We start from the raw sequence: 57671 nt of genomic DNA, 5'->3' as shown, positions 1-57671 counted from the left end.
CGGACCCCGAGAGGGAGAGTGGTTACACCAAAAGCCTATGCCCATTTTAATCTGGAGGTGCCTCGGACTTGACGGATTTTGGCAAAATCTTTATTGTAATAGGGGTTGTATGTATTATTATCGGGCTGATTTGGAATTTCATTGGAAGACTACCAGGAGATATCAGTTTCCAGAAAGGGAATTTTTCGTTCCATTTTCCGATAATGACATCGATTGTTGTAAGTATTATCTTAACATTGATTTTTTACGTGATAGGACGGTTTAAGTAGATGAGAATAGAAGATTTTGATTTTAACCTGCCAGAAGAATTAATTGCACAGACTCCATTAAAAGACCGTACAAGCTCCCGGCTGATGGTACTGGATAAAGAAAAACATACAATCCGGAATCATCATTTTTATGAAGTGATTGACTTTCTGAATGAAGGTGACTGTTTAGTGTTAAATGACACGAAAGTGCTCCCTGCCCGTCTTTACGGGACGAAAACAGATACTGGCGGCAAGGTGGAAGTTCTGTTATTAACACAAATGGAAAATGATGACTGGGAAGTGCTTGTTAAGCCGGCAAAGCGTATTAAAGCTGGTACGGAGATTAGCTTTGGTGATGGAAAATTAACCGCAACATGTATCGATACAAAGGACCATGGCGGCCGTATACTTCGTTTTCATTATGAAGGAATTTTTTACGAAGTTTTGGATGAGCTTGGTGAAATGCCGTTACCACCATATATTAAAGAGCAGCTGAATGAGAGGGACCGGTATCAGACGGTTTATGCGAAAGAAGAAGGATCTGCAGCTGCCCCTACAGCAGGTTTGCATTTTACAGAGGATCTGTTAGAAAAAATAAAGCAAAAAGGAATTGAAATTGCTTTTATAACCTTGCACGTCGGTTTAGGAACATTTCGCCCGGTAAGTGTAGAGGATGTAGAAACACATGAGATGCATGCAGAGTTTTACCAGATGACGGAAGAAACTGCTGCTCAGTTGAATGCTGTGAAAAAACGCGGTGGAAGGATTATCTCTGTTGGTACGACTTCCACAAGAACATTGGAGACCATTGCCAGGGATACTGGCGGAACTTTTGCTGCTAAAAACGGCTGGACAGATATTTTTATTTATCCACCATATACGTTTAAGGCAATTGACGGATTAATTACCAATTTCCATTTACCGAAATCAACCCTGATCATGCTTGTAAGTGCATTGGCAGACCGGGACTTTATTCTGGAGGCATACAACAAAGCAGTAGAAGAAAAATACAGATTTTTCAGCTTTGGTGATGCTATGCTAATTTTGTAGTGCGATTCATTTTAACTAGTAAGAAGACAAAGGATAATAGTTTTTCTCATAAGGAAGGACAATGACAATGACAGCAATTACTTATGAACATATTAAAACATGTAAACAAACAGGTGCCAGACTTGGGAAAGTACACACCCCTCACGGCTCTTTTGATACACCTGCATTTATGCCTGTAGGTACATTGGCAACAGTAAAAACAATGAGTCCGGAAGAATTAAAACAGATGGGTGCGAATATGATTTTATCAAATACGTATCATTTATGGCTGCGCCCTGGTCATGATATTGTGAAAGAAGCTGGCGGATTACATAAGTTCATGAATTGGGATGGTGCGATACTTACTGATTCCGGCGGTTTCCAGGTATTCAGCTTAAGTGATTTACGAAAAATTGAAGAAGAAGGCGTTCATTTCCGCAATCATTTAAATGGGGAGAAATTATTCCTGTCACCAGAGAAAGCGATGGAAATTCAAAATGCGCTAGGTTCAGATATTATGATGGCATTTGATGAGTGCCCGCCATATCCCGCAGAATATGAATATATGAAGAAGTCGGTGGAACGAACAAGCCGTTGGGCAGAACGGTGTTTGGAAGCGCACGGTCGTAAGGAAGACCAGGGATTATTCGGAATTGTGCAAGGCGGCGAATATGAAGAACTCCGCAAACTTAGTGCTTCTGATTTAACTTCACTGGACTTCCCTGGATATGCGATTGGCGGGCTTTCAGTAGGGGAACCGAAAGATGTGATGAACCGTGTACTGGAATTTACGACACCTTTACTACCAGCAGATAAGCCCAGATATTTAATGGGTGTAGGCTCACCGGACTCATTAATCGATGGTGCGATTCGCGGTGTGGATATGTTTGATTGTGTACTGCCGACAAGAATTGCCCGCAACGGAACATGTATGACATCAGAGGGACGATTAGTAGTACGCAATGCAAAATATGCACGTGATTTTACCCCATTGGATCCTAACTGTGATTGCCATGTTTGTAAAAATTATACTCGTGCATATATTCGTCACTTAGTAAAAGCGAATGAAACGTTCGGTTTCAGGCTTACTACTTATCATAATCTTTATTTTCTGTTAAAATTAATGGAACAAGTTCGTGAAGCGATAATGCAGGACCGACTTGGGGATTTCAGAGAAGAATTCTTTGAACAATATGGTTTTAATAAGCCGAATGCGAAGAATTTCTAAAAAATAAAGGGGGGAAATATACAGAATGGAAATGTTAATTTCACTTTCACCATTGTTGATTATGGTAGTGATCTTCTATTTTCTTTTGATCAGACCACAGCAAAAGAAACAGAAGCAGGTACGCCAGATGCAATCAGAATTGAAAAAAGGCGATAAGATTGTTACAATCGGCGGATTTCATGGTACTGTCCATGCACTGGATGAAGACAAAATTGTTTTAATCACCGATGGCGGCACGAAGCTTACATATGATCGCTCAGCAGTTCGCGATGTAACCGAACAATTGTAATCATTGAATACAAGACAAAAACACGTAGAGGACTATATTTAGTTGCTACGTGTTTTTGTTTGAAAGAAAATTTAACTCATGAGTTCGACTCCGCTGTTTCTCCTCCGGAAACATTTACTCCGATAATGGCACCAATCATGGCAAGCAGCAAATAAGCCGTATGGTGAACAAATTGTACGATCGAAAAACCTGTCTCTAATCCTAAATAACGATAGAAAAAAACAACCATTGTAAAAATCAAACTGGTGATTGCACCGACGATGATTCCTTTATGCTTCGCCTTTAAGCCCGCAATAAACCCGCCAACAAACAATGCAAGGAAACTAACAAGTAATGTGACCAAATTTAATGTCGACTCACCTAGAGCGGTAAAGCGTAACAACAGTGCAAGGATTACACTTGCAATGAACATGACGGCAATAATGCCAATCCAGCCAAACAACACACTAATTGCTGTTCTCATTTTTTCTCTCCCCCTTCCTGAAAAGCTTCTCTATATGTATGTATGCATGTCCTTTAAATTTAGAAGAGGGCTTTTTTTGAATAGTTCCGTACTATTCGAATATAGATGGTACTATAGCTTGTCAACATTACATGGATTGTGGAGAGGTGAGTTATTTGGCAGTAACGATAGCAATCGCCATTTTTATTATTAGTTATATTTTTATTATGACAGAAAAAATAAATCGTGCCCTTGTAGCATTGGCAGGAGGTTTACTTCTCCTGTTAACAGATATTTATGAATGGGAGGCAGCGGTCAATGATTACATTGACTGGAATACGGTAGCACTGCTTTTTGCTATGATGGTATTAGTTTCGATTACAAAGAAGACAGGTGTATTTTCTTACATTGCCATATTATTAGCTAAAATAGTGAAAGGAAGACCGGTTCCGTTATTAGTTGGTATAGCGGTTCTCACTGCAGTCGGTTCTGCTCTGCTCGATAATGTAACTACAGTATTACTATTTGTGCCAGTTATTCTTACATTAACTAATTTACTGAAACTGCCTGCTTTCCCTTACTTAATTACAATCATTATCAGTGCCAATATTGGTGGCACCGCAACACTGATCGGCGACCCGCCTAACATTATGATTGGTCAGGCTGTGCCGCACCTTACCTTTGTCTCCTTTCTGCAGCACACTGCCCCTGTTGCGATCATGATTTTTATTCTTGCTATTTTTATTTTAATTTTATTGTTTAGAAAAAAACTTAATACAATCGACCAGGAAAATATAAAACAACTCATGAAATTGAAAGAAGGAACCTATCTAAATAAAACACCGCTGTTATTTCAGTCATTGTCTGTTTTGTGTTTAACAATTACCGGCTTTATCCTCCATCCGGTCCTTCATATTGATTTAACGATCATTGCATTAACCGGGGCAATTATGCTTCTGCTCATTAGTGAGAAAGAAGTAGATACAGAGAAAGTGTTTGAGCAGGTTGAGTGGGTCACACTGTTTTTCTTTATCGGATTATTTATGCTTGTAGGCGGTCTGGAAGAAGTTGGTGTAATTGACGAACTGGCAAGATCCATTATGTGGATGACAGAGGGGGACATGATGTATACTGGCCTGTTATTACTCTGGACATCTGGTTTATTTTCAGGAATTATTGATAATATTCCGTTTGTTGCAGCGATGATACCGGTCATTCAGGAATTTGAATCATATGGTATGGCAAATCTGGATCCATTATGGTGGTCTCTTGCATTAGGGGCATGTCTTGGTGGTAATGCGACACTGATTGGTGCTTCGGCAAATGTCGTTGTTGCTGGTCTGGCTGAGGCACAGGGAGAACGAATCCCTTTTGTGAAATATATGATTTATGGTTTGCCGATTGTGCTGCTATCATTGATTATTGCAACCATTTATTTGTACTTCCGCTATCTGCTTCCATATCAGCAGACACTGTAACACATAAGAGGTTTTAAATATGGTTATGCTAAGCTTATCGCTAATTGGAGGATGTGAGGCAATGCCAATTGAAGATATATTTATGCTTGCTGCAAGAACATTGTTCTACTATTTCGTTGTCGTACTTATTTTTCGTTTGATGGGAAAAAGAGAGGTAGGGGAACTTAGTTTACTTGATATTGTCGTATTTATTATGATTGCTGAAATTGCTGTAATGACAATTGAAGATTTGAAGATGTTCTTTGGTTATGGTCTTATTCCAATGGTTCTTTTATTAATTATTCAAAGAATTGTTGCATGGATATCATTAAAGAGTCCGAGGTTTCGGGCATTATTTGAAGGGAAACCATCCATTATCATATCTCAGGGGAAAATCGATGAATATGAGATGAAGAAAAACCGCTTTACATTTGATGATCTGATGCAGCAATTGCGCGAAAACGGGACAGAAAGTTTGAATGAAGTGGCCTATGCTATATTGGAGCCATCCGGTAAATTATCTATCATTGAGCAGCAGGAAGACCATCCGCTTGGTAATAAAATGAATGGCCTTGTGCTCCCGTTAATTGTTGATGGTAATGTACAGGTCCATGCACTGGAACAATTAGAGAAAGACCGGACATGGCTGGCAGAACAAATAAAGGATCGGGGATTTCACCATTTTAAAGATGTCTCCTTTTGTTCAGTAAACGCAAAAAACGAATGGTATATTGATCGAAAAAATGAAATAATGGAATAAAAAAACGCTCAGATCGGGATGATCTGACGTTTTTTTGTGAAATTCATATGTCTGCTAGTGTAACCAAATCAAAGGCTGGGCAAAGGTGTTTATTTTTTTCTTAATTGTTTCAATTCCTCTCTGCTGATGAATTGCAGTGCAAACAGGAATACAATGTAACAGAGGAAGAGAACAATTAGAATGATAATGAAAGACACGAAGTTTTCCATCTGGAAGGCAAATAATCGTATCAGGAGCCATCCAAGCCAGAAAGTTAACCCGATCAGTGCAATCATTTTTGCAATCATCATATATGGGATAACGAACTTTATATGTCTGTACAATGTAATAAGATGAAAGATGGTTCCAATCATTACACCAACACACATAGCAACAGCCGCACCATAAATGCCAACTTCCGGATTTGTCGTAAGGCTGATTAATACAACAAATTTGATCACCGTTGCGACAATGTTATTCCACATAGCTTGTCTTGCCAGATCCAATGCCTGCAAAGTAGCATTAAGCGGGAATTGGATGTACATAAACAGAAAACATGGTGCCATGATTTTGAGAAATAAGCTTGCATTGTTTGTCCCATACATGTATGTAAGGATAGGATCAGCAAACAATGTCAGGATAACTGTTGCAATGGCACCTGAGGCAAACGATAAACGGACAGCCTGGTGGATCCGGTAATGAATCAGTTTTTTATGGCTTCTTGCTTCAGCTTCACTTATATTAGGAACAAGCGCAACAGCGAGAGAATGTGTAATAAATGTTGGTAAAAAAAGAAGCGGGATGGCGTATCCTGTTAATGCACCATACATTTTAGTTGCAGCAGCTGTCTGAAAACCGGCAATTGCCAAGCTTTGCGCGACGAGGATTGGTTCAAGAAAATTTGCGACAGAGCTGACAAGCCTGCTTGCAGTGCTTGGCAGAGATATGGATAACAACTGGTTTAAGGTATGTCTTCCTGTTTTGATGTATTCAAAGACATTTTTCCTTAATTTGATCCTTTTTTTCATTTTAAACATGTGCATCATGTAAAATAATGAGACAGCTTCCCCGATGACTACAGCGATCATAGCAGCTGCAGCGGCGTATTCCAATCCATACGGGGAGAAAATCTGGACAAGGATGATGATAAAAGCAATTCTGACAATCTGCTCAATTACCTGGGCGAAACTTTGTGGCTTCATATTTTGCCTGCCTTGAAAATATCCCCTTATTACTGAGGCCACGGCACTGATCGGAATGATTGGAATTATCGCAAGCATCGGATAATAGACACGACTGTCTGTCAGGAGGTTTGTTGAAATATATGGGATAATCAGATACATAAGTACAGATGAGAAAATACTTAAACTTATTGTAATCGTAAGCGAGATAATCAGAATCTGTTTAATCTTACTGGTGTCACCTTTTGCATCTGCTTCCGCAACACGTTTGGAAATAGCGATAGGCAAACCGATTTGTGAGATGGTATACATGAGAAATAGTGTCGGCAGTGCCATATTATACAATCCAATACCTTCTTCACCCATAACTCTCGCTACAACAATCCGGTTAATAAAGCCGAGGAATCTCGTGATCATTCCTGCTATAATAAGGATAATGGTTCCTTTTAGAAAATTTTGTTTGGTCACATTATCAACCCTGCCTTCTCAAATGGAAATTTTTCATATACAATGAAGTATATGCATGGACAGGAGACAAGCATGACCGTTTTTCAAAATTAATCGTGAATATGACCTTGATGGAGTGGAGGAATTCCTATGTGCGAAAAAAAGCCTGTTACTTTATGGAAACCAGAGTTAACAGATGTGATTGAAAGTAAGGTGACGGAGTTTCAATTATTGGACTATTCAAAAGCGACTGCGGACGATGTCTGGAAATGTCTCGTTCAGAAGGTGTGGAAAGGAGACCCTGAAAAAAGATTAGCAGAAGTAGTCCAGGATATTTTACACTTGCATTCCAATATATATATGAGTTATTTAACACAGCAGTCATTTCAGGACACAAGTTTACAGGAATCTATTGAAGCTTTGTTCGGAAAAGAGTAAAATGAATGTTGTTGTTTTGAATTTAGGGAGGCTTTACATATGGTGAAAAGAGGAAGAATCGTTGCTTTTCTCTTAATTGTTTTAGTATTGGGAGCAGCGATAGGTACGACATTTACAAATATAACGAATAAAATCAACTTAGGGTTAGACTTACAGGGTGGGTTTGAAGTTCTCTATACAGTTGAACCGCTTGATCAGGAACAGGAAGTGACAACGCAGGTTCTGGAATCTACTGTGGAAATTTTAACACAAAGGGTTAACACTTTAGGGGTTAGTGAACCAAACTTCAATATCGAAGAACCGAATCGAATCAGGGTCCAGCTTGCCGGTGTGACAGACCAGGATGAAGCAAGAGAACTGCTTGCAACATCTGCTTCTTTATCTTTCCGTGATGTGAATGATAAGGAATACCTGAACGGAAGTCATATTAAAGAAGGCAGTGCAAAACAGAGCTTTGATCCAAACACAAATGAGCCGATCGTGACAGTTGAGTTTAAAGATGCTGATCTGTTCGGTGATGTGACCGAAGAGATTATGAATAATCCTGATCTGGAAAACCGTGTGGTTATCTGGATGGATTATGAAGAAGGCGATTCCTATCAGGAAGAAATTCAAAAGGCTGATCCAAAATTTGTATCTGCTCCAGGGTTTAGTGAAGTGTTACGAACAAAGAGTATTCAAATCACTGGTAATTTCACGGTAGAATCTGCAAAACGATTGGCAGACATTCTGAATGCCGGTTCATTACCAGTTAACTTAGAGGAAGACTATTCTACATCTGTTGGTGCACAGTTTGGTCAGCAGGCGTTAGAAAAAACCGTTTTTGCAGGGATCATCGGTGTTCTGTTAATTTTTGCTTACATGATCGTTTATTACCGCTTCCCTGGTATTATCGCAACAATCACTTTAAGTATTTATATTTATTTAGTGCTGTTAGTATTCCAGTTAATGAATGGTGTACTGACATTGCCGGGTATTGCCGCCCTTGTATTAGGTGTTGGTATGGCAGTTGATGCAAATATTATCACATACGAGCGGATTAAAGAGGAATTGAAGGAAGGAAAGTCGATCAAGGCTGCCTTCAAGGCTGGTAATCAGCATTCCCTTTCAACCATTTTTGATGCGAATATTACAACATTAATCGCAGCCGGAGTATTGTTTATTTTCGGGACAAGTTCTGTCAAAGGTTTCGCAACATTGCTGATTGTCAGTATTGTTCTAAGTTTTGTGACTGCCGTATTTGGTTCAAGACTTTTCCTAAGCTTCTGGGTGAGCAGTAATTTCTTAAACAAGCGTCCAGGCTGGTTAGGTGTAAAGAAGGATCAAATTCAGGATATTAACAGTAACGAAGAAGTGGAACCAACAGTATTTGGCCGCCAGTTCGATTTTGTGAAGCACCGTAAAAAGTTCTTCAGTATATCAATAGTGCTCATTGTGCTGGGAATCATTTCATTAGCTGTGTTCCAGTTAAACCTTGGGATTGATTTTAAATCAGGTTCCCGTGTTGAAGTGATGGCAGAGCAGTCTCTGACAGTAGAAGAAATTGAATCACATTATGAAACACTGGAATTAGAACCAAGCACACCTGTTGTGTTGTCAGGGGAAAATAATGAAATTGCTGTGGCAAGGTTTGATACAGAACTTTCCCAGGATAAAGTAGCAGAAGTGAGAGAACATTTTGAAGCGGCATATGGCAGTGCACCTACTGTTAATACCGTATCAGATATAGTCGGAAAGGAACTGGCTAAAGATGCCATACTTGCTGTGTTGTATGCATCGATTGGGATTATTATTTATGTAACGATCCGGTTTGAGTTTTATTCTGCGTTAACGGCGATATTGGCATTACTGCATGACGCATTTTTCATCATTGCGTTTTTCAGTATTACAAGAATGGAATTTGACATTACGATCATTGCAGCGATCCTGACGATTGTCGGTTATTCGATTAATGATACGATTGTAACGTTTGACCGGATCAGGGAAAACTTGAAGAAGAAGAAAAAAGTCAAATCGTTTGCTGAACTTGCTTCGATTGTGAATCACAGTTTAATGCAGACATTGGCCCGCAGTATTAATACTGTTTTAACAGTAATCTTCGCTGCGTTGATGTTATTAATTTTCGGTGCTACTTCGATCACTAACTTCTCGTTTGCCTTAGTGATTGGACTGTTCGCAGGTACGTATTCTTCTCTATTCATTGCTGCACAGCTGTGGCTTGTATGGAGAGGGAAATCAATCAAAGATAAACCGATTGTTTATACAGAAAAAAAATATAATGACGGTCCACAAGTCTAATGAATATAACAAGTGAGGAAACTTCTCCGTTTCCCCGCTTGTTTTTTTTACTGATGTGGACAGGAGATACAGTAGAGCGGGACATCAGCTCAATAGAGGGATTCCTGATGCATACATAGGAGACCACTGAAAAACTCTGCAAAATGGGGAAAGACAGAATACTTATGAGAATTTTCAAGAATTTAAGGAAAGGAAAATTAGCCCGTGCTCCTTTGTGGAGGGAAATTAGTGGGACAGGACGTGGCTAAAGCGGGCCCCACTAGACGCGAAGTGTTCCTACGGAGCGACATACAGCGCATACATTCATCCATTCGGAAAGAAAGGAATTTACTAGTGCCTCCTAAAATATGGAGAGCATTTTCTGTGATCTCCATACATAATAGGGTGAGAAAAATCCTGTTTGTGATCCATCTTATCAGGGAACGATAACAGTAAAAAGAGGTGATGTGAATGAAAGGCCAGACATATATTATTCTTGCCGTTGTATTTGCTGTTATAATTGCTATTTTCGCAGTAATTAATGTCGATCCGGTTGAGGTTAATTATTTATTCGGTAGCGGAGAAGCCCCATTAATTCTTGTGATTCTCTTTTCTGTATTAATGGGTGCCGTCATTACAGCTGCAGTAGGTGTTTTCCGCCTGATCAGATTACAGAGAGAAATCCGCTTAATAAAAGAAGAGAACCATGCATTGAAAGCACATGATACCCCTGAAGGGGAGGCAGATCCGGTTAACATGGAAGAAAAAGGATCAGTTGAAATGGCGGAAAAAGACGAAACAAATTCATAAATCTGTTTGCTACCCTTGGCACACTTTTGTATAATAAGTTAGTCAGGGGTGAATTTATGTTAGCCAGTCAATCAAATTGGATTTTTACATATAAAGATCAAATCGAAAAGAAAAGTCAGCTGGAAGATCTTTCATTGTCTTCAGTCGTAAAGGAACTGTTAATGCAGAGAGGCTTGAAAACGAAAGAAGATGCGGAAAAGTTTCTTTATCCGGCACTTGACCAGCTTCATGATCCTGCCTTGTTTCATCAGATCGAAATCGCTAAAAAAAGAATTGAACAGGCGATTGAAGATGGGGAAAGCATACTTGTCTACGGTGATTATGATGCAGACGGGGTTACATCCACCACCTTGATGGTTGAAGCATTACGGGAAAAAGGTGCGATGTGTGACTACTATATTCCGAACAGGTTTACCGAAGGATATGGACCAAATGAAGCAGCATTCAGGGAAGCTTATAAACAGGGCTTTCAGTTAATTATTACTGTCGATAACGGAATTGCTGGAGTGGGTGAAGTAAAAGTAGCGAATGAACTAGGAATGGATGTCATCATTACAGATCACCATGAGGTACAGGAAGAGCTGCCTGAAGCGTTGGCCATTATCCATCCTAAATGTGCGGAGGATTATCCTTTTAAGGAACTGGCAGGTGTAGGAGTTGCTTTTAAATTTGCCACATATTTGTTAGGTTATTTCCCGAAACAGTTTCTTGATCTTGTTGTTATTGGCACCATTGCTGATTTAGTTCCTCTGCACGATGAAAACCGTGTCTTGGTCCATTTTGGACTAAAAGCACTATCGAGTACAGACAGGGCCGGCTTGAAGGCACTTAAGAAACAGTGTTCACTTGACGGTCATGTAACAGAGGAAGATATTGGCTTCCGTATCGGACCAAGATTAAATGCAGTTGGCCGCCTGCAGGATGCAAATATGGCGGTTGATTTACTTTTGACAAATGATCCTGATGAAGCTGGTGAGCTGGCAGAATATGTGCAGGAACTGAATACAGAACGGCAAAAAGTTGTAGCAACAATTGCAGAAGAAGCGATTGCTGAAATAGAACAGCAGGATGGCAGTGACCATTATGTCCTCGTTGTAGCAAAAGAAGGCTGGAATCCGGGTGTTCTTGGAATTGTTGCATCAAAACTTGTGCAGACATACTGTCGGCCGGCAATTGTACTGGCAATTGATCCGGAAACTCAAAGTGCAAAAGGATCTGCGAGAAGTATAGACGGGTTTGATCTGTTTACAAGCTGTATGCAGCATAAGTCTTTGTTTACACATTTTGGCGGACATGCCCAGGCGGCTGGAATGACATTGCCTGTTGACAATGTTTCTGTTCTAAGAGATGAACTGGATGCACTTGCAAAGGAGCAGTTAACAGAGGATGATTTTAAGCCACAGCTCAGAATTGATGCAGCCATCGACTTGCAGGATGTGGATCTTTCTGTAATTGGTGAGTTGAATCATCTGGCACCATTCGGGATGGGAAACCCGAAACCAGCCTTCCATATTACAGCAAAGCCCGCAGAAATCAGACAAATCGGTGCAACAAAAAACCATTTGAAAATCAAATTTGCCCAGGATGGGATACAACTTGATGCTATAGGTTTCGGTCTCGGTGATAAATACACGAAATTATCAAAAGATACAGCTATTGAAGCAGTAGTTGAGCTGCAGGAAAATGAATGGAACGGGATCAGGAAGCCGCAGTTATTTTTAAAAGATTTAGCTGTGAAAGAATGGCAGTTATTCGATTACCGTGGGGCAAAACAGTGGCAGCAACAGCTTGATCAGACATTGGCGAATCAATATATATTAGCATTTCATGACAAGGAAAAAGAAACAAACGACGTAATCGGGCCCGAGCAGTTTGATACAATTGAACAGGAAATAGAGGCACTCTACTTAGTCGATCTGCCACAATCACTGGAAGATTTAAGTGATTTGCTGAAAGGAAAGCAAATTAACCGGATTTATGCCTGTTTTCAATTAAATGATGGCTACTTTTTTCAAAAAATTCCATCAAGGGAAGAATTCAAGTGGCTTTATCAGCTAATTCTGAAAAGAAAATACTTTGACTACAAAACAGATGCACCTAAACTTGCCTCACATAAAGGCTGGAAGCTTGAAAAAGTCAAGTTTATGTTCCAGGTATTTCATGAATTAGGGTTTCTAACAAGAGAAGGGGCAACAATTGTACCAACTGAGAGCCCTGAGAAAAAGGATTTAACCGAATCACCAATTTATCAAAAGGCAGTTAAACAAATGGAAGTGGAAGAAACGTTATATTATTCCACCTATCAGCAGTTAAAGCAATGGATAGGAGAACAATTGCATGCTGCTTCCAAACCTGAGGAGGAAATGGTTTATGGATTTTAAAAAGTATATTACAGTTGTGGAAGACTGGCCAAAAGAGGGTGTCCGTTTCAAGGATATTACGACATTAATGGACAATGGCCCTGCGTATAAGGCAGCGGTAGATGAGATAGTAAAATATGCGGAGAATAAAGAAATTGATATTGTTGTAGGACCGGAAGCACGTGGTTTTATCGTAGGCTGTCCTGTTTCTTATGCACTGGAAATCGGTTTTGCTCCAGTACGTAAAGAAGGAAAACTTCCTCGTGAAGTGGTGAAAGTGGATTATGGTCTGGAATATGGTAAAGACATATTAACGATTCATAAAGATGCAATTAAGCCAGGTCAGCGTGTACTAATTACTGACGACTTGCTGGCAACAGGTGGAACAATTGATGCGACAATTAAGCTTGTAGAGCAATTAGGCGGAATTGTGGTAGGCTGTGCTTTTCTAATTGAATTAACTTATTTAAACGGCCGTGATAAATTAGATGGCTATGATGTGTTAACATTAATGGAATATTAAGAAGCATATGAAAAAATCCGGACATTACTCAGAATATGGATAACAAATTCTGAATGAATCATGTCCGGATTTTTGTTATTTTACCGCAGTTTATAAACTTCTGTAAGCAGTAAACAGCATTGGTTACGCTTACATTAATAAAATGTCGAGAAATGAAAAAGAATATAAGGAAATAAGCGCTAATTTTTGTTATGATAGTAAAAACACATTGATGTGGGAAGTCTGAAACTAAAAGGTGATAACATGGCAAAAGATAAAATTTTAGCGCCTGAAGATATTTTTGAGCAAGCAGAGGAATATTTAAATGATGAAGATATAAAGTTTATCAAACATGCCTATCAGTATGCTGAAAAAGCTCACGAAGGGCAGTTTCGCAAATCAGGGGAGCCTTATATTATTCATCCTGTTCAGGTAGCTGGCATATTGGTTAATTTAAAACTGGATCCTGAGACAATAGCAGGAGGTTTTCTTCATGATGTAGTGGAAGATACTTCTGTTACGATAGAGGATCTTCAGTCAGCTTTTAATGAAGAAGTAGCCATGCTTGTCGATGGTGTTACAAAGCTGGGGAAAATTAAATATATGTCTAAGGAAGCACAACAAGCAGAAAATCACCGGAAAATGTTTATCGCAATGGCTAAAGATATTCGAGTGATTCTGATTAAATTAGCGGACCGGCTGCATAATATGCGGACATTAAAGCATTTGCCGATGGAAAAACAGCGCCGGATATCCAATGAGACTTTGGAGATTTTTGCACCACTTGCCCACAGACTCGGTATATCGGCAATCAAGTGGGAACTGGAAGATACGGCATTGCGTTATTTAAACCCGCAGCAGTATTACCGTATTGTTCATTTGATGAAGCAAAAACGGGAAGAGCGGGAGTATTATATTGAAGAAGTTATGCAGGAAGTGAAAAAGCAGCTGGATGAAGTGAATATCCATGCTGATTTTTCAGGAAGGCCGAAACATTTGTACAGTATTTACCGCAAAATGATGCTGCAGAAGAAACAGTTTAATGAAATATATGATCTTCTGGCAGTTCGAATTATTGTATCAAGTATTAAAGATTGTTATGCGGTGCTCGGTATTATTCATACATGTTGGAAACCAATGCCAGGCAGATTCAAAGATTATATTGCAATGCCGAAAGCCAATCTCTATCAATCCTTGCATACAACGGTAATCGGACCAAAAGGTGCACCGCTCGAGGTGCAGATCCGGACAAAAGAGATGCATGAGATTGCAGAGTTCGGGATTGCGGCACACTGGGCATATAAAGAAGGAAAGAAAATTAACCCTGCCAAACAATCAAACGAAGATAAATTGGCATGGTTCCGTGAAATAATAGAATGGCAAAATGATGCCCATGATGCGGAAGAATTTATGGAATCATTAAAAGTCGATTTGTTTTCAGATATGGTGTATGTGTTTACACCTAAGGGTGATGTAATTGAACTGCCGAGGGGTTCCGTGCCGATTGACTTTGCATATAAAATTCATACAGAGGTCGGCAATCATACGATTGGTGCCAAGATAAACGGCAAAATGGAGCCACTTGATTTTCCTTTGAAAAATGGCGATATTATCGAAGTAATGACATCCAAGCATTCTTACGGCCCTTCCCAGGACTGGCTGAAAATGACACAGACTTCGCAGGCTAAAAATAAGATTAAGCAATTTTTCAAAAAACAGCTTCGTGATGAAAATGTTACTAAGGGCCGGGAACTTGTTGAAGAGGAGATAAAGTTAGCTGGCTTTGAACCAAAGGAAATTCTTACAGAAGATAACATTCAGTTAGCAATGGATAAATTCAGTTTTTCTTCAGAAGAAGATATGTTTGCAGCAGTCGGTTATCATGGGATAACAGCGGCACAAATTGTTACACGCTTAACGGAGAAGATTCGTGAGGAGCAGGAAAAGAATAAAAAAATTGAAGATACCATTGAGGAAGTAAATGCGAGCGGACAAAACCTGAAGAAAAAACCGAAGCGGGACTCCGGTGTCCATGTCGAGGGTGTCGATAACATGTTGATCCGGCTGTCCAAATGCTGTAATCCTGTCCCTGGTGATGAAATTGTCGGTTATATTACGAAAGGACGCGGGGTTTCTGTCCACAGGGAAGATTGCCCGAATGTCCAGACAGATGAAGCGAAAGACCGTTTGATGGAAGTCAACTGGGAAAATGAAGAATCGGAATCGAAGCAATACCATGTGGATCTGGAGATTTCAGGCTATGACCGCCGGGGTTTACTGAATGATGTTCTCCAGGTGATTAATGAAACTAAAACCAATATTATCGCAGTGAATGGGCGTTCTGACAGGAATAAAATTGCGATTATACATGTGACCATACTGATTCACAATATCGGCCATTTAAGACGTATTGTTGACAGGCTGAAGCAGATTAAAGATGTGTATACAGTGGAACGTACGATTCAATAAGGGAGTTTTACAGACAAATGAAAGTCATTTTACAAAGAGCAAAAGATGCTTCTGTTACGGTTAATGAGGAAACAATCGGCAGAATTGATGAAGGATTTGTTGCACTTGTCGGAGTTACCCATACCGATACAGAGGAAGATGTGGATTATTTAGTGAATAAAATCATTCATCTTCGCGTATTTGAGGATGAGAATGAAAAAATGAATGTGTCATTAAAAGATGTGGGAGGGGCTGTTTTATCCATTTCCCAATTTACATTGTACGGTGACTGCCGAAAAGGGAGAAGACCAAACTTCATGCAGGCAGCTAAACCGGATATGGCGAAAGCTTTATATGAATCATTAAATAACAAGTTGAAAGACGAAGGAATCCATGTGGAGACAGGGGCATTTGGAGAAATGATGGACGTATCTTTTACGAATACGGGTCCTGTCACCATTACACTGGAATCTGCTGACAGATGATCAGGAACCATCCATCTTTACCATATAGGTTAGATGGATGGTTCTTTATATATTGCTTCTATTGAAAGTATTGTGCCAGCCCTGTGACTATCCCTCTGCTCATAGCTTTCTGGAAAATCTCTGATTGGATATGTTCTTCTTCCTGCTCATTGGAGATAAAACCGAGTTCGAGTAATAAGCCGGGACGGTGGTTTGTGCGTAATACTTGTAAATCTGCCTGCATGACTCCTCTGTCTTCCATCTCCGTCTCTGTAATCATCGCCTGCTGAACGAGTTCTGCTAATTTTTGATCACGATCATTGTAATAAAAAGTCCCTGCACCGGATACGTCCGGATAATCAGGGGTGCTGTTATAATGGAGACTTAAAAAGACATCTGCATGCAGTGTGTTAGAATATGTACTGCGGCTCAGAAGTGATATGTACCTGTCATCTTCCCTTGTCAGTTTCACAATGGCACCATGTTCCTTTAATAAATCTGCTAAAATTTCGGCTGTCTTTAACGTATAGCTGCTTTCATATTTCTCCATTACACTAATTGCACCAACATCCCGTCCGCCATGCCCAGGATCTATTACAACAATTTTCCCTTCAAGGCCTTTTGGTTTTATATTTGCAACGGGAGATGGATCTACCTTAATTTCACGGGAACTTTTTTCATTTACCTCGGTCTTTTCCTTTATTGTTACATAATCTTTTGCTACCCAGCCAGTTTCCTGCTGATACTCAATCTTTACCCATCCTTCTGTTTCTTCCAAAACTGGATATACATCTGGTGGATGTACTTGTCCAATCACAGGGAAATCTGTCCCTGGTCCGTTACGTACATTTAAATTTTCTCCATCAATATATGCATCTTTTGCATAAATTATAAATGAAGAGGAAAAAATAAGCATCAAACCGAACAGAATCGCAATCCATCCTTTTTTACCCAAATAAAACGCTCCTTCCATTGCAAGTTATGCCTGATAAGGTTCACCTTATTATGTATCGTACCAAAATTAGTTAATTGTTGGAAGTGAAAGGGGATTCCAGAATTGAAGCTAAGTCAGAAACAGCAGAAGAATCTATTTTCAAGCGATATGAGTACACAGCCGTTGCATCATTTTCCTGAATTCAAACGAAGGGATTATCAGACAGAAATTGCTTCACAGTTTGGTATCACTTTACATTCCACACAAAAAGTCAGGAAAATGGAGAAACCAACTTGACAAAAGTATTTTAAAACGATTATGATATAAACAATTGTAGAAATTGATCGAATCAAAAGCTTATGAAGGAAAGAGTAATAGAGGAAAAGAAGCGGAGAGAGAGAATTCCCCAGGCTGAAAGAATTCTTGCTGACTGCCTTTATGAAAGACATTCCGGAAGTGTCATACTGAATGGAGTAGGTATGAACGTGCACAGGCGTTAACTGTTTGAGTGGAAGTATGTGTTTTTATGCTTCAACTAGGGTGGCAACACGGGTAAGACTCTCGTCCCTTTGATTAGGGATGGGAGTCTTTTTGTATGCTGTAATACCCTGACAGATATCTTTCTACTGTATGGAATAAAAGTTTTTGTTATAAAAAGGAGGAGATTTTGTGAAAGGACCTAGAGGAACACAGGATTTATTACCTGGCGTTACAGAAAAGTGGCAATATGTTGAAGAAAAATTAAAAGGCTTGAGCAAAAATTATAATTACCAGGAAATACGGACACCAATATTTGAACATACAGAACTCTTCCAGCGGGGTGTAGGAGATACCACAGATATTGTCCAGAAAGAAATGTACACTTTTACAGATAAAGGTGACCGCAGTATAACACTTAGACCGGAAGGGACAGCCTCTGTAGTACGTTCTTTTGTCCAGCATAAATTATTCGGATCCCCGAACCAGCCCGTAAAATTATTTTATATTGGACCAATGTTCCGATATGAAAGACCACAGCAAGGAAGAATGCGACAATTCGTTCAGTATGGTGTGGAAGCATTAGGAAGTGAAGACCCGGCAATTGATGCAGAAGTAATTGCCCTTGCGATGAGTGCATACAGGGAGCTTGGCCTGAAGTCATTGAAATTAGTTTTAAACAGTTTAGGTGATAATGAAAGTCGTAATAATCACCGGAAGGCACTGATTGATCACTTTTCTCCTGTAAAAGATGAGCTGTGCAGTGACTGTCAGACAAGGCTGGAAAAAAATCCGCTTCGCATCCTTGATTGTAAAAAGGACCGGGACCACGAAGCAATGGCGACAGCACCATCCATTTTGGAATTTTTAAATGATTATTCCAGAGATTATTTCGATCAGGTGAAAGCATATTTAGATGCAATGGAGATTCCTTATGTGATTGATAAAAATCTTGTGCGCGGACTGGATTATTACAATCACACAGCATTTGAAATTATGAGTGATGCGGCAGGATTTGGAGCAATTACGACTCTTTCTGGTGGAGGAAGATACAATGGATTAGTCCAGGAGCTTGGAGGCCCGGAAACGCCGGGTATCGGATTTGCCTTAAGTATTGAACGTCTGCTAATGGCACTGGATGCGGAAAATATAGAGCTGCCGATTGATCAAAGTCTTGACTGTTATGTGATTGCTTTTGGTGATGAAACAAAAGTAAAAGCAGCGTCCATTTTGCAGAAATTGCGGGAAGCCGGTGTGCAGGCAGATAAAGATTATCAGGATAAAAAAATGAAAGCACAGTTTAGAGCTGCAGACAGATTAAAAGCCCGTTTCGTTCTCGTTTTAGGGGAAGAGGAGCTTGAAAATAATATCATCGCAGTAAAAAACATGGAAACAGGCGATCAGGAAAATATCGGATTAAATGAATTAATTTCATATATCAAAGGAATTATTTAAGGAGGAACATGTAACAATGTCAAAACGTACATTAGCAGGATCACTAAGAAAAGAACATATTAATGAAGAAGTAGTATTAAAAGGGTGGGTACAAAAACGCCGGGATCTTGGTGAAATTATTTTCATCGATTTTCGTGATCGTTCAGGTATTGTCCAGGTTGTCTTTAATGCAGAAATCTCCAAAGATGCACTCGATATTGCTGACAGTGTAAGAAGTGAGTATGTTCTTGAAGTAACAGGAAAAGTAGTTGAGCGTGATGCGGAAACAGTAAACCCGAAAATCGATACAGGCGACATTGAAGTATTCGCGGACAGCATTCGTGTATTAAATGAATCAAAAAATCCGCCATTCTCTTTAACAGATGATGTGGACGTATCAGAAGATGTTCGATTAAAATACCGTTACCTGGATTTACGCCGTGATGTAATGCAGGAAACATTCAAATTACGTCATCAGGTAACACAATCGATTCGCCAGTTTTTAAATGAAGAAGCATTTCTTGAAATGGAAACACCAATGCTGACGAAAAGTACACCGGAGGGAGCACGTGATTATTTAGTGCCAAGCCGTGTGCATGAAGGGTATTTCTATGCATTGCCACAATCACCGCAGCTGTTTAAACAGTTATTAATGGTAGCAGGTTTTGAAAAATATTATCAGTTTGCCCGCTGTTTCCGTGATGAGGATTTGCGTGCAGATCGCCAGCCGGAATTTACCCAGATTGATATCGAAACATCTTTCCTATCCATGGATGAAATTATCGAAATGACAGAACGAATGATGGTGAAAGTGATGAAAGAAGTAAAAGGGCTGGATATCCCTGCACCATTCAAGCGTATGCCTTATGATGAAGCAATGGAGCGTTTTGGTTCAGATAAACCGGATGTACGCTTTGACATGGAGCTGGTAACATTATCTGAAGTTGTGAAAGATTCCGGCTTTAAAGTGTTCCGTCAGGCTGTAGAAGATGGCGGTAAAGTCAGCGGATTGAATTTAAAAGGAAAAGCAGATCAGTATTCAAGAAAAGATTTGGATAATATGACAGATTTCGCGAAAATCTATGGAGCGAAAGGTCTTGCATGGCTGAAAGTAGAAGAGGATGCGTTAGTTGGTCCAATTGCTAAGTTCTTCTCAGAAGAAGAGCAGGCGCAATTCCGTTCATTGCTTGATGCCAATGCTGGCGACTTATTGTTCTTCGTTGCAGATAAGGGTCAGGTTGTTTATGACACATTAGGTGCACTGAGGTTAAAGCTCGCCAAAGATCATGAGTTAATTGATGACAGTAAATTTGAATTCCTGTGGATTACAGACTGGCCATTACTGGAGTATGATGAGGATGCTGGCCGTTATCATGCAGCACACCATCCATTCACGATGCCGTTTGAATCAGACATCGAGAAACTTGATTCCAACCCTGCTGACGTTCGGGCACAGGCATATGATTTAGTGTTAAATGGTTATGAATTGGGCGGGGGATCACTTCGTATTTACCAGAGAGAAATGCAAAACCAGATGTTTGAAAAACTTGGATTCACAAAAGAAGAAGCAGAAGAGCAGTTTGGCTTCCTGCTGGATGCACTGGAATATGGTGCACCGCCACATGGAGGAATTGCATTAGGGTTTGACCGGATGATTATGCTGCTTGCAGGACGTACGAATTTACGTGATACTATTCTGTTCCCGAAAACCGCTTCTGCTTCAGATCCAATGACAGAAGCACCAAGTGCAGTTGACCCGAAACAATTAAACGAATTACATTTAAAATTGAAATAATTAGATGATAATTTGTAAAGTAATTGTAAACTAGTATGCTTGAATTAACCGAAGTAGTATGCTATGATTATAACAAGTTAACAATCCTGATGTGTACGTCGGACAAATGGCGTTTTGACCGAACACCATTAACTACGGGAGCCTGATGTTCTTATATCTAGTGCATGCCACATTACTTACGTAATAAGAGTGGAAGCATGAACTGTAAGACAGGGCACCCACCTGCCGAGAGCGGGTTCAAAACTTCATCAACTGCGACGGCACGATTGGGATTGCCGATTTTAAACAAACAAAGTACATCTATTTAGTAGATGTACTTTTTCATTATATTATATTGCATGTTGTGAGTAAATATTACTTCTCAACAAAACCAGTTGCGCTAACTTTCACTTTTTTTTACATACTTTCTGCCTTATACATTAATGTCTATTTAGCAACTTGTTCGAGATTCCCGTTTTTATCCATACGGAATTTAGGGACAGGGCGGGGCTGTTCCTCATCAAATACGACCATTTTTCTAGCACGTTCCACTATCTGCATAAAAGCTTGATAGTCTTCATTCATTGTCATCAGTTCTCTTTCTAACTCTTTTACTCTCTTTTCTTTCATTTCTAATTGGTTTTGCAGCTGTTCTTTTTCCTGAATCAGGCGTTCCATATTAGATTGAGAGTATTTTAATTGCTGTTGTTCTTTCTTCAGAGTTTGTAAATAGCGGATAACCTGTCCGAGGTCCATTGGATTATTTTCCACTTCCTGGACGGCTTTTGTCTGGCTAGATTCCCAGTTCCACAAAAGATGACTATCTTTATTTGTAATATCAATATCATCTGTCTCTTCCTCTGGAAGATGCAGATTCATATTCGTATTCGTGCTTCTTTCCTGATTAACTAAAGCTCTTTTTCTATCTTTGCGCTGCTTTTTCGCAATTTGAACGGCTTGTTCATAACTTTGTCTTACTTCCGCATTCCATCTGAAGCCACATGCAGCGGATGTACGGTTTAGTTTATCTCCAACCTCATCAAATGCTTTTAATTGGGTGCTGCCTTCACGGATATGACGCAGCACTGTTTCTGCTAATAATAAATCATCTTCATGTGACCATGCGTCCTGGCGTACTTTGGCCATAAATTCCACTCCTAACTTGTCTCATATATTAAAAGATTTCTCAATAGATTCATAATCGGTCCTCACATGAGCTTATCTATTATTCTGACCAGAAAGGAGTGTTTTAAACATTATTTTTTTAAATTATGGTAAATTTGTTTTAAATTTTTCTCGAACTTTCCTGTGTCTTTCGGGTGGTAATACTGCTTATGTTTAATTTTATCCGGTAAATACTGCTGCTTTACCCATCCGGCATCATAGGCATGTGGATATTTATAGTCAACACCGCGTCCTAAAGCCTGGGCACCTTTGTAATGAGCATCCTTTAGATGGGACGGTATCTCGCCTGTATCTCCTTTGCGGATGTCCGCTAGTGCTGCATCAAGTGCAGTATAGGCACTATTCGACTTAGGTGACAGGCATAATTCAATAATCGCAACAGACAGGGGGATCCTTGCCTCAGGGAAACCGACACGCTCTGCTGATTCTATGGCGGCAAGCGTGTGCGGTCCTGCCTGGGGATTTGCTAGACCAATATCTTCATAGGCGCAGACAAGCATCCGTCTTGCAATACTATCTAAATCACCCGCCTCTATTAAGCGGCCTAAATAATGAAGTGCTGCATCGGTGTCACTTCCGCGGATCGATTTTTGAAATGCCGAAAGTACATCATAATGAGCATCTCCTCCCTTGTCATGGGAAAAACTTTTCTTTTGCATGGAGGCTTCCGCTGTTTCCAGATCGATGACAATTTTCCCGTCCGAATCCCTCGGGGTGGAATATGCCGCAAGCTCGAGACCATTAAGAGCTGCCCGTAAGTCTCCATTAGCAGCATTGGCGAAATGTTCGATTGCTTCTGATTCGAGTTCAATTGATAACTCCCCAAGCCCGTTCACCTTATCGTTAACCGCTCGCTGAACCGCTTTTTTTACATCTTCCTGTTCCAGGCGGTGCAGTTCGAAAATATGTGTTCTGCTGCGAATCGCAGGGTTAATCGAATGATAGGGATTACTTGTGGTACAGCCGATCAGTGTAATTAAATTGGATTCGACATGTGGCAGTAAGAAATCCTGCTTGGCCTTGTCCAGACGGTGAACTTCATCAAGTATGACAACAAGCTGTCCACTCATCTTTGCTTCTTCGACCGCTATTTCCATATCCTTTTTCTTATGTATGGCAGCATTTAACAACTTATAACGAATGTTCATACTGTTCGCAATTCCGATTGCCATTGAAGTTTTTCCTGTCCCAGGAGGGCCGTATAATACCATGGAATGGAGCCTGCCTGCATCAACCATTCTGCGGATCATTTTTCCTTCACCAACTAAATGGGTCTGTCCGATTACTTCATCAATATTTTTTGGCCTCATGCGAAATGCTAAAGGTTGTGTTGACATCCAATCATCCTTTCTTCTTGATTACATAATTCTTTGCTGTGAAAAACAGTAAACTTGACATATTTGTCTCAATTTTTTAGACTAATTATTTTGTAAGGTTTTAAAAAATCCGTTAATAGAATGGAAAAAACAAAATCGTCATTCAGCAACAATTATACCATTCATGCTATAATAGCAACTAATGACACATATGAAAACTAATTGAAATAGATAGGATAAATAAAAAATGAGGTGCAAATATGAAGATATCAACGAAAGGAAGATATGGACTGACTATTATGATCGAATTGGCGAAAAATAATGGAAATGGTCCGATGTCCCTTAAAACAATTGCAAAAGAAAATGGGTTATCTGAGCATTATCTGGAACAGCTTGTTGCACCACTTCGAAATGCTAGCCTTGTGAAAAGCATCAGGGGTGCATATGGCGGCTATGTTTTAGCAAAAGAGCCTCAGGAAATTACGGCAGGGGATATTATCAGAATCCTGGAAGGTCCGATTACTCCTGTAGAGGGAATTGAGGATGAAGAGCCTGCAAAACAGGAGTTGTGGATTCGAATCAGAGATGCAGTAAAAGATGTACTGGACACAACGACATTGGAAGATTTATCGACATATGGTGAAAAAGGAACCCAGGATCCGTATATGTTCTACATTTAAGAAGAAGGACTGACTAAAATGAAAGCAATCTATTTAGATCATGCTGCGACAACGCCAATCCATCCGGAAGTATTGCAAGTGATGGTGGAGACAATGGAAGAGAATTTCGGTAATCCGTCAAGTGTCCATTCATTTGGGAGAAAAGCGAGACAAATTCTGGATCGGGCAAGAATAACAGCAGCGAAGTCAATTAATGCAAGTGAGAAAGACATTATTTTCACAAGTGGCGGAACAGAAGCAGATAACCTCGCAATAATTGGTGTAGCTGAAGCGAATAAAAATATGGGAAAACATATTATAACAACGAAGATCGAACACCATGCGACACTTCATGCGGCCCGTTTTTTAGAGAAACAGGGGTATGAGGTAACCTATCTCGATGTACTGGAAAACGGGACAATTGATATGGAACAGTTAAAAAAGTCATTGAGTGAGGAAACGATACTGGTATCTGTCATGATGGTGAACAATGAGACTGGTGTCATTCAGCCGGTTCAGGAAATCGGGGAGCTCTTGAAAGAACATCAGGCATATTTCCATACAGATGCTGTTCAGGCATACGGTCTTTTGCCAATTGATGTAACGGCACTTGGTGTGGATTTACTGACAGTGTCTTCCCATAAGATTAACGGTCCTAAAGGTTCCGGATTCCTTTATGTACATCCGGATACGAAAATATTTGCACAGCAATACGGTGGGGAACAGGAACGCAAAAGAAGACCAGGTACAGAGAATGTAGCAGGTGTGGCTGGTTTTCAGAAGGCGATAGAAATATCCGTCAAAGAGCGTGAAGAACGAGTGAACAAGTATCAAAAATACCGTACATTATTTTTGGAAAAACTAAAGCAGTCAGCTGTTGATTTTTCTATTAATGGAAATGAAAGTGAACGTGTTCCGAACGTTGTCAATATCAGTTTTCCCGGAGCGAATGTGGAGCAGCTGTTAACGAATTTTGATTTGAGCGGAATTGCGGCCTCAAGCGGAAGTGCGTGTACTGCAGGGTCTGTGGAGCCGTCACATGTCCTTGCAGCAATGTTTTCAGAGAATAGTCCATGTACGACCAATTCGATCCGTTTCAGCTTCGGTCTTGCCAATAATGAAGAAAATGTGATAGAAGCAGCAGAGAAGGTCGGTCAGATTGTCGGGCGATTAACAAAATAAAAGGTGGTGAAGATCATGAAAAAACCGGAAGATACAAGAGTAGTTGTTGGAATGAGCGGAGGAGTGGATTCTTCTGTTACTGCACTTCTGCTGAAAGAACAAGGTTATGATGTTGTAGGTATTTTTATGAAAAACTGGGATGATACAGATGAAACAGGTTTCTGTACAGCGACAGAAGATTTTGATGATGTTGTAAGAGTTTGTAATCAATTAGATATCCCTTATTATGCGGTGAACTTTGAGAAGCAGTACTGGGATAAAGTGTTCACATATTTCCTTGATGAATATAAAGCCGGACGGACGCCGAACCCTGATGTGATGTGCAACAAGGAAATTAAGTTTAAAGCATTTCTGGAGCATGCATTATCACTTGGAGCTGATTATGTAGCAACAGGACATTATGCACAAATCAGACGCGATGGTGACCGTGTCGAGATGCTGAGAGGTGTTGACGAGAATAAAGACCAGACATATTTTCTGAATCAGCTATCTGAAGACGTCCTGCGCAAAGTGATGTTCCCGTTAGGTCATCTGCCGAAATCAGAGGTCCGCAGAATTGCGAAAGAGCATGACCTCGCGACAGCGACTAAAAAGGACAGTACAGGAATTTGCTTTATTGGTGAAAGAAACTTTAAAGAATTTTTAAGTGAATACCTTCCTGCACAGCCAGGTAAAATGATGACATTGAATGGTGAAGTAAAAGGCGAGCATGACGGATTGATGTATTATACGATCGGCCAGAGACAAGGGCTTGGAATCGGCGGCTCAGGCGGACCGTGGTTCGTTGTTGGAAAAGATCTGGAACGTAATATTCTGTATGTTGGTGAAGAATATGAAAATGAAGCATTATATTCTGACGGCTTGACAGCTGTTGATATTAACTGGATCAATGAAACCCCTGCAGAACCGTTTCATTGTACAGCAAAATTCCGTTACCGCCAGACTGATACAGGTGTAACGGTCTATCCGAATCCGGATGGTACAGCGAAAGTAGTATTTGATGACAGCGAACGTGCTATCACTCCAGGACAGGCAGTCGTTTTTTATCAGGAAGAAGTTTGTCTCGGTGGCGGGACAATCGATGAAGTGATTAAAAACGATCAGGCGCTGGACTATGTTGGGTAAGATGAGAAATCTTGCTTTCCCGAAAGACGAATTATACTGTTTACTCAGTGGGCTTTGACAGACTGTGATAAACGAACCGAATCCGGACTATTTCAAAAGTGAATGGTTCGGATTTTCTTTGACTTTACCTTATGAAGTATATGAATTTTTTCTTAATTTTTTCGTGAAGTTCAAGTAGAATAGAATTATGGAGGTTTTACGATAATGACAGAAATGGATAAAGGCATTCAATTAATGCAAGAAGGAAAATTAGAAGAAGCAGCGAAATATTTTACAGAGGCAATTGATCAACATCCGGGTGAACCGGTACATTATATTAATTTCGGTAACCTGCTTTTACATATGAAGGACTATGAGCGGGCGGAACGGTTTTATCGGAAAGCAACAGAGCTTGATGAAAAAGCAGCTACCGCTTTTTACGGTTTAGGAAATGTATTTTTTGAACAGGATGATTTCATACAGGCGAGGGATCAATACCAGAAAGCACTCTCATTGGGCCTGGAAGAAGCCGATGTTTACTTTATGTTAGGGATGGCTTGTTTGTATGATGAAAAATTTAAGTTCGCTCTGCCTTATTTACAGCGGGCGGCAGAAATGGAGCCGGACGATGCGGATGTGGTATTCCAGTATGGACTTGCATTGGCACAGACGGAACAGCTGGCAGAGGCGAAAGACATTTTTCAGCAAGTATTGGAATTAGAAGAGGAACATAGTGATGCACACTATAATTTAGGTGTGATCAGTCTGTATCAGGATAATGTCGATCAGGCTCTTGCACATTTCAATCAGGCATTGGCGATTCAGCCTGATCATTTACTGGCAGGAAACGGCAAGACACAAATTGAAAAAATGTTAGAGGAAAATGAGTAAGTAAAGGGGATCTTTAGCAATGGAGACAGAACAAATCGTTGAACAGAAAAATTTCATAAAAGGGGAAATGATTCATACGATTTTTGAAAATAAGAACGAACATTTCTCCATTGCTAAAATTAAAGTAATTGAGACGAATCAGAACGTGGACGAACAGGAGATCGTCGTAAAAGGGTATTTCCGCAGGCTTGATCCCGGAGAAACTTATGAGTTTTACGGGAGAATGGTGGAGCACAAACGATTTGGAAGACAATTTCAGGTAGACAGTTACCAGCGCTTTCTGCCAGAGTCCAAAGAAGGAATCATTGCCTATCTGTCGAGCGATCTCTTCCCGGGTATTGGTAAGAAAACAGCGGAGCGGATTGTGACAACCCTTGGTGAAACGGCTTTGTCCCAAATATTAAATGACAAAAAAGTGCTTGCACAGGTGAAGGGACTGCCTGATGAAAAGCAGGAGAAAATCTATCAGATATTACAGGAAAATCAAGGTTTCGAGCATATTGTGATTGAACTTTCAAAATATGGATTCGGGCTGAAGATGGCTCAGAAAATGTACAGTGCGTACAGGGAAGAGACATTGGATCACTTAATGAACAACCCTTATTTGTTTGTTTTTAAAGTGGACGGTTTCGGCTTTCTGCGGGCAGATCAGATTGCCAGACAAAACGGCATAACTGTGGACCATCCACAAAGACTGCAGGCAGCCTGTGTTTTTGTGCTGCAAAACAGTCTCCAGGACGGCCATGTTTATCTGCCGCTTGATTATATGCTTCAAAAGATGGATGAGCTTTTAGAAGGTGTCGCAAACGAGATTTCTCCAGATAAAATGACAGAACAGATAGTAGAATTGAACAAAGAGAAAGAAATCATTGTCACAGACGGAAAAGCCTATTTACCATCCCTTTATTACTCAGAAACAGGCTTTTGTGCTCAGATAAAGCGAATTGCGGATAAAAAGCTGGAAAAAACTTTTACTGATGCAGAATTGCTTAAGATTGTAGGCAAAATTGAAGAAGATGAAGTGATCAGTTATGGCAAAGAGCAATATGAGGCAATTGAAACAGCCTTATCAGAAAAACTGATGATTTTAACAGGAGGACCGGGAACGGGGAAGACGACTGTTATTAAAGGGATTATTAATGCCTATGCACAGATTCATGATGTGTCACTGGACAAGACAGATTATGAGGATGAATCGGAATATCCGTTTGTCTTAACAGCACCAACCGGAAGAGCGGCAAAGCGGATGAAAGAATCTACCGGAATTGAAAGTATGACAATCCACCGGTTATTAGGATGGGATGGCCATGAAACTTTTGATAAAGATGAAGATAATCAGCTTTCAGGTAAAATTCTCGTCATTGATGAATTTTCGATGGTCGATACATGGCTCGCATATCAGCTTTTCCGTGCCATTCCGAGCGACATGCAGGTACTAATTGTCGGAGATGAGGATCAGCTTCCATCTGTCGGTCCAGGACAGGTATTATCAGATTTGCTTGCAAGTAAAGTGATACCATCCATTCAACTGAAAGAAGTGTACAGGCAAAAAGAGGGCTCAAAAATCATTCAGCTTGCACATGAGATTAAAAATGGGCAAGTAGAGGAGAAAAATCTCGTAAAAGCCAATGATTTTAATTTTTTCCCATGCTCTGATTACCAGGTAGTTGATATTGTGAAACAAATTGTGAAGAAGGCATATGAGAAAGGTGTCGATCCGAAGCAGGTTCAGGTGCTGGCACCAATGTACCGCTCGAAAGCTGGTATCCATAAGTTAAATGAAGAACTTCAGGCCATTTTGAACCCGAAAACAAGCGGTGCCCGTGAAATGCGTTTCGGTGATACGGTTTACCGCAAAGGGGACAAAGTCATTCAGCTTGTAAACCAGGCAGAGGATGGCGTGTTTAATGGTGATATCGGGGAAGTTGTCGCCATTTTTGAAAAGGATGAAGGGGAAGAACAGGAAGAACAGCTGGTAGTCGCTTATGATGAGCGGGAAGTGGCATATGGCAAAGCAGATCTGATCAATCTCATGCATGCTTATTGTACATCGATTCATAAATCTCAGGGAAGTGAATTTCAAATTGTGATTATGCCGGTTATTCACGGATATAACCGGATGCTGAGAAAAAATCTGATCTATACAGGGATCACCCGTGCGAAACAATCCTTAATTATCTGTGGAGATAAAGATGCGTTTATGCGTGGCGTGAAAACGGAAGATACGAATAAACGGTTCACCTCTTTAGTAACATATCTGGAAGAACTGTTTGGCATGGAAAAAGAAGCGCAGCATGAATTGACAGCAGATGAAAAACTGTTAGCAGTAAAAATCGAACAGGAAACTTTTTCACCCTATGATTTTATGGAATAGCGGGCAATACTGACGGGGAGGAAAAGGCATTCTCTAGAAATGAACGAGTTTGGATTTGGGTATATGTGAAAGGAAAAATCTTAATATGCGGGAAAATTAATTATACACTTACGTATAATTACTGCGCTGTTGGAAATAATTACGGATAAAACGCTAAAGTGAGGGAACATCTTGTGATTTGTCCAAATTGCCGCAGTAAGGATATTGGGATAATCGGCTCCAATCAGTATTATTGCTGGAATTGTTATATAGAACTGTCCATCCAGAATAATGTCCTTCATTTGCATGAAGTAGAACTGGATGGGTCATTAAGCTCATTAAATGATTTATTTCCAGAAGAAGAAAGAAAGCTGGAAAGGTATTAATAATGGCAGACCAAACCAAAAAGATTCGGATCACGCTACAGTTGATTATTCTCTGTTTGACTGTCTTATTTCTCTATTTAATGATTATATTGTTTCCATTTTATCAACATATATTAATCATTATTTTTCAAATCGCACTGCCGTTTTTAATCGCGGGGCTAATAGCTTATTTACTGCATCCTGTTGTTGAGTGGCTGCATCAGCAGAAAATACCTCGTCCTGTCGCCATATTAGCGATATTTTTGCTTTTTTTCGTTCTGGCTGGTTTAGCTGTATATTATTCGCTGCCAATGATGATCAAGCAGATTCAGGAGTTTCAGACAAACATACCGAACCTTGTGAACGCCTACCGTTTATTTATTTATGACCTATATGACCAGACGTCATTTCTGCCGGAAGGGTTTCATGACCGTTTGGACGCTTTTTTGACGGAAATGGAAGCAAACCTTGCCGACAGGATCACATTGCTGATGAAAAACATCAATGTGCTTTTTGATATGTTTATTATGATCGCAGTTATTCCGATATTAACATTTTACTTTTTAAAAGATTACCAGAAATTACAGCAAAGTGTGCTCTGTATCATTCCGTCAAAATATCAGGCTTTTACTATTCATTTGGCTGATAAGATGGAGGACAGCTTAGGTCAGTATATTCGCGGACAAATTCTGGTCTGTTTTCTTGTCGGCCTGTTAAGTTTCTTCCTGCTGAAATGGATCGGGATGAAATATGCTTTGTTACTCGCATCCATTATCGGGATTACCAATTTCATTCCATACTTTGGACCGATTATTGGAGCAATTCCTGCACTGCTGATTGCATTTACCGTATCCCCGAATATGGTCTGGTATGTGCTAATCGTTGTAATGGCAGTTCAATTAGCGGAAGGGAACTTACTGTCACCATTTATTGTCGGAAAAAGTATGCACATACACCCTGTTTACTTAATCTTGACATTGTTCATTGCAGCGAAAATTGCCGGAGTGATTGGAATGATTCTGGCGATTCCTCTGCTTGCAGTTGGCAGGGTCGCCGTTCCGCTAGTGTTCAGACAAATAAAAGAAATTGACAGATAGGCAAAAATTCTCTATAATATGCTAGCGAAGTCATATATTAAAAACGTAGAAGAACACGAGTAGATGGCTACCGTTTCAAGAGAAGGATTTCCTTAGGCTGGAAGAAATCCTAAATGCAATGGCCATTGAAGCTAGTTTGAAGTGCAGTTAATACCTGCCGTTTCCTGTCCACGTTACGGACATTAAGTTGATAGCATGTTAATGCTATAATTAGGGTGGTACCGCGGAATTCAAACTCTCGTCCCTGCATATGCAGAGATGGGAGTTTTTTTAATAAATTTTACTGGAGGGTATGTTATGAAAAATCTTACATCAGCGCAAGTGCGTCAAATGTTTCTTGATTTCTTCAAAGAAAAAGGTCATGCAGTGGAGCCAAGTGCTTCTTTAGTACCAAATGAGGATCCGACTCTTTTATGGATCAACAGTGGTGTTGCTACATTGAAAAAGTATTTTGATGGAAGGGTAATACCGGAAAATCCGCGTATAACCAATGCACAAAAATCAATCCGGACGAATGACATTACGAACGTTGGATATACAGCACGACACCATACTTTTTTTGAGATGCTTGGTAATTTCTCCATTGGTGATTATTTCAAAGAAGAAGCAATTGATTTTGCATGGGAGTTCTTAACTGGAGACAAGTGGATCGGCTTTGACCAGGAGAAATTATCTGTAACGGTTCACCCCGAAGATGAAGAAGCATATAAATTGTGGAGTGAAAAAATCGGATTGCCGGAAGAGCGGATTATCCGGATTGAAGAAAACTTCTGGGATATCGGTGAGGGACCGAGCGGGCCGAATACAGAAATTTTTTATGATCGCGGGGAAAGCTATGGAAATGATCCGGAAGACCCGGAATTGTATCCTGGCGGTGAAAATGAACGTTACTTAGAAATCTGGAACTTAGTATTCTCCCAATTTAACCATAATCCTGATGATACGTACACACCGCTTCCGAAGAAAAACATTGATACAGGAATGGGCCTTGAACGTCTTGTAAGTGTGATTCAGGGAACGAGAACCAATTTTGAAACAGACTTATTTCTACCGATTATTGAAGAAACAGAAAAAATCGCCAATGCAAAATACAGCAATGCAGAAGAAACAGATGTTTCTTTCAAAGTGATTGCAGACCATATCCGGACAGTAACCTTTGCTGTAAGTGACGGTGCTTTACCTTCAAATGAGGGACGAGGTTATGTTTTACGCCGCTTGTTACGCCGTGCGGTAAGATATGCAAAACAGATCGGAATCGAGAAACCGTTCATGTTCAACCTTGTACCAACCGTTGCATCTATCATGGAGGCTTTTTATCCGGAAGTGAAGCAAAAGCAGGATTTCATCCAGAATGTCATCAAAACAGAAGAAGAAAGATTCCATGAAACATTGCAGGAAGGTTTACAGATCCTGAACGCGGTTATAGAAAAAGAAAAAGCAAATGGCAGTACTGTTTTTCCTGGGGAAGAAGTATTCCGTTTGTATGATACGTACGGGTTCCCTAAAGAGTTAACCGAAGAGTACGTGGCAGAAGCAGGGTTTACGATCGATGAAGCTGGATTTGAAACAGAAATGGAGAAACAGCGCGACCGTGCCCGAAATGCACGCCAGAAAGTGGATTCCATGCAGATTCAGGATGGAGTACTTGGGAGTATTACAACGGAAAGCCAATTTGTTGGATATGACCAATTATCAGCATCAACGAATATTGCTGCAATGGTTGTCGAGAAAGCAGAAGCAGATAAGGTGACAGCTGGCCAGGAGGCATATGTAATCCTGAAGGAAACACCTTTTTATGCAGAAAGTGGCGGTCAAATTGCTGATAAAGGTTTGATTCAATCTGAAAATGGACAAGCTGAAGTAATAGATGTTCAAAAAGCTCCAAATGGGCAAAACCTGCATAAAGTTACAGTGAAACAAGGAACATTGACAAAAGGTGATAGAGTAACAGCAGAAGTTGACCAGACATCACGTCAGTTTATTGTGAAAAACCATACAGCAACACATTTACTGCATCAGGCATTGAAAGATGTGCTTGGAACACATGTAAACCAGGCAGGTTCGATGGTTGCGGCGGAAAGACTCCGTTTTGACTTCTCGCATTTCGGTTCAATAACCGAAGAAGAAATCGAAAAAATCGAACAGATTGTTAATGAAAAAATCTGGGCATCCATTCCTGTTGATATTAGTAATAAGAAGCTGGCAGAGGCAAAAGAAATGGGGGCAATGGCACTTTTCGGTGAAAAATACGGCGATGTTGTCCGGGTTGTTCAAATTGGTGATTACAGTCTGGAGCTTTGCGGCGGGTGCCATGTCCGTAATTCTGCAGAAATTGGATTATTTAAAATCGTCTCAGAGTCGGGAATTGGGGCAGGGACAAGAAGGATTGAAGCAGTAACAGCCAAAGGTGCCTACCAGTATGTGAATGGCAAGCATAACCAGCTGAAAACTGCCGCGCATTCATTAAAAACAAAAGAAGACCAGGTCAATGACCGTATTGCCTCACTATTTAAAGAAATGAAAGAGCAACAGCGAGAAATGGATTCATTAAGAAGTAAAATCTCTCAGCTGGAAGCATCTTCTATCATGGATGACGTGAAAGAAATTAATGGCATTCACGTTCTGGCAAAACAGGTGGATGTTTCGGATATGAACCAGTTACGCCAGATGGTTGATGATATGAAACAAAAACTGGGTACTGCCATCATCTTATTAGCTGCTGTTCAGAATGGAAAAGTTCAGTTAGCTTCAGGTGTAACGAAGGATTTAGTGAATGAATATCATGCTGGGAATTTAATTAAGGAAACTGCCAAAATTTGCGGTGGTGGCGGTGGCGGCCGTCCTGACATGGCGCAAGCTGGCGGAAAAGATCCAAGTAAGTTACAAGAAGCATTAGACTTTGTAGAAAAATATGCTCAAAAACAAGGTTAACTTTGGTAATTTGCCAGGATAAGCTGTATAATGGTTAGACAAAGTAATCTTGGCAATTTAAGACAGCAGATTTCTGCAATGTCATGCTATAGCAATTTAATGGGGGTGCTTCCATGGATGGAATGGATAAAACAATGAAGTTTAATTTTGCTGATGAACCCGCTGAAAAGGATGTAAGTGAAGTTCTTTTAATTGTACACGAAGCACTGGAAGAAAAAGGCTATCATCCGATCAATCAGATTGTCGGCTATTTGTTATCAGGTGATCCAGCATATATTCCCCGTCATAAGGATGCACGTAATTTAATAAGGAGAATAGAGCGTGATGAAATTATTGAAGAATTAGTTCGATATTACATCCGTATGAATAAAGATAATGAATAAAGTATTGGGACTTGATGTCGGCTCGAAAACGATTGGTGTAGCAGTAAGTGACGGTCTTGGCTGGACAGCACAGGGTGTCACGACACTGCACTGGGTCGAGCCGGACTATGAATCAGTTAGGGAAGAGCTCCAGCAATTGATTGATGAATACGATGTAAATAAGATCGTCATCGGCTTGCCTAAAAATATGAATGGTACCATTGGTCCGCGCGGAGAGGCCTCACAGCAATTTGCCGCATTTATCGAGGAATCATTCCAAATAGAGGTGGTACTGTGGGATGAACGCTTAACGACAATGGCAGCAGAAAAAGTTTTGCTGGAAGCAGATATGAGCCGGAAAAAACGGAAAAAAGTTATTGATAAAATGGCTGCTGTAATGATATTACAAGGATATTTGGATAGTATATAACTTAAGGAGGTTTTTACCGTGGCATTAGAAGAAAAAGAGCGTATCATTATCCCTGATGAAAATGGGGAAGAACATTTATTTGAAGTATTATTCACATTTGATGTGGACGAAACAGAACAATCTTATGTAGCGGTTGTACCTGCTGAGCAGAAAGATGATGAGGAAGTGGAAGTATTTGCTTTCCGCTATGAAGAAAAGGATAATGACGACGACCTTGCGCTATATCAGATTGAATCTGAAGAAGAATGGGAAATGGTCGAAGAAGTGTTAAACACAATCGCCGACAATGACGACCTTGCAGAATAAGGGTTGGGACATATCCAGCTAAAATAGTAAAAGAATGGTTCCGGGAATTTGCCTGGAGCCATTTTTGTTGTGTACTGCCATCGTGCACCCACTTTTCAAAATCGTAAAAAATCTATGAAATATTACAATTAAAAGACAATAATGGCGAATCTTCCTTCCTATGTTTCCCTCTATCGAAATTTATAGTATAATAAATCGGGTGAAAGGGGGATACCTGATGAGTAAGGGTACCGACGATTCAAACAAAAAAGAGAAAAAGAGACCGACATATAAAGAGATCGCACAGGAACGCGGTAGAGAGGCGAGTATTGCGAGAAAGATATTTTTCTTTATTTTTATCGTATTAATTGCATTGATCATCATTGGTGGATATTCTGGGTATAAATATGTATCGAATGGCCTGTCACCAGTAGACCCGGACAGTGAGGAAACTGTCGAGGTTAATGTACCGCTAGGATCCAGCACTTCAGACATTGCAGCAATTTTAGAAGAGGAAGGTCTCATTAATAATAGTTTAATTTACAGATTTTATGTGAAATTTAATAATGCGGCTGATTTTCAGGCAGGTGATTACACACTGTCACCATCCATGTCTTTAGCTGAAATAACGGCAGAACTGGAAACAGGAGCTGTTTATGAAGAAGCTGTTTTACGGGTTACTGTACCGGAAGGTCGAAATATAGAAGAAATTGCAGATATTTATGAAGAAAATGCGGGTGTGGACCGTGAAGAATTTTTGGCAAAAATGAATGACGATGCATACATTGAAGAATTAATGGAAAGATATCCAAACATATTAACTGAGGAAATTTTAGCCGAAGATATCAGATATCCACTAGAAGGCTATCTTTTCCCTGCAACGTATGAATTCTATGAAGAAAATCCTAGTGTTGATACGATCGTGACAAATATGTTGAACAAATCAAGGGATATTCTGTTCATCTATCTTGATCAGATAGAGGCACAGGATCAGTTTACTATACATGATATCGTAACATTTGCATCCCTCGTAGAAGAGGAAGCACCGTCTATCGAGGACCGGAAACGTATTTCTGGTGTATTCTATAACCGGATGGACCAAGGAATGATGCTTCAGACAGATCCGACTGTTATTTATGCCCATGGGGAGCATATATCTCGTTTAACTTATGCTGACTATGAAATAGAGTCACCATATAACACATATCATGTGATGGGGCTTCCTGTAGGACCTATTGCCAACTTTGGGGAAAGTTCACTACAGGCAGTACTGGAACCGGAACAATCAAATTATTTATATTTCCTTGCAGATGCAGAGGGAAATGTTCACTATTCCAGCACGTATGAAGAACATCAGGCTTACGAGCAGCAGTATATTCACTCACAGGAATAATCATAAGGAGCAGGTGCATTACAGATGCCCTGCTTTTCCCATGTAACAAATCATATAAGCGAAAAGAGGGGCATTCATTGATAGATCCGAGTATTTTATCATATTTAGAGAAACTTCACCAGGCTGATGAAAAATGGATAAAAGAACTAGAAGAAGAAGCAAGGCAACATCATGTTCCAATCATGGACAAGGTAGGGATATCCTTCCTTCTGCAGCTGATCAGGATGAAACAGCCGGGCAAAATTCTTGAAATAGGGGCGGCTATCGGTTATTCTTCCTTAAGAATGGCCAATGCATATAATCAAACAAAGATTGTCACAATAGAACGTGATCAGGAAATGTATGAACGGGCAAGTTATCATGTAGCGAAACACGACAAAGCTAACCAAATCGAGATTTTATTCGGTGATGCTCTGGAACTGGAAGACCAGGTACAGCAAAGAGCCCCATATGATTTGATCTTTATTGATGCAGCAAAAGGACAGTACCAGAAATTCTTTACAATGTATGAGAAAATGCTCAGTCCCGGTGGTGTCATCATTACAGATAATGTGCTATTCCGCGGTCTTGTAGCAGGCCATTTGGAAACAACGAAACGAATAGAAAAATTAGCAGAAAAAATTGACCGGTACAACCAATGGTTAATGGATCACAGCAATTATCATACAACGATTATTCCTGTTGGTGATGGGGTAGCTGTAAGTGTACCGAAAGAACATGAAGAGGTGTCATCATAGCATGAATAAGCAGAAACCAGTCATCATAGGAGTTGCAGGCGGATCAGGTTCAGGGAAAACTTCAGTAACGAGACAGATACAGAATCGGTTTGAAGATCAGTCGGTTCTCGTCATTGAACAGGATTTTTACTATAAAGACCAGTCAGATATCCCAATGGAAGAAAGACTGAAAACGAATTATGATCACCCGTTGGCTTTTGATAATGACCTGTTAGTCAAACATATTGAAACACTGTCAGCACACGAGCCTGTCGACAAACCTGTCTATGACTATACTTTACATACAAGATCTGATGAAGTGATACCAATAGAGCCGAAAGATGTCATTATCATTGAAGGAATATTAATCCTCGATGATCCGAGGCTGACTGAGCTAATGGATATAAAAGTCTTCGTAGATACCGATGCCGATCTCCGCATTATCCGGAGATTATTACGAGATATCAAAGAAAGAGGCAGGTCCATTGACTCTGTTATTAATCAGTATATTCAAACAGTGAGACCTGCCCATTTACAATTTATCGAACCTTCCAAGCGATATGCCGATATTATTATTCCGGAAGGCGGACAGAATACGGTTGCAATCGATCTGCTGGCAACCAAAATTGAAAAAATTCTTCATGAAGGCAATGGTACGGACTAAACTGTAAAATAGGATGGAAACGGATAGAAAACTATTGAAAAAAACGAAAAAATCTGCCATAGTAATGGTTAGTAAAATATTTTCAGCAATAATATTGGGATATTTATTAGATTGATTCATAAAATGAAACAAAACATGGCAATCAATCGGTATAATGTATATTGGAGGAGTGTAGGATAATGCCAGAAGAAAAAAGTTACTATATGACACTTGAAGGTAAAGAAAAATTGGAACAGGAATTACAATATTTAAAAACGGAAAGAAGACAGGAAGTCGTAGAACGTATTAAAATCGCGAGAGGCTTTGGTGATTTATCAGAGAACTCGGAATATGATGCGGCGAAAGATGAACAGGCATTTGTGGAATCAAGAATTGCCCAGATTGAAAACATGATTCGTAATGCGGTAATTATTGAAAACGATACAGAAAATCCTGATATGGTTGCATTAGGGAAAACGATCACATTCCAGGAATTGCCTGATGGAGAAGAAGAGAGTTATACAATCGTAGGTAGTGCGGAAGCGGATCCTTTTGAAGGGAAAATATCAAATGATTCACCGATCGCGAAAAGCCTGCTTGGACACTCTGTTGGTGAGGAATTAACCGTTCCGACTCCTGCTGGCGATATGGAAGTAAAAATATTAAAAGTAGAATAATGGAAAAAAGGATGTCTATCAGCATAGGCATCCTTTTTCAGTAACCTTATGTATCAATGGCTCCTATGCATTGATTTTTTCACATAGATGATTTGGTTTCAATCTTTCGTCTATAAATTTTTCTTTTTGTTTTTCTAAAATGAGAGCAAAGAGAATGTCCTCAGTAATGGAGTGAAATTGTAATGTAATCCCATCGAAACAATGAATATAAAGTAATAAGTTCTCTTTGTCATAGCTAATGGATTCAAAGGAGTTTAATTGCCACAAATTACGATTAAAAGTAGTGGTTCTCAACAATATTCACTCTCCTAACTAAATAATAGAAAAATCTACTGGTTATATTCCATATATATGTTCAAAATCCTGCCAATATGACAAAAAAAGAAAAAAATCGTAATAGAAATTTAATATTTTTTTCTCAGCACATTTTTGCTAAGCTGTCAGTTTATTTAGTATAATTATATTTCAGGAGGGTGAGGACAATGGCAGATGACTATGGAAAAAAAAGCAGATCGAACCGTTTTAGTAAAAAGAGAAAAAATACAAAAGCATTAACCATACTATATATCGCAGGAATAGTGCTCTTAGTTGTTCTAATTGCGATCATATTTTTTGGTGGTAATGATGAAGAAACACCAGAAACGAATGGCGATATGGACATGAACGAGGAAACTGATACAAATGATCAAAATGAGCAGGAAAGCCAGGTAATCTTTGAAGATGAACCTGATGAGGAAGAAAGTGCAGAAGATGAAGCATCCGTCGAAAGAGAGGGTTCTGAGACAGATGAAACGATTGAAAACGATGGACCGCAAATAGAAGAAGCTGAGGAAGAAGAGGCAGAAGCTGAGGAAGAAGAATCAGAAAATAATTCAAATGTCGAGACTTATGAGGTGGAACCGGCCGACGATAATGTCCGTAAAGCGTATGAAGGTAACTGGGAGCCTGTCGGTACAGAACAGGAAGGACCGCACACACCTGAATATGATAATGGTTCTGTGGATAGACAGGAGATGGCAAAAGCGGTAGAGGTGGCAACAGGCATACCTGCTGAGAACCAGATTACGTGGTGGGCCGGAAGAGGTGGAGACCAGAAAGTTGAGCTTACTGTCTCTCCGGAAACAAATGAACAGGAAACATACCGGGTACATCTCGTTTGGGTGGATGGTCAAGGTTGGCAGCCGACCTTAGTAGAAGAACTGATTGAGAATGACAAAAAATAAGGAGGATGTTACATTGATCGGAATAATTGGAGCAATGGATGAAGAAGTAGAATTACTAAAAAGTAAGATGAATATTAAGGAACATACGGTCATTGCGAAAAGTGACTTTTTCAGAGGGGAACTGGAAGGGCAAGAGGTTGTTCTTCTCAAATCAGGTATTGGTAAAGTAAATGCCGCACTCTCCACAACGGTTCTTTTTGAAAAATTCCAGCCTGAATATGTGATTAATACCGGTTCAGCTGGCGGGTTTCACAAGGATTTGGAAGTTGGCGATATTGTCGTCTCATCAGAGGTTGTTCACCATGATGTAGATGTGACAGCATTTGATTATGATTATGGCCAGGTACCTGGACTGCCGGCAACTTTCCAGGCAGATCCTGTGCTGATCGAAAAAGCGATGAGTGCAGCCAAGCATTTAACAGATGTACAGGCAATGAAGGGACTCATTTCAACAGGAGATACCTTTATGCAGGATGAATCTAAAATTGCCTTTGTACGTGAAAAATTCCCCAACTTAATTGCAGCGGAAATGGAAGCAGCCGCAATTGCCCAGGTATGTTACCAGTATGAAACTCCGTTTGTTGTGATACGTGCACTATCCGACATCGCAGGAAAAGAATCTTCCGTATCATTTGATGCATTTTTAACAAAAGCAGCAGAGAATGCCGCCAATTTGATTATGAATGTTGTAAAGCATTCCAACTAAGTGAAAAGCAGCCAGGTCAGAGGGACCGGCTGCTTTTTTTGATGAACCGCAGCATGCTGATTAATTCTTCAGTTCATTGCGGTAATATTCATGAAAAACTTTCATTAAGGCACGTTTTTCGATTCGTGAAACGTAACTTCGGGAAATGTTCAGCTTTTTGGCAATTTCCCGTTGTGTTAACTCATCTTTGTTCCCAAGGCCAAACCTGGCAATAATCACTTCTTTTTCCCGATTATCTAATACACGTAAGTATTTTTGGATTTTCTCCAGTTCCATATGAAGCTGAATGGCTTCTGTAATGTCATCATTTTCTGCTTCCAATATGTCGATTAAACTAATCTCATTTCCTTCCTTATCCTGCCCGATTGGGTCCTGTAGTGATACATCCTTTTTTGTTTTCTTTGTTGCGCGTAAATGCATCAGAATTTCGTTTTCAATACATCTGGCAGCATATGTTGCCAGCTTTGTCCCTTTATCACTGGAATAGCTCTCAATCCCTTTAATTAAGCCGATTGTTCCAATAGATATTAGATCTTCTACATCTTCCCCTGTATTTTCGAATTTCTTCACAATATGTGCGACAAGGCGAAGGTTGTGCTCTATTAGTTTGTTTCTGGCAAATTCATCTCCGTTATTCATTTGTTTAATCATTTTTGCTTCTTCATCTGGTGGAAGGGGCTGGGGGAAGGTATTATTTTTTACATAGGCAACAAAAAATAAAGCTTCTTTCATCATTGCGATGAGACTAAGCAGGATTGACAATCTCACACCTCCTAACTCGAGTAGGTATTCGCCCATATTTCATCATATGACGATAATTTGTCCATTGTGTCAGAAATATTGAAAAAGAGATTGTCCGATGTAAAAGTAAGAGAGTGGTGGTCTGGGATGTTCAGGACGAAATCTAAGGAGTGGGTGGTTGAGATTTGGTTGTGATTCTGTGATCAGGACGAAATCTATGGAGTAGGTGGTTGAGATTTGGTTGTGATTCTACGATCAGGACGAAATCTAGGGAGTGAGTGTTCGAGATTTGGTTGTGATTCTGTGATCAGGACGAAATCTTAAGAGTGAGTGGCTGAGATTTGGTTGTGATCCGTCGATCAGGACGAAATCTTAGGAGTCGGTGCATGAGTTTTGGTTGTGATACAGCACGCAGGATTGATATCTACCTCCTTACAAGATAAAAACCTCCACCAATCATGGCGAAGGTTTTTCATTTAAGAGCTTTTATTTTTTGCTTTAGCATATTCATCACGGAGCTCACCAGTTTTAGACCATGGTTCTACGCCAGATGTATGGGCAGCACGGCCAATCATATGGGCAGAAACAGGTGCTGTCAATAATACGAAGATAATTCCAAGTATCAGCTTACCGCTGATGATCCCATGTTCCACATATAAAAAGATAAAGGCACCGATTAGGATCCCCGAGATCCCCAAGGTTGCTGCTTTTGTGGAAGCATGTAACCTCGTATAAATATCAGGAAACCGGATTACACCTATCGTTGCAGATATGATGAAAAATGTCCCAATGATAAGCAGCAAAATAACGATAATGTCAAATATCATTTCTATTGCGGTTCCTGTCAATGATAACACCCTTTTCTATATATTTTGCTAATGCAATGGTCCCGATAAATAATAAAATTCCGATAAGTAGGATCACATCATTTAAGCGGGTAGTTGTTATGATTACAGCACCGAGACCTGCCATCCCCATCAGGTTAATACCAATGGCATCAAGTGCAACGGCACGGTCCGGATTGCTCGGACCTTTTACGACACGGTAAAGCAGCATAGTGATAGATATCGTAATTACAGCCATGCAAATGCTTGCGACGATCGTAATGAGATTCATCTCGTCACCTCCATAATTGCCTTTTCGAATGAATCCTTAATCGCATGAATGGCTTCTTCTTTATCATCAATATCCATTGCATGTATATAAATTACTTCATTATCATCCGAAATGGCGACAGAAAGTGTCCCAGGTGTTAACGAGATAAGGGATGTTAGCATCGTAATTTCCCAATTGCTTCTTAGTTCTGTTGGCATCGCAAAGATTCCCGGATTGTAATCACGTCCCCGTCTGTATACCCATTTTACGATCTCAATATTGGAAAGAAGCAGTTCCTTCATAAAAAGGAAAACAAGCTTCAGTACTTTCCAGACCCTGTATAAATAAAAAGCGTCCGGGATAAAACGTCGCAGAAGAAACAGTAACAATGCACCAATGATAAATCCTGTTAAAAAAGAAGGGAAGTGGTAGCTTTCACTTAAAAACATCCACATCAATGCAATAATTAAGTTTAATATAATCTGAAGCGGCATAATGGTTTACTCCTTTAAAACAGATTGAATATAGATTTCGGGATCAAGTAAATAGTTCCCGATGGATTCAATACTTGGATAGAACCATTCAGCTCCAACTCCAAGCAGCACGTTGAAGAAAAGCAGGAAAATAACAGGAACAGCAAATGCTCTTGCTTTTTTCCGGTCAGGGACAATTGATTCATCTTTCTCTCCCCAGAACCCTCTGATAAAGATTCGCATCACAGAATAAAGGATGAGCAAACTTGCTCCCAAACCGATTATAGCGATCGCAATTTCTCCTTCTTCAAACGCACCTTCAATTAACAGCAATTTACCGATAAACCCGCTAAACGGCGGTATTCCTGCCAATACGAATGCAGAAATGAAGAACAGCCAGCCTAACAGCGGATAGTGATGGATCAGTCCCCTGATTTTTCTTAAATCACTCGTACCTGCCAGATAGGCGATAGCACCAACAAGCAGGAACAGGGCGGACTTAATGATCATATCCTGAATTAAATAGTAAATTGAGCCACTAAAACCATTCCCGTTAAATACCGCAATACCCATCAGCATAAATCCGATAGCTGGAATGATATTATAGGCAATGACCATCTTAATATTGTTGGTTGATAACGCACCAATTGCTCCAAAAATAAGCGTGAAACCAGCAATCCAAATAAAGAAATCGAAAACCATCTGCTCATGGAAGAAGATTAACGAAAAGACACGCAAAATGGAATAGATGCCGACTTTTGTCAGTAATGCTCCGAATAATGCCGATACGACAGGATTAGGAACAATATAAGGTTTTGGCAGCCAGTAGTACAGTGGAAAGAGAGCGGCCTTCGTACCAAATACGAAAAACAGCAAAATTCCAATCCCTGTTAATATACCAGTTTGCTCTGACTCTGCCACTCTTTGGGAAATCTGTGCCATGTTTACTGTACCAACAACAGAATAGAGAAAAGCGACTGTTGTTACAAAAAGCATGGAAGAGAATAAATTAATTAACACATACTTAATCGATTCCCGAAGCTGAACTCTTTCCCCTCCAAGTACAATCAGGCCATAGGACGCCATAAGAAGCACTTCGAAAAACACGAAAAGGTTAAATAAATCACCTGTGGTAAATGCGCCGGATACGCCTGTTATTAATAGCAGGAAGAATGTATAAAAGTAAAATTCCTCCTGTTTTTCACTTAGAGACTTTGGTGCATATAGCGCACAGGCGAATGCTACAATATTTGTTGTTAAAACAAGTGAAACGGATAACATATCCGCAACAAGGACAATCCCGAAAGGTGCTGCCCAGTCACCCGCTTCAAGAACAACGGTACCATTCTGGTTCACATACCAAAGTATAAACACTGTCATGACAAGATTAATTGCAATAACCACTTGTGTAAAAATTCTTACCACAGGCAATTTTTTATGAAAAAATATTGCCAGAACCCCTGCAAGAAGTGGTATAACAATTGGTAATACTGCTAGGTTACTAATCATTTTCGTTTCCCCTCAATTTATCCATATTATCTGTCCCATTTTCTTTAGATGCCCGGTAAGCTAATACTAATAAAAGACTAGTTACACCGAAACTGATAACGATTGATGTAAGAATCAGTGCCTGTGGCAGCGGGTCTGTATATTGATCAATCGAATAATCTAAAATAGGCGGTGCCCCGCGTTTTAATTCTCCCATTGTTAAAATAAACAGGTGAGCACCATGGGAAATCAGAGCTGTTCCGATGATGATCCGCAAAAGCTGCTTTTGTAATAAATTATAGACACCTGTTGTAAAAAGGACACCTGCAAGAATAGACATAATAATTTCCATTTATTTAGCCCCCTTCTTGTTGCGCAGTTTGATCATACCGTAAATAGCGAGAGCTGCGATTCCCAATACGACTATCTCGAACATCGTATCAAGGCCCCGCATATCGACAAGAATTACGTTGACGACATTGTCACCACCACCGATATCGTGGGAGGTTTCAATGAAATAGCCGGAAATGGTTTCAAATAATTTCGTACTGTGTGCAGAAATCGCTACAACGGTCATCAGTAAGCCGAAACCAACAGAAATAATAATGTTGGTCGATTTCTCCACAATCGAATCTGTCCGTTCTCTTAAATTCGGCAGGTGATAGAAACAGAGCAGGAATAAAGCGACAGTGATCGTCTCAACTACAAGCTGTGTTAATGCTAAATCCGGTGCACGGTAGATAACAAAAAGCAGGGCTAATCCGTATCCGACAACACCGAGAATTAATATCGAGCCGATTTTGTTATTTGTAAAGATCGTCGCAATCGCTGCTGTCGCCATTGCTAAAGCAATTAACACCTCATGTATAGTGATCTCAGATAAGTTGCTAGCATCCCAATTGAAACCACCTGTAAGACCGATAAAGGTAAACGTACAAATAAGAATGGCTGTGAGAATATAGATCATATATCTTCTTAGCGATCCATTCATATAGCTGTTTGTAATTTTCGCAGATGTTTTTTCAAGCTGATCAACGATAAAGTCATATGCTTTATTAAAACTAAGTTTACCTGGAAGGAAACTGTATATCCCGCTCCATGACTTACGCGCAAATGCGAGTAATGCTCCAATTACCACAACTGCAAGTGACATGAAAAGCGGTGCTTTCAAACCATGCCAGTATTGAATATGTTTTTCAATAGGCTGACCATAAATCGATTCAGCAGCATGGGCGATTAACGAACTATTAAATGCTTCTGGTAAAATACCGATAATGATTACACCTACCACTAAAATGATTGGCGGTATGAGCATACCAATCGGTGCTTCATGCGGCTTTTTCGGTAACTGATCGAGTTTTTTCTGTCCCATAAATGTTCCAAACACTAAGTACATAGAGTAAACAAATGTGAAAATACTTCCAAATACCGCTAAATAAGGAATAGCTGTACGTAACAATTCAGCAATCATTAAGGATGATGATTCCAGTTTAATGCTTGCATCAAAGAACATTTCCTTACTGTAAAACCCGTTAAGAAATGGTAGCGGCACACCAGCCATTGAAAATGTTCCGAAAAATGCAAGTGTTGCTGAGATCGGCATTAATGTGGCAAGCCCGCCTAATTTTCGTATATCTCTTGTTCCTGATTCATGGTCAACAATCCCTGCAACCATAAAGAGACTTCCTTTAAAAGTTGCATGGTTCAAAATGTGGAAAACGGCAGCAAAAATTGCTGTACTTGTACCGAATCCGAGCATTGCCATGATCATCCCTAATTGACTGATAGTAGAGAAGGCGAGAATCCCTTTTAAATCCGTCTGACGAACAGCCATGTAGGAACCCCAGATAAGTGTTAAAATTCCAATTCCGCTGACAAAAACAAAGAACCATTCACTCTCTGAAAAAATAGGTGTAAATCTTGCTACAAGGAAAATCCCTGCTTTAACCATTGTCGCAGAGTGTAAATAGGCACTAACTGGTGTCGGTGCTTCCATTGCATCAGGCAGCCAGATATGGAATGGAAACTGGGCAGATTTCGTAAAGGCACCTAATAAAATGAATCCGAGAATTAATCCGAAATAGTCATGACCTAATATGATATCAACTTGACCGATCATTTCCTGAATACTAGTTGTCTCAGTAATAATGGACAACAAAATAAACCCGCCAAGCATGCTGAGGCCGCCGAATACAGTAATAAGCATTGACTTTAATGCACCATATCGAGACCGTTCCTTATAATTCCAGTATCCAATCAACAGGAATGATGAAATAGAGGTTAACTCCCAGAAGGAATAGAGTACAAATACGTTGTCTGATAGAACTACCCCGAACATAGCAGTCATGAAAAGGAGTAAATATACGTAAAATTGGTCCAATCGTTCTGATGTATGGAGATAAAAAATGGAATAGAAAGCAACTAGTGAGCCAATTCCACTGATTAAAAGAACAAACAATAAACTTAAACCATCAAGATAAAAATCAAATCCGATATTCAATGATGGAATCCACTCATAATTCTGTGAAACAGGTTCAAAATCATTTCCAACAAACGAAACAAAATAAATAAAAATAGCTAACGGTGCTAATAAAACGAAATAGCCTGTATGTATTTTTTCTTTCCATTTGCTGAAGTATGGAATAAAAATCGCCAGAAGTGCTGGCAAAAACACGGCAAATAACATCTAATGATGATCCCCCTTATGTATCTATTTTAATAGTAAACGTGCTTTCTTATATTTTAATCTATAAATATGCAGAAATACAAGAGCCGAGCACCCTTCAACTCGCTTGTCCGACATTTTGTGACGAGAAATATCCTATTTAAAATAAACAGGAAAAAAATTTTTTCATTCGGACTCAAAGGAAGCGTATATAGGATTTATGAAAAAGATGCTCCTGTTGCATGGCGTGGTAGTAACAGTATTGCCCTTTCAGAAGAATACAAACAAATAAAGTGAGACTTTTGGTCAGCGAAGTTAGTAGGGTGCAGAGGGTGACAAAATAAAAAAGCAGACAGAAAGGAATGCTTTCTACCTGCTTATGTCATTAATTTGTGTGATACAGCTCGTCCAGTAAGGATCTTCTTTTCATTTCTTCTTCCATTAATCGAATAAATTCATAACTTAACTGCAGCTCATTTGCTTTCCGGTACGACTCGATCAGTAACTCATCCGATAAATTTTCCAAGGCTTGTCCCTCCGATTAATAGGGTTTTTACATTCAAAATAGTTTCTCTCTATATTTTTTCTACAATCCAAATCATTTACCAAGTTTCATCCAGTAGTTTCTTTAACGTTACTTTAGCATGAATTACTTGAACGAACAAGTGTTAAGTTATCTACACGCACTTGTTCATAACTTGTGGACAATGTGGTGATAAATCGCCTGTTACCGTATAAGTTAGTGTGGAAAATGTGCATAAAGTTATCCACAAGAAAAACCATGTTAAAAATTGTCGAACGATTTTACGAAAAGCCATGTTATATTTATGTTTTTCGTTGCATATTTTGGTATGTTTTCATACTTTTTGGTGGACAGAACAGCTGTAAAATCAAATTATCCCTTTTTTAGTGGAAGAATTACTGAAAATTGTTTATCATAGGAAAGGTCAAGTATACTAACGGAAAATAACTGATAGAGGTGGACAACCATTGCTTAAAAATTTTTTACCGAATGAACATGTGAAGTCTGTGTTAGACATTACGCCAGCGAAACTAAAGGATATGGGGATCAAAGGTGTGATTACAGATCTTGACAATACATTAGTTGCATGGGACGTCATGGATGCAACACCTGAAGTGACCGAATGGTTTAAAGAGATGAAGGATTATAATATAAAAGTGACCATTATATCAAACAATGACAGAGAGCGTGTCAGCGTTTTTTCAGAACCTTTGGAGGCACCATATGTGTATAGTGCGCGAAAACCGTTAAATCATGCGTTTAAGCGTGCGGCAAAGCAGATGGGCTTAAAAAAGGAAGAAATTGTTGTCATTGGTGACCAGTTAATGACAGATGTACTCGGCGGGAATGTCGGAGGATTCCATACAATACTTGTTGTACCAATTAAGAAAACGGACGGAAAAATAACGAGAATCAACCGGATGATAGAGCGGCGGATTCTGAACTGGATGCGCAGAAAAGGCATGATAACATGGGAGGATTAAATATGGAAATCGTTCATTGCGAGGGCTGTGGAGTACCATTACAGTCAGAGGACAAAAGAAAGGCAGGTTTTCTGCCGAAAAGTGCGTGGGATAATGAGCAGGTAATCTGCCAACGCTGTTTTCGGTTAAAACACTATAATGAAGTACAGGATGTTGAATACACGGATGATGACTATCTGCGGATGATTCACCAGATCAGTGATACGAACAGTCTTGTTGTAAAGATCGTCGATATCTTTGATTTTAATGGAAGTTTTATTAGCGGGCTGCAAAGATTAACAGGCAATAACCCGATCATATTAATAGGGAACAAAGTCGATTTGCTGCCAAAATCAACGAACCGAAATAAATTAATTCACTGGATGAAAAAAACAGCAAGTGATTACGGTCTGAAAGTACAGGATGTTTTTCTTATTTCAGCTGCAAAAGGAAATGGCTTTGAAGAGGTGGAGCAGGCAATAGAAGAGATGAGACAGGAGAAAGATGTATATGTTGTCGGCTGTACAAATGTTGGAAAATCGACATTTATTAACCAGCTGATTAACCGTTCGAGCGGTGTAACTGATGCAATAACTACGTCCTATTTCCCTGGGACGACATTGGGCTTTATCCAAATACCGCTTGATGACAAGTCTTCACTGTTTGATACACCAGGTGTTGTCAACCGCTCACAGATGGTCCACTATGTGACAGATAAAGATTTAAAATTAATTACACCGAAAAAGGAAATCAAGCCAAAGGTTTACCAGCTGCAGGATAAGCAGACATTATTTTTCGGCGGTTTTGCGCGATTTGATTTTGAAAAAGGAATGAAACAGTCTTTTGTCTGCTATTTTTCCAACCAGTTAATGATTCATCGGACAAAACTGGAACAGGCAGATGCTTTTTATGAAAAACATGTTGGTGAATTGTTACAGCCGCCGAGCAAGGAAACATTGGAAAAATTGCCTGCTTTAACAAAACAGACAGTAAAAATCGGCCATGAAAAAACAGATATTGTGATACCTGGATTAGGATGGATCACTGTGCCTGAGGGCGGAGTAACGATAACAATCCATGTACCGAAAGGGATACAAATTTCAATTAGAAGTGCTTTAATATAAAGAAGAGATCAGGGGGAGAAGAGAAATGTCATTAAAACTTGGCTTAATCGGTCATCCAATCGGCCATTCATTATCTCCGTGGATACACACAAATTTTATTGATTTAGCTGGCCTAAATGGGGAATATAAATTATATGAAGGGGACCATACAAAACTGCCTGAAGTGATTCAGCATTTGAAACAGATGCCGATCGACGGTTTTAATATCACGGTTCCGTATAAACAAGTGATAGTTGATTATTTGGATGAAATAGATAAAGATGCGGAAATTCTTGGTGCTGTTAATACAATTGTCCATCAAAACGGCAAGTGGAAAGGCTACAGTACTGACGGAGAAGGGTATGTCCGTTCACTTGTTGAGCCATATCCAAATCTTTTGAATAAAGATACATCTGTGTTACTATTAGGTGCTGGAGGTGCGGCCAGAGGGATCTACCGTGCGATTGTGCAAAAAGGTGTAAAAAAGGTTGATATTGCCAATCGCTCACTCGATAAAGCGGAAGCACTCCTGTCGTTAAAGACCGGTACGACAACGACCAGAATCATGTCCTTTCAGGAAGCGGAACAGCATTTGGGAGAATATGATCTCATTGTCCAGACAACATCTGTCGGTATGAAGCCAAATGTGGAGGACCAGATTATCCAATTACATCATCTCCGCAAAGAAACAGTTGTCAGTGACATTGTCTACCAGCCGATCACAACAAAATTACTACAGGATGCTAAAAACCGCGGTGCAATCATTCATCATGGTCATGCGATGCTCTTGTACCAGGCACAGCTTGCATTTGAAATATGGACAGGAAAGAATCTGGATGTTGCCCACATGGTCAACGAACTGGAACAGAAACTAAGAGGTGAATAAATTGCAATTAACTGGAAAACAAAAACGTTTTTTACGCTCAAAAGCACATCATTTGAATCCGATTTTTCAAGTTGGAAAAGACGGTGTGAATGAAAATATGATAAAACAAGTTGCGGAAGCGCTGGAGCGCCGTGAATTATTGAAAATATCCATTCTGCAAAATTGTCTCGAGGAAAAAGAGGACGTAGCGGAAGCACTGGCAGAAGGTACTGACGCAAGTATTGTTCAGATTATCGGTAATACGATTGTATTATATAAAGAATCAGAGGAACATAAAGAGATTATACTGCCGTAAAAAAAGTAGGTGGAAACATTGCGGAAAATCGGTTTATTTGGCGGTACATTCGATCCACCACATTACGGCCATTTAATAATGGCAGAACAGGTTTATCAGTCGTTACAACTGGATGAAGTCTGGTTTATCCCGAACAATCAGCCGCCACATAAAGCGGAAGCGAAGTCAGGTGGTTCGATCCGTCTGCAAATGACAGAAGCGGCGATTCAGGACCATCCCGCATTTCGGGTAAACGGGATGGAATTACACCGGGAAGGGAAGTCGTATACGATCGATACGATCCGCCAGTTGCAGTCAGAATATCCTGACTTTCAGTTTTATTTTATCATTGGCGGGGATATGGTCGAATATTTACCAAAATGGCATCAGATTGACGAGTTAATGAAAATGGTGCCATTCGTTGGTGTGAACAGGCCAGGCCATTCGATGGACACTGCATACAATGTAACAGAAGTAGAAATGCCGTTAATTGATATATCATCAACAATGATCAGGAAACGAGCTGCTGAGGGTCAGTCGATACGATACTTCACTACCCCTGAAGTTAGAGCAATCATTGAAAAATCAAAGTTATATCAACGGTAAAGGTGATCATAGATATAGAATAAATCTGTCTGTCCCGTAAAGTGAGGAGAAACGAATTGAAACGAGAAAAGGCATTAGCCATTGTGGAGAAACAATTGAAGAAAAAACGATACGAACATACGGTAAGGGTGATGGAAACAGCAATAAAACTTGCGGAGCATTACTCTGGCAATATTCAGAAGGCAGAACAGGCGGCCATTTTTCATGATTATGCCAAATACCGCAGTCCGGAAGAAATGCGGCGCTGGGTGATCGAAGAGGGACTGCCGCATGATTTACTCGAATATGGTGATGAATTATTACACGGGCCTGTTGGTTCCGTTATGATCGAACGGGAAGTCGGAATAAAAGATCCTGAAGTCCAAAGTGCGATTTATTATCATACGACAGGAAAACAGCAGATGTCTTTGCTTGAAAAAATTATTTTTATTGCTGATTATGTGGAGCCTGGCCGGATTTTTCCAGGAGTGGAGGAAGTGCGTGTAATGGCATTTCAGGATATTGACAATGCCTGCTGGATGGCGGCACGCAATACGATCCGGTTCCTGATGGAGCATGAACAGCCAGTTTATCCGGATACCTTTCATTTATATAATGAAAAACTGATGAATAAAAAATAGGGAGGAAACTTAATGGATAGTAAGCAATTAGTGGATTTGGTAGCAAAAGCTTGTGATGACAAACGTGCAGAGGGGATTGTTGTTTTGGATATGAAGGAAGTATCCTTAATGGCAGATTACTTTATCATCTGTGATGCATCCAATGAAAGACAGGTACAGGCTATTGCAAGAGAAGTAAAAGATGTTGCGGAAGAACAGAACATTGATGTGAAGCGGATGGAAGGCTTCGACCAGGCAAGATGGGTGTTAGTTGATCTTGGCTATGTTGTATGTCATGTTTTCCACCGCGACGAACGCGTTTATTATAATCTGGAAAAATTATGGGGAGATGCCCCACAGCGTGAAGTGAAACTGTAAGATGGCATATTCCAAACTGGCTTATGTTTATGACATATTAATGGATGATGCCCCATATGATCAGTGGCAGAAATTTGTCACTGAAAAGATGACACAGTACCAACCTGAGGCAAGGCGGATGCTTGATCTCGGCTGCGGAACAGGTGAGATGAGCATTCGCTTTGCCAAAAGCGGAATGGAAGTGACAGGTGTCGATTATTCTGAAGATATGCTGGCATATGCACAGGCAGAAACGACCAGACAAAAGCAGAAAGTCACATATCTTCAACAGGACATTCGTTCATTGGAGGGACTTCATGATTTTGATGTCATCATCAGTTTATGTGATGTGATCAACTATGTGACAGAAGAAGGCGAACTGCAGGAAGTGTTCCAGCATGCTGCAGATGCACTAGCGAGCGGCGGCATCTTTATTTTCGATGTCCATAGTTTAAAACATTTCAGGGAAAATATGGCAGGACAGACATTTGCCGAAATTTACGAAGATGTATCATATGTCTGGTTTTGCGAAAATGGTGAGCGTGAAGGTGAGTTGTACCATGATTTAACTTTTTTTATACTGCACGATGAGAGGAATTTATACGAACGGTTTGATGAAACCCATCATCAGCGTACATTCCCTGTTGAATTTTACAAAAAAATGATTGGAAATGCAGGCATGGATCTGCTCGAAATATGTGGTGATTTTTCCATTAATCCGGGCAGTGAGCCGGAGCAGGCTGACCGTATCTTTTTCGTTTGTCAAAAATAAAGTAGTAGAGCGTCCTTTATGAGAAGGGCGTTTTTTTATTAGTCATTCATAAATGAAACGGATGATTTCAACAAACATTTTATCTAATATAATAAATATTTATTGTAAAACGATAAATATTATGATAAATTCAAAGAGAAATAAAATTAGTGAGGTGTAAAAAATGAAACCTGAAACATTGTTTCTTAAAATAGCTGTATTTATTATGGCAGTTCCGGTTCTTGCATTGTGTATTTTCGTTATACCGGTATTGACAAGAGGAATCAGTGAGTTTATTCCTGCGTTTTCTTTCTGGGTAAAAGTTGCTTCTGCTGGTATCTATCTGTCAGCCGTTCTCTATTTCCTTGTATTGTATCAGGCTTTGAGACTGCTCGGATATATTGATAAAAACAAAGCATTCTCCCATTTGTCCGTAAAAGCGTTAAAAAATATTAAATATTACGCAACAACGATCAGTATATTGTTTCTCCTGACAATGCCGCTCGTATATGCTGTTGCAGAAAAAGATGATGCACCAGGTCTGATTATCGTCGGAATGGTTATTGCGTTAGCTCCGATGGTTGTTGCTGTATTTGCTGCAGTACTTCAGAAATTGTTAAAAAATGCGATAAATATAAAAAAAGAAAATGACTTAACGGTGTAATCTGATTATGGCAATTATCATTCATATTGATGTCATGCTGGCCAAACGGAAAATGAGTGTAACAGAATTATCGGAAAAAGTAGGAATAACGATGGCTAATCTTTCCATATTGAAAAATGGCAAGGCGAAAGCAATCAGACTATCTACTCTTGAAGGAATATGTGAGGCTTTGGAATGCCAGCCTGGAGATATTCTGGAGTACAGGGAAGGTAAATAATATATCTGGAGAAATCAGATCTTTTTCGGGGTCTGGTTTCTTTTTTCCGTTAGGGAGAAATGTAAGGTTTCTTCCTTTATTTTTTACTCCGGAAAAGCTACACTTACTGATAGAAAGCAGGTGACAGAGATGAAATTAAGTGTACTGGATCAGGCCCCAATCTCAAGAGGCTCCCATCCGGCTGATACTTTACAAAACACGTTACAGCTAGCACAAATCACCGAAAAGCTTGGTTATCACAGGTACTGGGTTGCTGAACACCATAATGCTTCGGGGTTGGCGAGTACTTCACCAGAGATTGTCATGACGAGAATTGCATCCGTAACAGAGAATATCCGCGTTGGATCCGGCGGTGTTCTGCTGCCACAATACAGCCCATTTAAAATAGCGGAAAACTTTAAAACAATGGAAGCATTTTTTCCTGGAAGAATGGATTTAGGTGTAGGAAGATCACCAGGTGGATCTGAGCTGACACGGCAGGCACTACTTGACGGACATAACCGGTCACTCCAAGAGTTTCCACGTCAGGTAAGGGAATTGCAAGGATTTTTACATAATACATTGGAAAGAGAGCATCCTTTCCGTTTAGTAAAAGCTGGACCAAGGACCGAGACAGCACCACCAATCTGGATCTTGGGATTGTCGGAAAGAGGGGCGAAAAATGCGGCAGAAATGGGAGCAGGCTTTGTTTTTGGTCATTTTATCAACCCTGTGAATGGAAAGAAGGCGATGGATGCATATCGTGAGGCATTTCAATCTTCGCCCTCAATGGAAAATCCTCAAACAATTGTCTGTATATTCGCTGTCTGTGCCGAAACAGAGCAAGAAGCAGAAGAACTTGCGTTAAGTCAGGATAAATGGTTATTAAATGTTGGCAAAGGCCGAGATACCAAAATTCCTTCCATCGAAGAAGTAAAGGAAAAAGGGTTCACGGAAGATGAGCAAAAAGAAATCAGGAAAAACCGCCGTCGGTGTATTATCGGTACACCAGCCAAAATAAAGCAGGAATTAGAGCAATTACAAGCATATTACGGTACCGATGAATTCATGTTAATTACCAACATTTATGATTTTGATGCAAAAGTGAAGTCATATCGGTTAATAAAAGAAGCTTTTACAAAATAGCTGCTTGACTAATTAGACGGGCCAATGAGGTTGCTGACCGTTTTCAGCATGACTTTTTTTGGAAGAATACGGGTCATCTGTGAGACAAGATAATTCATGCGCCCTGCCACAACATAAGAACGACTGGTTCCAAGTGATTGGAGTGCCGCATCTACGACATGCTTGGGGCTGGCTTTCTTTCCAACGACACCATCATCTGTTCCGAGCGTATCAAAGAAGGCTGTCTCTGTGGAGCCTGGACATAGTGTAAGAAACTGAACACCTCGTTTACGATTTTCTTCCCATAAAGCCTGTGTAAAGGAAAGCACAAATGCTTTGGTTGCTCCATATACAGCCATATAAGGATCCGGCTGAAATGCGGCTGTTGAGGCAACATTAATCACAGCACCTTTTTTATTTCTCAGCATTTCCGGTAAACATAAATGAGTTAGTTCCACAAGTGCCATTACGTTAAGCATGATCTGGTCATGATTTTTTTCTAAAGACTGTTCCTCAAATAATCCATGTGTAGCAAACCCGGCATTGTTGACGAGAATATCGATACTAAGGCCACGCTCTTTACATTCCTGATATAGCATTGCAGCTGCATTTTTTCGGGAAAGGTCAGAAACGATCACTTCTGCTTTGATTCCATATTTATGCATCAGTTTTTGTGCGAATGTATTTAGTTTCGACTCCGATCTGGCTGCTAAGATCAGATGACTCCCTTTTGCTGCTAATTCCTGTGCAAATACTTCCCCAATCCCTGAGGATGCCCCTGTAATCAGTGTCCATTTTTGATTAAATTGTTTCATTTTATCCATCCTTTCGTTTTTAAAAAGTATCGGAAACAGTGTTTCTGATTAAAAACATTGTATCTGAATGTGCTAGAAATGTCTACCATTAATTTGACGGGTTAGGAATATTTACAGTATAGTACAATTGTGCGAACAATGAATTAGAGGGTGACGTCAATGAATATTAAAACATATCAGGAATCAAAGCTGCAGCATGCCGAAAATTTAAGACAGACCATTGTCGAGGCAGCAGCAACCATCTTACATGAGCAAGGTCCCGAGTCAGTAACAATCCGTAAAGTCGCGGACAAAATGGAATGTTCCACTAAAATTATCTATAATTTATTCAACAATAAAGATGGTTTGATAAAACTTCTATATCTGGAGGGCTGTAAAGTATTATCTGAATCCTTTGAATCAGTCAGCAAACAGGAAAATACAGAAAATTATCTGAAGAGTCTCTGTGAAGCATATTGGGAGTTTAGCAAAATTCACCCTAATTATTATCAATTGATGTTCGGGGGAGCTTTTAGTGAGTTTAAACCAGAGGAAGATAGTATTCAGGCTACTGCAACTGCTCTCGAACAATTTACAACAGCAGTAACAAAAGCAATGGAAAAAGGGCTGATCAGAGAGGAAGATCCGGTGCAAGTCGTTCAGGTGATCTGGGCATCGCTACATGGGGTCATTCAGCTCCATCTTGGCGGGCATATTGAAAGCAGCGAAACAGCCAAAGGCATTTACGATAATTTAGTAACAAGACTGATTCAAAGTTATATGGAAGAAAGGGCAGGCCATTAGCATATTTTTGGAAGTTTAAGAACAGTGATAATTGATTCATGAAGGGAGGGACAATTTTTGTTTGTACTATTTTCCGTTTTACTATTTATCTCCCTTGCTTTTATTTATGATGCATTACGACGCTTGAATAAAAATACAGAAAAACAATTAGAGCTGCTAGAACAACTGAAATTACAAAATGAGCAGATTTTGAGCAGGGATGATAAAAATAGATAAATCATTATCATAATAAAGAGTATATTGCGGCTGTCCAAATAAAGACGGATGTCAGGAAAAGCAGGATTGCCATTGCTTTTCGCTTTTGTTGTAATTCGTCTATCCCCATAAACAAATATAGAAACCCCAAAAGCATATTGGCAAATGGCATTATGTCATAATTGCCTGTTACTAAACAGTATATGATTAATAATAATGCCGCACCACTTAAAACTATCTTGCTAATAAACACTATGTATCGCCCCTTCCACCCGATTTATAACCAGAAATCGATTTTACGAAATCGAAATTCAATAATTAGGAATTTTTACGAGCACATAATCTCCTGTCAACATTTGAGTGGTGGCAATTAGTTTCTGTCCATCTTTTTCAAAGAATAAACCACTGCCATCTTTTTGGGTAAATTCCCACCCGTCTGATTCGACCATTTTTTTAACCGCTTCATCAGCAGACAACATACCGCTAGGGTCTGTACTGGTAATATACCAGGAATATTTTTCTTTTTTCGCAATTTCGGCAATAGGACTATCGGTTTCTTCCAGTTTGTTCAATGCTTCTTTTGCAGATAACCCTTCGATCGGTAGGGATGGATAAAGCGAATTGTTTAGAAACAGAAGTACTGCTGTTATTGCGATTAGGAAACCAATGATGATTCCGGCTTTTTTCAACTTAATCCTCCTCGTATAATATGTTTAAGAGCTCATTTTAGAGGAATTTCCAGTTGGATCCGGATCCCCTTGAAGGCCCTCTTCGCATTTCGCGAAATGTTATTAATTAGTAAGTTTTTAAGTAATGAGAAAGTCATTGCTTCCTCATTCACATCTTTTTCGTTTTGCTTCACCAGTGGGTGGGG

The 57671-nt window shown here is 39.8% G+C and carries 64 protein-coding genes, 1 other RNA gene and 1 other annotated feature (1 of these 66 running past the window's edge); of the genes, 48 read left to right on the top strand and 17 right to left on the bottom strand.

From position 1 onward, the window contains the following. From ruvB to yajC, 5 genes are all read left to right on the top strand, one after another. Positions 1–72, top strand: partial view of a Holliday junction branch migration DNA helicase RuvB gene (ruvB, locus tag BMW36_RS10015; RefSeq protein ID WP_089740744.1) — the 3' portion only. It extends 930 nt beyond the left edge of the window; 72 of the gene's 1002 nt are visible here — the last part of the coding sequence; its start codon lies beyond the left edge, outside the window; its stop codon occupies positions 70–72. After that, positions 69–269: a DUF2905 domain-containing protein gene (locus BMW36_RS10010; RefSeq protein ID WP_089740743.1), complete on the top strand. Its 201-nt coding sequence runs from the start codon at positions 69–71 to the stop codon at positions 267–269. The genes ruvB and BMW36_RS10010 overlap by 4 nt, the downstream gene beginning before the upstream one ends. Next, positions 270–1298: a tRNA preQ1(34) S-adenosylmethionine ribosyltransferase-isomerase QueA gene (queA, locus tag BMW36_RS10005; protein WP_089740742.1), complete on the top strand. Its 1029-nt coding sequence runs from the start codon at positions 270–272 to the stop codon at positions 1296–1298. A gap of 67 nt (positions 1299–1365) precedes the next feature. Continuing rightward, the gene (tgt, locus tag BMW36_RS10000) at positions 1366–2505 is read left to right on the top strand and encodes a tRNA guanosine(34) transglycosylase Tgt (RefSeq protein WP_089740741.1); all 1140 of its coding nucleotides are present in this window, start codon (positions 1366–1368) and stop codon (positions 2503–2505) included. Between the two features lie 25 nt (positions 2506–2530). After that, the gene (yajC, locus tag BMW36_RS09995) at positions 2531–2794 is read left to right on the top strand and encodes a preprotein translocase subunit YajC (RefSeq protein ID WP_089740740.1); all 264 of its coding nucleotides are present in this window, start codon (positions 2531–2533) and stop codon (positions 2792–2794) included. Positions 2795–2870: 76 nt separating this feature from the next. On the opposite strand, the gene BMW36_RS09990 is transcribed toward yajC, so the two are convergent. Continuing rightward, entirely contained in the window at positions 2871–3257 is a 387-nt protein-coding gene (locus BMW36_RS09990) for a TIGR04086 family membrane protein (RefSeq protein ID WP_089740739.1), read from the bottom strand. A 155-nt stretch (positions 3258–3412) separates the two neighbouring features. Here BMW36_RS09990 and BMW36_RS09985 point away from each other — a divergent pair, with 155 nt between their 5' ends. Together BMW36_RS09985 and BMW36_RS09980 are read left to right on the top strand one after the other, a co-directional pair. Further along, positions 3413–4714, top strand: coding sequence for an ArsB/NhaD family transporter (locus tag BMW36_RS09985; protein ID WP_089740738.1), 1302 nt, complete (start codon positions 3413–3415; stop codon positions 4712–4714). A 19-nt stretch (positions 4715–4733) separates the two neighbouring features. Continuing rightward, the gene (locus tag BMW36_RS09980) at positions 4734–5453 is read left to right on the top strand and encodes a DUF421 domain-containing protein (protein WP_245711649.1); all 720 of its coding nucleotides are present in this window, start codon (positions 4734–4736) and stop codon (positions 5451–5453) included. Between the two features lie 89 nt (positions 5454–5542). On the opposite strand, the gene spoVB is transcribed toward BMW36_RS09980, so the two are convergent. Beyond that, positions 5543–7081, bottom strand: coding sequence for a stage V sporulation protein B (spoVB, locus tag BMW36_RS09975; RefSeq protein ID WP_089740737.1), 1539 nt, complete (start codon positions 7079–7081; stop codon positions 5543–5545). Positions 7082–7210: 129 nt separating this feature from the next. Here spoVB and BMW36_RS09970 point away from each other — a divergent pair, with 129 nt between their 5' ends. The 7 genes from BMW36_RS09970 to dtd all read left to right on the top strand — a co-directional run bounded on the left by BMW36_RS09970 (position 7211) and on the right by dtd (position 16380). Further along, positions 7211–7498, top strand: coding sequence for a post-transcriptional regulator (locus BMW36_RS09970; protein WP_089740736.1), 288 nt, complete (start codon positions 7211–7213; stop codon positions 7496–7498). 39 nt (positions 7499–7537) lie between these two features. After that, positions 7538–9796: a protein translocase subunit SecDF gene (secDF, locus tag BMW36_RS09965; protein ID WP_089740735.1), complete on the top strand. Its 2259-nt coding sequence runs from the start codon at positions 7538–7540 to the stop codon at positions 9794–9796. A 450-nt stretch (positions 9797–10246) separates the two neighbouring features. Continuing rightward, on the top strand, positions 10247–10585 hold the full coding sequence (locus tag BMW36_RS09960) for a LapA family protein (protein WP_089740734.1): 339 nt from the start codon (positions 10247–10249) through the stop codon (positions 10583–10585). Between the two features lie 56 nt (positions 10586–10641). Next, the gene (gene recJ / locus BMW36_RS09955; RefSeq protein WP_089740733.1) at positions 10642–12966 is read left to right on the top strand and encodes a single-stranded-DNA-specific exonuclease RecJ; all 2325 of its coding nucleotides are present in this window, start codon (positions 10642–10644) and stop codon (positions 12964–12966) included. Beyond that, entirely contained in the window at positions 12956–13468 is a 513-nt protein-coding gene (locus BMW36_RS09950) for an adenine phosphoribosyltransferase (protein WP_089740732.1), read from the top strand. The genes recJ and BMW36_RS09950 overlap by 11 nt, the downstream gene beginning before the upstream one ends. A gap of 243 nt (positions 13469–13711) precedes the next feature. After that, positions 13712–15916: a RelA/SpoT family protein gene (locus BMW36_RS09945; RefSeq protein WP_089740731.1), complete on the top strand. Its 2205-nt coding sequence runs from the start codon at positions 13712–13714 to the stop codon at positions 15914–15916. 17 nt (positions 15917–15933) lie between these two features. Next, entirely contained in the window at positions 15934–16380 is a 447-nt protein-coding gene (dtd, locus tag BMW36_RS09940) for a D-aminoacyl-tRNA deacylase (RefSeq protein ID WP_089740730.1), read from the top strand. Between the two features lie 58 nt (positions 16381–16438). Here dtd and BMW36_RS09935 read toward each other — a convergent pair whose 3' ends face one another. Continuing rightward, the gene (locus BMW36_RS09935) at positions 16439–17314 is read right to left on the bottom strand and encodes an N-acetylmuramoyl-L-alanine amidase family protein (protein ID WP_089740729.1); all 876 of its coding nucleotides are present in this window, start codon (positions 17312–17314) and stop codon (positions 16439–16441) included. A gap of 102 nt (positions 17315–17416) precedes the next feature. On the opposite strand from BMW36_RS09935, the gene BMW36_RS20350 reads away from it, so the two are divergent. The 4 genes from BMW36_RS20350 to ssrS all read left to right on the top strand — a co-directional run bounded on the left by BMW36_RS20350 (position 17417) and on the right by ssrS (position 21276). Next, on the top strand, positions 17417–17590 hold the full coding sequence (locus BMW36_RS20350; protein ID WP_175480408.1) for a hypothetical protein: 174 nt from the start codon (positions 17417–17419) through the stop codon (positions 17588–17590). Positions 17591–17643: 53 nt separating this feature from the next. After that, positions 17644–17865: a binding site (T-box leader), on the top strand. 97 nt (positions 17866–17962) lie between these two features. Beyond that, entirely contained in the window at positions 17963–19225 is a 1263-nt protein-coding gene (hisS, locus tag BMW36_RS09930; protein WP_089740728.1) for a histidine--tRNA ligase, read from the top strand. 16 nt (positions 19226–19241) lie between these two features. Next, positions 19242–20999 carry an aspartate--tRNA ligase gene (aspS, locus tag BMW36_RS09925; protein WP_089740727.1) on the top strand — a complete coding sequence of 586 codons (1758 nt, stop codon included), beginning with the start codon at positions 19242–19244 and terminating at the stop codon, positions 20997–20999. Positions 21000–21079: 80 nt separating this feature from the next. Further along, a non-coding RNA gene (gene ssrS, locus BMW36_RS09920) (6S RNA) lies at positions 21080–21276 on the top strand. Between the two features lie 149 nt (positions 21277–21425). Here ssrS and BMW36_RS09915 read toward each other — a convergent pair. Then, positions 21426–22124, bottom strand: a complete 699-nt coding sequence (locus tag BMW36_RS09915; RefSeq protein ID WP_089740726.1) for an RsfA family transcriptional regulator — start codon at positions 22122–22124, stop codon at positions 21426–21428. Positions 22125–22234: 110 nt separating this feature from the next. Further along, complete coding sequence (locus tag BMW36_RS09910; RefSeq protein WP_089740725.1) at positions 22235–23500, bottom strand: replication-associated recombination protein A; 1266 nt, start codon at positions 23498–23500, stop codon at positions 22235–22237. A 239-nt stretch (positions 23501–23739) separates the two neighbouring features. Between BMW36_RS09910 and cymR the strand changes: the two genes are divergently transcribed. The 15 genes from cymR to greA all read left to right on the top strand — a co-directional run bounded on the left by cymR (position 23740) and on the right by greA (position 38567). Further along, positions 23740–24159 (top strand): cysteine metabolism transcriptional regulator CymR, encoded by a 420-nt coding sequence (cymR, locus tag BMW36_RS09905; protein ID WP_089740724.1) that lies wholly within the window; start codon positions 23740–23742, stop codon positions 24157–24159. A gap of 18 nt (positions 24160–24177) precedes the next feature. After that, complete coding sequence (locus BMW36_RS09900; RefSeq protein WP_089740723.1) at positions 24178–25320, top strand: cysteine desulfurase family protein; 1143 nt, start codon at positions 24178–24180, stop codon at positions 25318–25320. Positions 25321–25335: 15 nt separating this feature from the next. After that, positions 25336–26445, top strand: a complete 1110-nt coding sequence (gene mnmA / locus BMW36_RS09895; protein WP_089740722.1) for a tRNA 2-thiouridine(34) synthase MnmA — start codon at positions 25336–25338, stop codon at positions 26443–26445. A gap of 204 nt (positions 26446–26649) precedes the next feature. Continuing rightward, a complete protein-coding gene (locus tag BMW36_RS09890; protein WP_089740721.1) occupies positions 26650–27315 on the top strand; it encodes a tetratricopeptide repeat protein in 666 nt (221 codons plus the stop codon). 19 nt (positions 27316–27334) lie between these two features. Then, positions 27335–29689: an SF1B family DNA helicase RecD2 gene (gene recD2, locus BMW36_RS09885; protein WP_089740720.1), complete on the top strand. Its 2355-nt coding sequence runs from the start codon at positions 27335–27337 to the stop codon at positions 29687–29689. A gap of 173 nt (positions 29690–29862) precedes the next feature. Next, positions 29863–30054 carry a hypothetical protein gene (locus BMW36_RS09880; RefSeq protein WP_175480407.1) on the top strand — a complete coding sequence of 64 codons (192 nt, stop codon included), beginning with the start codon at positions 29863–29865 and terminating at the stop codon, positions 30052–30054. A gap of 2 nt (positions 30055–30056) precedes the next feature. Then, positions 30057–31130, top strand: a complete 1074-nt coding sequence (locus tag BMW36_RS09875) for an AI-2E family transporter (protein WP_089740718.1) — start codon at positions 30057–30059, stop codon at positions 31128–31130. 297 nt (positions 31131–31427) lie between these two features. Further along, a complete protein-coding gene (gene alaS, locus BMW36_RS09870) occupies positions 31428–34061 on the top strand; it encodes an alanine--tRNA ligase (RefSeq protein ID WP_089740717.1) in 2634 nt (877 codons plus the stop codon). A 113-nt stretch (positions 34062–34174) separates the two neighbouring features. Further along, positions 34175–34444 (top strand): IreB family regulatory phosphoprotein, encoded by a 270-nt coding sequence (locus tag BMW36_RS09865; protein WP_089740716.1) that lies wholly within the window; start codon positions 34175–34177, stop codon positions 34442–34444. Continuing rightward, positions 34437–34853, top strand: coding sequence for a Holliday junction resolvase RuvX (ruvX, locus tag BMW36_RS09860; RefSeq protein ID WP_089740715.1), 417 nt, complete (start codon positions 34437–34439; stop codon positions 34851–34853). The genes BMW36_RS09865 and ruvX overlap by 8 nt, the downstream gene beginning before the upstream one ends. An 18-nt stretch (positions 34854–34871) precedes the next feature. After that, positions 34872–35159, top strand: a complete 288-nt coding sequence (locus tag BMW36_RS09855; protein ID WP_089740714.1) for a DUF1292 domain-containing protein — start codon at positions 34872–34874, stop codon at positions 35157–35159. 217 nt (positions 35160–35376) lie between these two features. Further along, positions 35377–36531: an endolytic transglycosylase MltG gene (gene mltG, locus BMW36_RS09850; RefSeq protein ID WP_089740713.1), complete on the top strand. Its 1155-nt coding sequence runs from the start codon at positions 35377–35379 to the stop codon at positions 36529–36531. 77 nt (positions 36532–36608) lie between these two features. Further along, positions 36609–37268, top strand: a complete 660-nt coding sequence (locus tag BMW36_RS09845) for an O-methyltransferase (RefSeq protein ID WP_089740712.1) — start codon at positions 36609–36611, stop codon at positions 37266–37268. Position 37269: 1 nt separating this feature from the next. Next, positions 37270–37911, top strand: a complete 642-nt coding sequence (udk, locus tag BMW36_RS09840; RefSeq protein WP_089740711.1) for a uridine kinase — start codon at positions 37270–37272, stop codon at positions 37909–37911. Between the two features lie 179 nt (positions 37912–38090). Next, complete coding sequence (gene greA / locus BMW36_RS09835; protein WP_089740710.1) at positions 38091–38567, top strand: transcription elongation factor GreA; 477 nt, start codon at positions 38091–38093, stop codon at positions 38565–38567. A gap of 63 nt (positions 38568–38630) precedes the next feature. On the opposite strand, the gene BMW36_RS09830 is transcribed toward greA, so the two are convergent. Then, positions 38631–38864: a KTSC domain-containing protein gene (locus BMW36_RS09830; protein WP_089740709.1), complete on the bottom strand. Its 234-nt coding sequence runs from the start codon at positions 38862–38864 to the stop codon at positions 38631–38633. Positions 38865–39049: 185 nt separating this feature from the next. On the opposite strand from BMW36_RS09830, the gene BMW36_RS09825 reads away from it, so the two are divergent. Next, positions 39050–39790: a YrrS family protein gene (locus tag BMW36_RS09825; RefSeq protein WP_089740708.1), complete on the top strand. Its 741-nt coding sequence runs from the start codon at positions 39050–39052 to the stop codon at positions 39788–39790. Continuing rightward, positions 39777–40496 (top strand): 5'-methylthioadenosine/S-adenosylhomocysteine nucleosidase, encoded by a 720-nt coding sequence (gene mtnN / locus BMW36_RS09820; RefSeq protein ID WP_089740707.1) that lies wholly within the window; start codon positions 39777–39779, stop codon positions 40494–40496. Before BMW36_RS09825 ends, mtnN begins: the two co-directional genes overlap by 14 nt. 60 nt (positions 40497–40556) lie before the next feature. Here mtnN and sigK read toward each other — a convergent pair whose 3' ends face one another. The 8 genes from sigK to sda all read right to left on the bottom strand — a co-directional run bounded on the left by sigK (position 40557) and on the right by sda (position 47484). Further along, positions 40557–41258 (bottom strand): RNA polymerase sporulation sigma factor SigK, encoded by a 702-nt coding sequence (gene sigK / locus BMW36_RS09815; protein WP_089740706.1) that lies wholly within the window; start codon positions 41256–41258, stop codon positions 40557–40559. A gap of 455 nt (positions 41259–41713) precedes the next feature. Beyond that, positions 41714–42085 carry a monovalent cation/H(+) antiporter subunit G gene (gene mnhG / locus BMW36_RS09810; protein WP_089740705.1) on the bottom strand — a complete coding sequence of 124 codons (372 nt, stop codon included), beginning with the start codon at positions 42083–42085 and terminating at the stop codon, positions 41714–41716. Further along, positions 42054–42353 (bottom strand): Na(+)/H(+) antiporter subunit F1, encoded by a 300-nt coding sequence (locus BMW36_RS09805; RefSeq protein WP_089740704.1) that lies wholly within the window; start codon positions 42351–42353, stop codon positions 42054–42056. The genes mnhG and BMW36_RS09805 overlap by 32 nt, the downstream gene beginning before the upstream one ends. Further along, positions 42350–42826, bottom strand: a complete 477-nt coding sequence (locus tag BMW36_RS09800) for a Na+/H+ antiporter subunit E (protein ID WP_089740703.1) — start codon at positions 42824–42826, stop codon at positions 42350–42352. Before BMW36_RS09800 ends, BMW36_RS09805 begins: the two co-directional genes overlap by 4 nt. A 6-nt stretch (positions 42827–42832) precedes the next feature. Next, positions 42833–44311: a Na+/H+ antiporter subunit D gene (locus tag BMW36_RS09795; protein WP_089740841.1), complete on the bottom strand. Its 1479-nt coding sequence runs from the start codon at positions 44309–44311 to the stop codon at positions 42833–42835. Next, complete coding sequence (locus BMW36_RS09790) at positions 44307–44645, bottom strand: Na(+)/H(+) antiporter subunit C (protein ID WP_089740702.1); 339 nt, start codon at positions 44643–44645, stop codon at positions 44307–44309. The genes BMW36_RS09795 and BMW36_RS09790 overlap by 5 nt, the downstream gene beginning before the upstream one ends. Continuing rightward, entirely contained in the window at positions 44646–46979 is a 2334-nt protein-coding gene (locus tag BMW36_RS09785) for a Na+/H+ antiporter subunit A (protein WP_089740701.1), read from the bottom strand. It lies immediately after the preceding gene. 364 nt (positions 46980–47343) lie between these two features. Further along, the gene (sda, locus tag BMW36_RS09780) at positions 47344–47484 is read right to left on the bottom strand and encodes a sporulation histidine kinase inhibitor Sda (RefSeq protein WP_089740700.1); all 141 of its coding nucleotides are present in this window, start codon (positions 47482–47484) and stop codon (positions 47344–47346) included. A gap of 464 nt (positions 47485–47948) precedes the next feature. Here sda and BMW36_RS09775 point away from each other — a divergent pair, with 464 nt between their 5' ends. From BMW36_RS09775 to BMW36_RS09725, 11 genes are all read left to right on the top strand, one after another. Beyond that, positions 47949–48464 (top strand): YqeG family HAD IIIA-type phosphatase, encoded by a 516-nt coding sequence (locus tag BMW36_RS09775; protein ID WP_089740699.1) that lies wholly within the window; start codon positions 47949–47951, stop codon positions 48462–48464. A gap of 2 nt (positions 48465–48466) precedes the next feature. Continuing rightward, positions 48467–49567, top strand: a complete 1101-nt coding sequence (gene yqeH / locus BMW36_RS09770) for a ribosome biogenesis GTPase YqeH (RefSeq protein WP_089740698.1) — start codon at positions 48467–48469, stop codon at positions 49565–49567. Positions 49568–49592: 25 nt separating this feature from the next. Beyond that, positions 49593–50432: a shikimate dehydrogenase gene (gene aroE, locus BMW36_RS09765; RefSeq protein WP_089740697.1), complete on the top strand. Its 840-nt coding sequence runs from the start codon at positions 49593–49595 to the stop codon at positions 50430–50432. A gap of 1 nt (position 50433) precedes the next feature. Beyond that, on the top strand, positions 50434–50727 hold the full coding sequence (gene yhbY, locus BMW36_RS09760; RefSeq protein WP_089740696.1) for a ribosome assembly RNA-binding protein YhbY: 294 nt from the start codon (positions 50434–50436) through the stop codon (positions 50725–50727). Positions 50728–50745: 18 nt separating this feature from the next. Then, entirely contained in the window at positions 50746–51312 is a 567-nt protein-coding gene (locus tag BMW36_RS09755) for a nicotinate-nucleotide adenylyltransferase (RefSeq protein ID WP_089740695.1), read from the top strand. 56 nt (positions 51313–51368) lie between these two features. Further along, positions 51369–51932, top strand: a complete 564-nt coding sequence (gene yqeK / locus BMW36_RS09750; protein WP_089740694.1) for a bis(5'-nucleosyl)-tetraphosphatase (symmetrical) YqeK — start codon at positions 51369–51371, stop codon at positions 51930–51932. A gap of 12 nt (positions 51933–51944) precedes the next feature. Further along, positions 51945–52289 (top strand): ribosome silencing factor, encoded by a 345-nt coding sequence (gene rsfS / locus BMW36_RS09745; protein WP_089740693.1) that lies wholly within the window; start codon positions 51945–51947, stop codon positions 52287–52289. A gap of 1 nt (position 52290) precedes the next feature. After that, on the top strand, positions 52291–53040 hold the full coding sequence (locus tag BMW36_RS09740; RefSeq protein ID WP_089740692.1) for a class I SAM-dependent DNA methyltransferase: 750 nt from the start codon (positions 52291–52293) through the stop codon (positions 53038–53040). Between the two features lie 163 nt (positions 53041–53203). Next, complete coding sequence (locus BMW36_RS09735; RefSeq protein WP_089740691.1) at positions 53204–53683, top strand: DUF2975 domain-containing protein; 480 nt, start codon at positions 53204–53206, stop codon at positions 53681–53683. Positions 53684–53690: 7 nt separating this feature from the next. After that, positions 53691–53900, top strand: coding sequence for a helix-turn-helix domain-containing protein (locus tag BMW36_RS09730; RefSeq protein WP_089740690.1), 210 nt, complete (start codon positions 53691–53693; stop codon positions 53898–53900). 129 nt (positions 53901–54029) lie between these two features. Beyond that, on the top strand, positions 54030–55025 hold the full coding sequence (locus BMW36_RS09725) for an LLM class flavin-dependent oxidoreductase (RefSeq protein ID WP_089740689.1): 996 nt from the start codon (positions 54030–54032) through the stop codon (positions 55023–55025). A gap of 8 nt (positions 55026–55033) precedes the next feature. Here BMW36_RS09725 and BMW36_RS09720 read toward each other — a convergent pair whose 3' ends face one another. Further along, the gene (locus BMW36_RS09720) at positions 55034–55819 is read right to left on the bottom strand and encodes an SDR family NAD(P)-dependent oxidoreductase (protein WP_089740688.1); all 786 of its coding nucleotides are present in this window, start codon (positions 55817–55819) and stop codon (positions 55034–55036) included. Between the two features lie 159 nt (positions 55820–55978). Here BMW36_RS09720 and BMW36_RS09715 point away from each other — a divergent pair, with 159 nt between their 5' ends. Both BMW36_RS09715 and BMW36_RS20345 read left to right on the top strand, forming a co-directional pair. Then, positions 55979–56602, top strand: coding sequence for a TetR/AcrR family transcriptional regulator (locus tag BMW36_RS09715; RefSeq protein WP_089740687.1), 624 nt, complete (start codon positions 55979–55981; stop codon positions 56600–56602). A 57-nt stretch (positions 56603–56659) separates the two neighbouring features. Further along, entirely contained in the window at positions 56660–56818 is a 159-nt protein-coding gene (locus BMW36_RS20345) for a hypothetical protein (protein WP_175480406.1), read from the top strand. 7 nt (positions 56819–56825) lie between these two features. Here the strand turns inward: BMW36_RS20345 and BMW36_RS09710 are convergent, their stop codons facing one another. Then, a complete protein-coding gene (locus BMW36_RS09710; protein WP_089740686.1) occupies positions 56826–57050 on the bottom strand; it encodes a DUF3953 domain-containing protein in 225 nt (74 codons plus the stop codon). Positions 57051–57108: 58 nt separating this feature from the next. After that, a complete protein-coding gene (locus tag BMW36_RS09705) occupies positions 57109–57486 on the bottom strand; it encodes a hypothetical protein (RefSeq protein WP_089740685.1) in 378 nt (125 codons plus the stop codon). Positions 57487–57671 lie beyond the last annotated feature (185 nt).

Source organism: Gracilibacillus ureilyticus, from assembly GCF_900111195.1.
Lineage (GTDB): Bacteria > Bacillota > Bacilli > Bacillales > Amphibacillaceae > Gracilibacillus > Gracilibacillus ureilyticus.
Note: the sequence above shows the minus strand (reverse complement) of the source record. Positions and strands in the feature narration are given on the sequence as shown.

Coding starts and splice junctions, on each gene's coding strand:
- queA (WP_089740742.1), top strand. CDS start 270: ATGAGAATAGAAGATTTTGATTTTAACCTGCCAGAAGAATTAATTGCA.
- tgt (WP_089740741.1), top strand. CDS start 1,366: ATGACAGCAATTACTTATGAACATATTAAAACATGTAAACAAACAGGT.
- yajC (WP_089740740.1), top strand. CDS start 2,531: ATGGAAATGTTAATTTCACTTTCACCATTGTTGATTATGGTAGTGATC.
- BMW36_RS09990 (WP_089740739.1), bottom strand. CDS start 3,257: ATGAGAACAGCAATTAGTGTGTTGTTTGGCTGGATTGGCATTATTGCC.
- BMW36_RS09980 (WP_245711649.1), top strand. CDS start 4,734: ATGGTTATGCTAAGCTTATCGCTAATTGGAGGATGTGAGGCAATGCCA.
- BMW36_RS09970 (WP_089740736.1), top strand. CDS start 7,211: ATGTGCGAAAAAAAGCCTGTTACTTTATGGAAACCAGAGTTAACAGAT.
- secDF (WP_089740735.1), top strand. CDS start 7,538: ATGGTGAAAAGAGGAAGAATCGTTGCTTTTCTCTTAATTGTTTTAGTA.
- BMW36_RS09960 (WP_089740734.1), top strand. CDS start 10,247: ATGAAAGGCCAGACATATATTATTCTTGCCGTTGTATTTGCTGTTATA.
- recJ (WP_089740733.1), top strand. CDS start 10,642: ATGTTAGCCAGTCAATCAAATTGGATTTTTACATATAAAGATCAAATC.
- BMW36_RS09950 (WP_089740732.1), top strand. CDS start 12,956: ATGGATTTTAAAAAGTATATTACAGTTGTGGAAGACTGGCCAAAAGAG.
- BMW36_RS09945 (WP_089740731.1), top strand. CDS start 13,712: ATGGCAAAAGATAAAATTTTAGCGCCTGAAGATATTTTTGAGCAAGCA.
- dtd (WP_089740730.1), top strand. CDS start 15,934: ATGAAAGTCATTTTACAAAGAGCAAAAGATGCTTCTGTTACGGTTAAT.
- aspS (WP_089740727.1), top strand. CDS start 19,242: ATGTCAAAACGTACATTAGCAGGATCACTAAGAAAAGAACATATTAAT.
- BMW36_RS09915 (WP_089740726.1), bottom strand. CDS start 22,124: ATGGCCAAAGTACGCCAGGACGCATGGTCACATGAAGATGATTTATTA.
- BMW36_RS09910 (WP_089740725.1), bottom strand. CDS start 23,500: ATGTCAACACAACCTTTAGCATTTCGCATGAGGCCAAAAAATATTGAT.
- cymR (WP_089740724.1), top strand. CDS start 23,740: ATGAAGATATCAACGAAAGGAAGATATGGACTGACTATTATGATCGAA.
- BMW36_RS09900 (WP_089740723.1), top strand. CDS start 24,178: ATGAAAGCAATCTATTTAGATCATGCTGCGACAACGCCAATCCATCCG.
- mnmA (WP_089740722.1), top strand. CDS start 25,336: ATGAAAAAACCGGAAGATACAAGAGTAGTTGTTGGAATGAGCGGAGGA.
- BMW36_RS09890 (WP_089740721.1), top strand. CDS start 26,650: ATGACAGAAATGGATAAAGGCATTCAATTAATGCAAGAAGGAAAATTA.
- recD2 (WP_089740720.1), top strand. CDS start 27,335: ATGGAGACAGAACAAATCGTTGAACAGAAAAATTTCATAAAAGGGGAA.
- BMW36_RS09875 (WP_089740718.1), top strand. CDS start 30,057: ATGGCAGACCAAACCAAAAAGATTCGGATCACGCTACAGTTGATTATT.
- alaS (WP_089740717.1), top strand. CDS start 31,428: ATGAAAAATCTTACATCAGCGCAAGTGCGTCAAATGTTTCTTGATTTC.
- BMW36_RS09865 (WP_089740716.1), top strand. CDS start 34,175: ATGGATGGAATGGATAAAACAATGAAGTTTAATTTTGCTGATGAACCC.
- ruvX (WP_089740715.1), top strand. CDS start 34,437: ATGAATAAAGTATTGGGACTTGATGTCGGCTCGAAAACGATTGGTGTA.
- mltG (WP_089740713.1), top strand. CDS start 35,377: ATGAGTAAGGGTACCGACGATTCAAACAAAAAAGAGAAAAAGAGACCG.
- udk (WP_089740711.1), top strand. CDS start 37,270: ATGAATAAGCAGAAACCAGTCATCATAGGAGTTGCAGGCGGATCAGGT.
- greA (WP_089740710.1), top strand. CDS start 38,091: ATGCCAGAAGAAAAAAGTTACTATATGACACTTGAAGGTAAAGAAAAA.
- BMW36_RS09825 (WP_089740708.1), top strand. CDS start 39,050: ATGGCAGATGACTATGGAAAAAAAAGCAGATCGAACCGTTTTAGTAAA.
- mtnN (WP_089740707.1), top strand. CDS start 39,777: ATGACAAAAAATAAGGAGGATGTTACATTGATCGGAATAATTGGAGCA.
- BMW36_RS09805 (WP_089740704.1), bottom strand. CDS start 42,353: ATGAATCTCATTACGATCGTCGCAAGCATTTGCATGGCTGTAATTACG.
- BMW36_RS09800 (WP_089740703.1), bottom strand. CDS start 42,826: ATGCCGCTTCAGATTATATTAAACTTAATTATTGCATTGATGTGGATG.
- BMW36_RS09790 (WP_089740702.1), bottom strand. CDS start 44,645: ATGGAAATTATTATGTCTATTCTTGCAGGTGTCCTTTTTACAACAGGT.
- BMW36_RS09785 (WP_089740701.1), bottom strand. CDS start 46,979: ATGTTATTTGCCGTGTTTTTGCCAGCACTTCTGGCGATTTTTATTCCA.
- yqeH (WP_089740698.1), top strand. CDS start 48,467: ATGGAAATCGTTCATTGCGAGGGCTGTGGAGTACCATTACAGTCAGAG.
- aroE (WP_089740697.1), top strand. CDS start 49,593: ATGTCATTAAAACTTGGCTTAATCGGTCATCCAATCGGCCATTCATTA.
- rsfS (WP_089740693.1), top strand. CDS start 51,945: ATGGATAGTAAGCAATTAGTGGATTTGGTAGCAAAAGCTTGTGATGAC.
- BMW36_RS09740 (WP_089740692.1), top strand. CDS start 52,291: ATGGCATATTCCAAACTGGCTTATGTTTATGACATATTAATGGATGAT.
- BMW36_RS09735 (WP_089740691.1), top strand. CDS start 53,204: ATGAAACCTGAAACATTGTTTCTTAAAATAGCTGTATTTATTATGGCA.
- BMW36_RS09730 (WP_089740690.1), top strand. CDS start 53,691: ATGGCAATTATCATTCATATTGATGTCATGCTGGCCAAACGGAAAATG.
- BMW36_RS09725 (WP_089740689.1), top strand. CDS start 54,030: ATGAAATTAAGTGTACTGGATCAGGCCCCAATCTCAAGAGGCTCCCAT.
- BMW36_RS09720 (WP_089740688.1), bottom strand. CDS start 55,819: ATGAAACAATTTAATCAAAAATGGACACTGATTACAGGGGCATCCTCA.
- BMW36_RS09715 (WP_089740687.1), top strand. CDS start 55,979: ATGAATATTAAAACATATCAGGAATCAAAGCTGCAGCATGCCGAAAAT.